Origin of the sequence: Rathayibacter sp. VKM Ac-2835 (assembly GCF_013266705.1) — a bacterium.
Taxonomy (GTDB): Bacteria; Actinomycetota; Actinomycetes; order Actinomycetales; family Microbacteriaceae; genus Rathayibacter.
The window spans coordinates 950,668-1,005,253 of sequence record NZ_JABSNQ010000001.1 but is presented as its reverse complement, the minus strand read 5'-3'; the positions used below and the strand labels follow the sequence as shown (position 1 = coordinate 1,005,253).

Below are 54,586 nucleotides of genomic sequence, written 5' to 3'. Positions count from 1 at the left end.
GCGGCCCTCGTCCTCGAGGAGGGCGAGCGGGCCGGGGTCGAGGACGCGCAGGCTCACGGCAGCGCTCGGAAGCGGACCGAGTCGCCGGGGGCGAGCAGGGCGGGCGGCAGGCGCTCGATGTCCCAGAGGACCGCGTCGGTGGAGCCGAGCAGCTGCCAGCCGCCGGGGGAGGCGCGCGGGTAGACGCCGGAGTAGCCGGCCGCGAGGGCGACCGCGCCGGCGGGGACGCGGGTGCGGGGCTCGGCACGGCGGGCGACCTCCGGCCAGGGGGCGAGTGCGACGAGGTAGGCGAAGCCGGGGGCGAAGCCGCCGAAGGCCGCGCGCCACGGGGTCGTCGTGTGGCGGTGGACCAGTTCGGCGGGGCTCCAGCCGAGGGCGCTCGCCGTCTCGGCGAGGTCGGCGCCGTCGTAGCGGACGGTGATCTCGTGCCGGCGGCCGATCGCTGACGGACCAGCGGCCTCCGCGGCCGCCGCTGTGCGGGCGATCCAGCGGGACGCCTCGGCGACCGGCAGGGCGCCGTCCAGCACGACGAGGACGGTCTGCGCGGCGGGGACCAGGTCGAGGACGCCTGCGGGGCGGGACCGGTCGAGCGCCGCTGCCAGCGCGAGCGCCTCGTCGAGGCCGTCGACCTCGGCCAGCACGGCGCGGTCGCCGGAAGGCAGCAGGCACACCGGGATCACGGTGCGGCGCTCGCCAGGGCGACGCCCGCCCTCGCGAGTGCGGCGCGCACCGCCTCCGCCATCACGACGGCGCCCGGGGTGTCGCCGTGCACGCAGAGGGAGTCCACGACGAGGGAGAGGTCCTCGCCCGTGGCCGTCGTCACCCGGCCCTCGAGAACCATGTGAACCGCACGGGACGCGACGGCCACGGGGTCGCTCAGCAGATCGCCCCGCTCGCCCCGAGGGACGAGCGTGCCGTCGGCCCGGTAGCCGCGGTCGACGAAGGCCTCGCGCAGGAAGGGCAGGCCGGCGCGCGCCGCCGCCTTCTCGACGGCGGAGGACGCGAGCCCGAGCAGGGGCAGCCCGGGAGCGGCGTCGCGGACCGCGGCGACCACGGCCTCCGCCTGCCGCTCGTCGTGCACGATGCGGTTGTAGAGGGCCCCGTGCGGCTTGACGTAGCGCACCTCCGTGCCCGCGGCCCGCGCGACGGCCTGCAGGGCGCCGAGCTGGTAGACGACGTCGGCGTGCAGCTCGTCGGGGCCGACGGGGAGCTCGCGGCGGCCGAAGCCGGCGAGGTCGCGGTAGGCGACGTGGGCGCCGATCGCCACACCGCGCTCGGCGGCGGTGCGGCAGGTGGCGAGCATGATCGAGGGGTCGCCCGCGTGGAAGCCGCAGGCGATGTTCGCGCTGGTGACGACCCGGAGCATCGCGTCGTCGTCGCCGAGCGACCACACGCCGAAGCCCTCGCCGAGGTCGGCGTTGAGGTCGATCGTCCTCCGCATCCTCCGAGCCTACGGGCGGCGTCCAGCCGGGGCTCGCTAGCGTAGGCAAACGCGCTCGCGTTCCCACCCCCTCCGGACCACCGCTCGAGCGCGCCCCCACGAAGGAGAAAACATGCTGACCGTCAACGCCTACGCCGCCCCCTCCGCCACCGAGCCGCTCGTCCCCACCACGATCGAGCGCCGCGACGTCGGAGCGCACGACGTGCTCATCGAGATCGCCTACGCGGGCATCTGCCACTCCGACATCCACACCGTGCGCGGCGAGTGGGGCCCCGTCCAGTACCCCCTCACCGTCGGCCACGAGATCGTCGGCGTCGTCGCCGAGGTCGGCTCCGAGGTGACCAAGCACAAGGTCGGCGACCGCGTCGGCGTCGGCTGCATGGTCAACTCCTGCCGCGAGTGCGAGAACTGCCTCGCCGGCGAGGAGCAGTACTGCCTGAAGGGCAACACCGGCACCTACGCCTCCGTCGACCGCGACGGCACCGTCACCCAGGGCGGCTACTCCACCCACGTCGTCGTCGTCGAGGACTTCGTGCTCCGCGTCCCGGAGTCGATCCCCTACGAGGCCGCCGCGCCGCTGCTCTGCGCCGGCATCACCACCTACTCGCCGCTGTCGCACTGGGAGGCGGGCCCCGGCAAGCGGGTCGCCGTCGTCGGTCTCGGCGGGCTCGGCCACATGGCCGTCAAGTTCGCGCACGCGATGGGCGCCGAGGTCACCGTGCTCTCGCAGTCGCTGAGCAAGAAGGAGGACGGCCTCCGTCTGGGCGCCGACCACTACTACGCGACGAAGGACGAGGAGACGTTCTCCACGCTCAAGAACACCTTCGACATCATCATCAACACGGTGAGCGCGCCGCTCGACCTGGACGCCTACCTCGGCCTCCTGCGCCGCAACGGCACGATGGTGAACGTGGGCGCTCCGGCCGAGGCGCTGCCGCTGCACGTCTTCACCCTGTTCGCCGCGCGCCGCTCCTTCGCGGGCTCCGGCATCGGCGGCATCCGCGAGACCCAGGAGATGCTCGACTTCTGCGCCGAGAAGGGCATCGCGAGCGAGGTCGAGGTCGTCTCGGCGTCGCAGATCAACGAGGCCTACGAGCGCGTGCTCGCCTCGGACGTGCGCTACCGCTTCGTCATCGACATCGCGACGCTGACGAAGTAGCGGTTCCACCGGCCGCGGGGTCGGCTACGGTCGTTCGCATGAGCGAGCGCAGCCACCCCGCGGTCGACCGCGTCCTGGCCGATCTCGAGGCGCACGGGGTGCGGCCGCCGGTCCGCTGGCTCGACGAGGCGGCGTCGACGGCGGCGCTCGCCGCGGCCGCCCTCGGCATCGAGGTCGGCCAGATCGCGAACTCCCTGGTGTTCCTCCTCGACGGGTCGCCGCTGCTGGTCCTCACCAGCGGTGGCCACCGCGTCGACACTGACTGGCTGGGCGCCGAGCTCGGCGGGACGATCACCCGCGCCTCGGCGTCAGTCGTCAAGGCCGCGACGGGCCAGACCATCGGCGGCGTCGCCCCGGTCGGTCATCCGATCCCGCTGCCCACCGTGGTCGACTCCGCCCTGGCCGAGTACGACACCGTCTGGGCGGCCGCCGGCCACGCCCACACCGTCTACCCGACGAGCGCTGCGGAACTCGTCCGCGTCACCGGCGGCGCGCTGCGCCCGGTCGTCCCACCGGCAGGCACGCCGACCGAGTAGCCCGCGCAGCGGGCCACCCATGCTGATCGAGCAGCCCGCAACGCGGGCGTCTCGAGATCCGTCGTCAGCGCACGCGACCCGCGCCGTCGGCCGCCGTCACGAGGAACAGCTCGGGCGTGCGGAAGCCCTTCTCGGCGAAGGCGGCGAGGACCGCCGCGCGGACCTCCTCCTCCTTCTCGACCGGGGTGAGCGCGATGGCCGAGCCGCCGAAGCCGCCGCCCGTCATCCGCGCGCCGATCGCGCCGGCGGCCCGGGAGGCCTCGACCGCGGTGTCGAGCTCGGGGATCGAGATCTCGAAGTCGTCGCGGAGCGAGACGTGCCCGGCGTCGAGGAGCTCGCCGATCGCGCGCGGCCCCTGCTCGCGGAGGGTGCGGACGGTGGTGAGCACGCGGGCGTCCTCCGTCACCACGTGCTTGACCCGGCGGTAGGTCACATCGTCGAGGAGCTCCTCGGCGCGCGGCAGATCGTCGACCGAGAGCTCTCGCAGCGACTCCACGCCCAGCGTCGACGCACCGAGCTCGCAGGACGCACGGCGCTCGGCGTAGCCACCGGTGGCGTGCGCGTGCTCGACCCGGGTGTCGATGACGAGGAGCACCAGCCCGGCCTCCTCGAAGCCGAGGGGCACGACCTCGGTGTCCAGGCTCCGGCAGTCCAGGAAGACCGCCGCGTCGCGCTCGCCGAACAGCGAGGCGGACTCGTCCATGATCCCGGTCGGGGCGCCGACGGCCACGTTCTCGGCGCGACGGCCCACGCGGGCGAGTGTCGCGCGGTCGAGCCCGAGCTCCCAGAGCTCGTTCAGTGCCACGGCCATCGCGCACATCAGCGCGGCCGAGCTGGAGAGACCGGCGCCGACCGGCACGTCGGAGTCGACGAACGCGTCGAAGCCCGAGCGCGCGCCGAGGTCGACGCCGTACTCGGTGAGCGCCCAGACGACGCCGAGCGGGTAGGCCGACCAGCCGTCGAGCGCGTCCGGCCCGAGGTCGTCCAGCGAGATCTCGACGTGCTCGGGCGAGAAGGCGCTCGAGATCCGGACGACCCGGTCCTCGCGCGGCGAGACCGCCATCGCCGTGGCGCGGTCGATGGCGAACGGGAAGACGAAGCCGTCGTTGTAGTCGGTGTGCTCGCCGATCAGGTTGACCCGGCCGGGCCCGGCCCAGACGCCGGCGGCCGGGTGGCCGTAGGCGCGCTCGAAGTCCTGAGCGGCGCGCTCGGCGACGGCGTCGAGGGAGGCGGAGGTGGTCATCGGTTCTCCTCGGGGGTGGTGTCGGCGGCGGGGAGCGACGCGTCGGGGTTCGCGGCCGTCTCGGCGGCCAGGGTGGCGGCGTCGGCGCGCTCGATCGCCTCGCGCAGGGCGGCGGCGCTCGTCTCGGGAGCGATGTCGCCGATCCAGGCGCCCATCGCCGCCTCGCTGCCGGCCAGGTACTTGAGCTTCGTCGCCGCACGCCGCGGGGAGGTGATCTGCAGCATGAGCCGCACCTCGTCGCGCCGCTCGTGCACGGGAGCCTGGTGCCAGGCCGAGATGTAGGGGGTGGGGGAGTCGTAGAGCGCGTCGATACCGCGGAGGAGACGCTGATAGACCACGGCGAGCTCGTCGCGCTCTTCGGGCGTCGTCTCGCTGATGTCGGCGACGTGGCGGTGCGGCAGCACGTGCACCTCGATGGGCCAGCGCGCGGCGAAGGGCACGAACGCGGTCCAGTGCTCGCCGCGGACGAGCACGCGCTCGCCGGCCTGCTCGAAGGCGAGGACGTCCGCGAACATCCCGGGGCCGTAGGCGTCGAGCGAGGCGAGGAGCCGCGTCGTGCGCGGGGTGACGTACGGGTAGGAGTAGATCTGCCCGTGCGGGTGGTGCAGCGTGACGCCGATCGCCTCCCCGCGGTTCTCGAACGGGAAGACCTGCTGCACGCCGGGCAGCGTCGACAGCGCGGCGACGCGGTCGGCCCACGCCTCCACGACCGTGCGGGCCCGCGAGGCGGAGAGCGTCGCGAACGAGCCCTCGTGCTCGGGGCTGAAGCAGACGACCTCGCAGCGGCCGACGCTCGTCAGCGTCCGGCCGAGGCCGAGCGTGCGGAGGTCCTCGAGGGACTCGGGCGCGTCCTCGTCCTCGAGCAGCGGACCGAACGACGGCGACCGGTTCTCGAAGACGGCGACGTCGTAGACGCTCGGCACCTCCGACGGGTTCGTGGGCGAGGCCGGAGCCAGCGGGTCGAGCTCGGCCGGCGGCAGGAAGACGCGGTTCTGCCGGGAGGCGGCGATCGACACCCACTCGCCGGTGAGGACGTCCTGGCGCATGCGCGCGGTCGCGGGGCGGGGGTCGAGCTCGCGGGCATCCGCCGAGCGCTCGGGAGGGAGGGACGTGTCCGCGTCATCGAAGTAGATGAGGTCGCGGCCGTCGGCGAGGACGTGCGGGCGCTTGACGACGCCGGCGGAGAGGGGGATCGCTTCATTCATGGCGTCGACCACGATAGACCGCGGCCTTCGGAAAGGAAAGCCCGGTTTCTCTTTGACAAGTCGCTCGCGCGCGGGACACGATGGGGCGATGAGGACGGACGGGGAGCAGGAGGGCCGCTCGGCGCTCGAGCGCCGCCTCGAGATGCGGCTGCTGGCTGAGAAGCTCGGCTTCGTCTCCGTCGCCGACCTCTCCGACCGCCTCGGCGTCTCCGTCGTCACCGTCCGCTCGGACCTCGACCGGCTCGCCGGCGAGGGGACCGTCCAGCGCGTCCGCGGGGGAGCCGTGCCGACCGGCGAGCGCTCGGGGGAGCGCTCGTTCGAGGAGGGCCTCGCCGCCGCCTCCGACGAGAAGGCCGCGATCGGCCGCGAGGCCGCCGCCTCGGTCGCCTCCGGCGAGAGCGTGATCCTCGACGTCGGCACCACGACGCTCGCGATCGCCCACGCGCTCGTGGCGCGGGACGACCTCCGCGACGTCACCGTCATCACCAACGGCCTCAGCATCGCCCTCGCGCTCGAGCCCGCCATCCCGCGCTTCACGGTCGTCGTCACCGGCGGCACGCTGCGCCCGCTGCAGCACTCCCTCGTCGAGCCGCTGGCCTCCGAGGTGCTCGAGCGGCTCCGCGCCGACGTCGTCTTCATCGGCTGCACGGGGGTGCATCCCGAGGCCGGTGTGACCAATGTGAACCTCCCCGAGGCCACGCTCAAGCGCCGCATGCTGCACGCCGCCGCCCGCCGCGTCGTCGTCGCGGACTCGAGCAAGCTCGGCGTCGTCGATCTGGGCCGGGTCGCCGGCACCGAGGAGTTCGACCGCCTGCTCACGGGCGCCGCCGCGGGCGACGCCGTCGTCGAGCGGCTCGAGGCGGCCGGTCTGCCCGTCACCCCCTGCGGCACGGAGCAGCCCGGTCCGCACGCCGGCGACGGTGCCGGTCCGTAGGATTCAGGAATGGCCGACTTCACTCCCGCCCCCGCAACCGGGCGCCAGTTCGCCCTCGACCTCACCGCCGAGGGCCGCACCCTGCACGCCGTCGTCACGGAGGTGGCCGCAGGGCTGCGCCACCTCTCCGTCGACGGCGTCGAGATCACCGCCGGATACCCCGAGACCGTGGTTCCGCCGTTCGGCTCGGGCATCGTCCTGATGCCGTGGCCCAACCGGGTCAAGGACGGCCGCTGGCACCACGCCGGCCGCACCCAGCAGCTCGACATCACCGAGCCCAAGTACCACAACGCGATCCACGGCCTGCTGCGCAGCGCCTCCTACCGCGTCGTCGAGCAGGGCCCGTCCTTCGTCGAGCTCGCCGCGCCCGTCGTCCCGCAGAGCGGCTACCCGTTCCACCTCGAGACCACGGTCCGCTACGAGCTGCAGGCCGACGGCCTGAAGGTCGTGCACCGCGTCGTCAACGTCGGAGCGGACGAGGCGCCCGTCGCGATCGGCACGCACCCCTTCCTCGCCATCGGCGACGTCCCGACGGACGAGCTCGAGATCACGGTCGACGCGGCCGTGCACATCGAGGTCGACGAGCGGCTCAACCCCACCGGTCAGAGCCCGGTCGACGGCACCGAGTGGGACCTCCGCCGCGGCCGCCGGATCGGCGAGCTCGAGCTCGACGACGCCTGGGCCGATGTCACGATCGTCGACGGCGAGAGCGTCCACGGACTCCGTGCCGCCGACGGCCGCCGCGTGCTGCTCTGGGCCGACGCCTCGCACAACTTCATCCAGGTCTTCATCACCCGGATCTTCCCCGACGGCGACGACGTCAAGACCGCCATCGCGGTCGAGCCGATGACCGCGCCCGCCGAGGCGCTCAACTCCGGTCAGGGCCTGCGCTGGCTCGAGCCGGGCGAGGAGTGGAGCGTCGCCTGGGGCATCCGCCACGAGGGCTTCCCCGCCTCGTCATGACGTCGAGCAGCACGACCGTCGTCAGCACCTCCGCGGGGCGCGACGACGACGCCAAGCGCGCCGCCCTCGTCGCGATGAAGCGGCTCGCCACCGGGCTGCTGGTGCTGATGGCGATCGTGTTCGCCGTGTCGTTCGCGCTCCAGGACCGCTACCCCTGGCTGCAGTGGGTCCGCGCGGCGAGCGAGGGCGGGATGGTCGGCGCGCTCGCCGACTGGTTCGCGGTGACGGCGCTGTTCCGGCGGCCGCTGGGGCTGCCGATCCCGCACACCGCGATCATCCCGACGAAGAAGGACGAGATCGGCGCGAGCCTCGCGCAGTTCGTCGAGGAGAACTTCCTCCGCGGAGCGATCGTCCGCGAGAAGCTCGACTCCTTCGGCATCGCGCGCCGGGCCGGGCTCTGGCTCGCGGAGCCCGAGAACGCCCACCGCGTCGGAGGCGAGAGCGCGGCGGCCGTGCGCGCGGCCATCGCGCTGCTCGACGACTCCGACGTGCAGCGCGTGATCGAGGCGCTCGCCCGGCGCCACCTGCTCGACCCGCAGTGGGGCCCGCCGCTGGGCTCGCTCGTCGGCAGCGTCGTCGAGGCGGGGCACCACCGCCGGCTCGTCGACACGCTGGTCGAGCAGGCCGAGGTCTGGCTGATCGCGAATCCCGAGAGCTTCACGAGGATGGTCAGCGGCCGGCTCCCCAGCTGGCTGCCCTCCGCGGTCAGCCGGGCCGTCGACGAGCGGCTCTACCGCGAGGCGCTCGTCCTCGTCGAGACGATCCTCGACGACCAGGGCCACCCGTTCCGGATCGCGGTGGACGGCTACCTCGCGACGCTCGCGAAGGACCTCGGCAGCGACCCCGATCTGATCATGCGCGTCGAGGAGATCAAGAACCGCGCCTTCGACAGCCCCCGGGTGCGCGAGCTGGCCGGGGACGCCTGGGAGTCGACGAAGTCGTCGCTGCTCGGCGCGATGGACGACTCCGAGAGCCCGCTGCGCGCGAGCATCGAGTCGATCGTCGTCGACCTCGGCCGCCGGCTCTCGACCGATCAGGCGCTCGCCTCGACCGTCGACACCTGGATCGGCACCGTCGCGGCGAACCTCGTCGACCGCTACCGGGGCGACATCGCCAGCATCATCGGCGAGACGATCGGCCGCTGGGACCCGCAGGAGACCTCTGAGAAGCTCGAGCTGCAGGTCGGCAAGGACCTGCAGTTCATCCGGATCAACGGCACCGTCGTCGGCTCGCTGGCCGGCCTGGTGATCTTCACCGTCGCCCACGCTCTCCTCGGCTCCTGACGCGGGACGCCCGCCGCATCATGCGCGCGATCGGAACGGGTCGCTCGGGCCCGCTCCGCAAGCCCTCGCCGGTGTCGGTGGTCGGGCGTACGGTCGCAGCATGAGCGACGACATCCCCAACACCACCGATCCCGACGTCAAGACCGAGGGCGACGTCCTCGGCGCCCGTGCCGATGACGGCAGCGACACCAGCGCCAGCAAGGACCCGTCCGACTGGGTCACCGGCGACGAGCCGATGACCGGCCCGCAGCGCAGCTACCTCGACACCCTCGCCCGCGAGGCGGGGGAGACCCTCCCGGCCGACATCACGAAGGCGGAGGCGTCCGAGCACATCGATCGCCTGCAGTCCGCCACCGGCCGCGGCGACGGCAGCAAGTAGCCTCCCGCACCACCTGCACCGGAGGCGCACGACGGCTGAGCATTGCTGCCGTCGTGCGCCCCCGTGCCGGGGCCGTGCCGCACCGGGCACTGTCCCTAGGGTCGCGGGCATGGCGATCTCCCGGACCACGCAGACGGCTCTCGATCTCATCGACGCGGTGCGCATCCCCGAGGGGATCGATCCGCGCCTCGCCCGCCAGGTCTCGCTCGCGCTGAGGATCCTTCTCGAATCCGACAGCTTCGGCCCGAGCGATCGCACGCTGCGCCGCCGGTCCCGCAGGCTGCGCGCCGGTCGCCTGGTCTGACGGCCGTGGCAGGAGCGCCTGCGTGACCTCGCAGGGGGCAGACAGCGCGCGCGCAGCGGTCTAGAGTTCGGGTCATCCGGTCCGCCGGACGCCCGCGGGGCCGAGCACGGGGACGACCTCGTCTCATGAGCCGGGCCCGCCGTCCGCTCGCACGACGAGCGACCGCTCCCTGCCGACGCTCAGCGCCGACGCCGTCTCGATGAGGAGACCGTCATGCCGTCCTTCCGCTCCACCCTGCTCGCCCTCGCCGCCTCCGTCGCCCTCGTGGGCGCCGCCGCCACCCCCGCTCTCGCCGATCACAACGCCGGGGCCAACCTCGACGACTACGCCTCGACCGACATCTCGTCGAACGGCTCCTGCTACTACGGCGCCCTGCTGCCGGCCGCGCCCGGCTACAGCCTCCAGACGAAGGACTACCGCTTCGTCCGGTCCGGGACGTCGCTGACGCTCGTCTGCGTCTTCACCGGCATCCCCGCCTTCGTGCCCGCCGACGACACGGTCACCGGTGACGACTACACGGCGCCGACCCGGCTCACCCGGTACGTCTCCCTCGGCTCGTGCCTCCCGCCCGGCGTCGACTCCGCCTCCGAGCTCTACCCGGACTACGAGCGCGAGGTGCCGAGGGTCGACGCGGTCACCTACTCCTACCGCTCGACCACCACGATGGTCTGCCACTGGCGCGTCGACCCCACGCGCTGACCCGCAGGGGCGGCCGGCGGTGTCCCCTTCCGCCGGTCGCCCCGCCCCGCGGCCTGAGGAGCCGCCTCCGGCGGCGCTTCACGAGCCGTCGGCCGCCCAGCCGATGCTCTCGCGACCATTTCATGCTGGTCGAGTAGCCGCCTCCGGCGGCGTATCGAGATCCACCCACCGACCGGTCAGCACCACGAGACGCACCCCACCACCCCGCCTCGACAGGACACATCCGATGACCCACCGCCTCCAGCCCCACCAGAGCACCACCGTCCGCCTGGTCCGCTGGTTCCGCACGGTGGACGGCTGGCAGTCCGAGATCGTCCGCGGCCGTCTCCTCGAGCACCACGACGGCGTCTGGCGCCTCGTCTCGTTCGAGGACGGCGAGGAGCGCGAGTACCCCGACGCCGCCTGGTCCCTCTGCCACGAGTAGCGCGGCATCCGCGAACGGGCGTCGAGTGCTGCGGCTCCGCCCCTCCGCCGACGTGTGATCGCGACGGTCGTGCAGGAGAGGCAGCGGGAGAAGTGGGCCCCGTCGGGCTCGAACCGACGACCCGCGGAGTGGTCGGAAGGTCATTCCGCTAGGTACTGGCAGCTCTCTGTGACCTGCAATGGCGGCACACGGTCGACTCGGGAGGTGTCACCATATCGCGGCGATTGCCAGGGTTTCCGCGGGGTAGATGCGGGGCTACTCGATGGTCCGGTCGAGCGCTGACGCCGCCCTCGTCCCGGTCGCCTTCCGGCCCATGTAGACGTCCTGGGTCATCGACGGCCGGCTGTGGCCAAGGTAATCGGCGATCTCGCGAGCGGACAGCCCGGCCTCGTCTAGCGCCGTCGCGACGTACTTGCGGAACGAGTGAAACGACGTGCCGGGTGCGCCGAGGCGGTCGCGGTGCTCGCGCCAGTCCTTCAGCGTGTTCGACGGGTCCCGCAGCTTGAGCAGCATCGACGGGAACACCGCGTCGAACTCGTTGCGCATCGCCATGCTCTGGCGTCGGCGCAGCATGGTGATGACGAACTGCGGCACCACTATGACGCGGCGGCCCGCCTCGGTCTTAGTGTGCGACTGCCTGACGATGCCCTGTCCCTTGATCCGCACGACATTGGAGACGATCGCGATCGTGCCCGCGTCGAGGTCCACACTGGCCCATTGCAGGCCGAGCGCCTCGCTGATGCGTACACCCGTTCCAGCGAGAAACTCGATCAGGTCACGGAGATCACGGACGCCGAGCTCTTTGTCGGCGCGGACGCGCTCGAGCAGTAGAGCCATCGCATCGAGCGGGATTTGCACGGCGCCCTCGTTGGCACGAGTGATCTTGCCGACGTCGCGCACCGGGTTCGTCCTGGCGGCGCCGTTGCGGACGGCAAGGGTCATCATGCCCGACAGCACCGATTTCGTCGTCTTCGCGGCTCCGTTCCCGCGAGAGGTCACGACGCCTCCCAGAAAGCGGTCGAGGCGCTCTGGCGTGGCCTCCCGGATGGTCAGCTCGCCGACGCCTCGATCGTTGCCGGCGGTCGGTGCGATGACGGTCGCGACGGCCCATGAGTACGTGTCTGTCGTCCGCTGCGCTACGCCCTCCAACCGCTTCACCTCGAGGAACCGTTGCGCGAGGGAGGATAGCTTCATGCCGGCGTCCATCGAGCCCGACGTTTCACTCTTTAGCTCTCCGAGAGCCTTCCGTAGTGCGGTGGCGGCCTTCGCCTCTGACGTGGCGTAACGCTCTACCTGTCTCAGCCGGCCATCCTCGTGCCGATACCGCGTCCTTGCGCGCCAGCGGCCGTCCTCGACCTTCTTGACAGAAAGCGCTCCCCAGGAGCCGGGAGGAGTCCTAGGACGCGCCACGGGCGCGGTCTTCGGCGCGGTCTTGCTGTTCGCTTGTGAAGATAAGCAACGCTCTTAGGTTGATCTCCGAAATATCGTAGACGTCATCGAACTCATCGATCCACTTGTATTCGTCTTCTAGGTCAGTTGGACTCAACTCGTACTGCCAGAGCTGCAGGCGACTCTGCTTCAGCATTCGGATTGGTGAGCGAACAGAGTCGACTAGAGCGGTCGCCTCGGGCGTGCTGGTCGGCTCTAGTTCGCGGAGACGGGCGCCGACTTGGGGAAGGAGCCCAGCAACTTCTCGCCACAGGTTGAAGTGACGTGCGAGTTCAACAACGCGCGACTGAAGCGGGAAATCGTCGTCAAACGCTCTGTGCGAGTCAAGGGGCCAGACGAGGTAGTCGAATGCTTGAGCAGAACTGACCTGTTGTTCGCTCCACATTTCGACGCTGTCGTCTTCAACCCCAATCGCGGCGATCAGGGCGACCGGAGAGATATGCAGCGCCTGCGCGAAGATCAAGACCTCCGTGATCGTGATGGTTTTTCGCTTGCCGGCGAAGAGGTTCGAGAGCGTGCTCGGTCGCAGGTAGTCAGGGTCGCGAGCGTACTGCGAGCACAGAGCCGCGAACGCAGGCGTCGTCCAGCCTTGCGCTTTCCGGTGGTGGTTCACGGTTCGGGCAATCCGCTTCGTGACCCGCTCGGACCAGCTGTCGAAGGGCAGTGGGTAGGGGCTCGTCTTCGGCTCGGACGTCATGGTGAGAGCGTAGCGGGGGAATTAGGCGGAATCCACTTGACAGCCGACGCAACTCGGCTAATGTGGTGACCAACCCCGATGCTAAGCGGAATCCGCCGAGGCGAGACGGGAGTCCTGCTGATTCAACCTAGGAGCGCTTGTGACCATCCCCGCTACTACCGACCTGCAGGCGCTTCGTCGCCTTCCGGTTGACGAACTGCCTGAGTACCTGAGGCGACCGGAGCTCGCCGCCTACACCGGAGTGGCCGTTCAGACGCTGGCGCGCTGGGCGACCGAAGGCACCGGCCCGAAGATCACGCACCTTGGGCGCCACGTCCGCTACAAGCGGGCCCACGTGAAGTCTTGGCTCCGCGACTCCGAGCTAGCGAGCACCGCGGAAGCGTCCTGACCGCACGGTCCGGCAGCCCCTCGAACTGGGCGTCCGCCTCACCGCAGGCGCGCTCAACTGCTCCTCTCGAAGCAGCCCGATGGGAACTCCGGCGACCCCCAAAGCGGTACGTCCTCAACTCAGAGGTAGCCGCTCACATTCACGAGATCGTCAGCGCGATCCGCGCTCGAGACGTCCTGCCGATCTCCGACCCCACCTACACCACCGCGAAGACCAACATCGAGACCGCCTTGTTGCCGGACTTCGACGACTGGCGACTTTGCCCCGATCGAGATCACGTCTGGCTCGATGAGCACCGGGTCTCCATTCGGCCGGAGACCCTCGCACCCACCGAAGCGGTGGCGGTCCTGCGATTCATTGCAGACCACTGCACGAAGCAACACACGAACAGCGGGCGCGGCACACGCATCGTCCTCGCTAACAAGCAGAAGGCCCCCACCCAAGCGGCAGCCACCGCGGGTGAGGGCGACCAGTCCAGCCCAACTCTCAAGAAGGACAACTAGCCATGTCATTTCCGAAGGTACACCACCCGAACTTCCACTTCCACATGCCCGTGCACCTCGCGACGTTGTTGGCCTTCTGGAGGAGGGCTATCCGGCGTCACGAGATCCGTTCGTCGCGCCCCGTTCGAAGCCGCGCCGTCGTCACTGCCCACTGGCGGACGACGATGGGCACGAGTCCCGGCGCCCTGGTCGCGCGGCCCGAGGAGACGGCCCGAGCATTGTTGTTGCTGCGGAGGCGCGCTGGACTGACCATTCGCCAGGCCGCACGCATCGCGAACGTGGCGCCGCTGTCGATCGCATTCGCCGAGTACGGCGTGCTGAACCGGGTCACCATCGTGATGCTGTTCCGCCTCAGCCGTGCGTACACCGAGGCCATCGTGGAGGCGACCCGATGACCACGACCGTGACGTCCTCGAGCGGCGAGACGATCCGAGCCTCGACCCGCGCCGGCACGACCGGCGCGCAGGAGGTCACGCTCTGGACCGCGCGCTTCGCCCTCGCCCTCACGCCCGACGAGGCACGCGCTGTGAGCGTGGCCCTGTTGGACCAAGCGTTGCGGGCCGAGCGGGCCACTGATGACGACTGGCTCGCGGACCCGATGGAGGTCCCATGCTGAGCGACATCGAGGTGGCCGAGGCCACCGTCGACATGACCGAGGCGGAGGCGGCGCAGATCACGCGCAAGATCGACCTGCGCCTCGTCACCGTCGCCGAAAACTGGGAGGCAGCGCTCGCCTACATCCTCGAAGCGATCGAGCGAAAGGCGCACCTTGCGCTTGGCTATCCCAGCCCGGGCGCGTACATCGCCGACAAGTTCGGGAGCACGCTCTCGAGGCTGAGCGCCGAGACCCGACGCGAGGTCAGCCAGGCGCTGGCCGAGGGCGGGCTCTCCTCTCGCGCCATCGCCTCCGTCGTAAACGTGTCCGACCGGCAGGTTCGGAAGGACATCTCTGCAGGTGGGAACCGGGTTCCCACCTCGACGATCGGCCCGGACGGGAAGACCTACACGCGGACTCGACGCGAGCCGGAGCGGATGACGAGCAAGGAGGAGGCGGAGAAGATCACCGCCGACATCAAGAAGGCGTTCTTCGCGGTCTTCGATGGCGTCGCGGGGTTGGTCATCTCTGCCATGTCCAACCGCGTGCCAGCGTCGGAAATCATCACGGCGTTGGTGCGAGCCGACAGGGAGTCGGCTCGCGCTCACGCAGAGAGCCCCGACGAGGCGTCGGCGACGCTCCTCGAAGGGATGCGCAAGAACGTGTTCACACCACTCATGGACTGGGTGCTCGATCCCGAGTTCCAAGAAGCACTGCGGCCGCACTATGAGCACAAGACGTTCTTGCCGCTGACGGACGAGGAGCAGGCGTACCTCCTGAAGGCCATCACCGACGTCCCGCGGCGCCTCTGGGAAGAGGCGACAGGCGAAGGCGAGGACCCGTGATCGACGACTTCTCGCCGCTGCGGACCCCGTGCCCGTCCTGGTGCACGGAGAAGCATGACAAGGACACCTACTCGGAGTGCAGCCACACCTCAGGGCCGCTGCACTCCGAGGGGCTCCCGGTGCAGGTGCTGTTCTTCCAGCTCGACGAGCGCGACGAGGACGGCCGAATCGAGATCGGGCAAGTAGCGCCGGCCCTGTGGAATGTCGCCGCTCACTGCGAAGTGATCGATATCGACGGACCCGAACAGCTACTACTAATCGCCGCGGCGCTAACTCAAGCAGCGGCAGTGCTCACACGGCACTAACAGACTAGGCGGGCCGATCACGACTGTGGAACGTGATCGGCCCGTCTCTTATCCCCTAGGGAAAGGGGGCCTAATGACTTGGACGAAACTAAGCGACAACTGGACCGACCGCAGCGATCTTGCCGAATTGTCTTTCGAGGATCGGTGGCACTATCTCGCGATGATTCAGTTGTGCTCCCGGGCCGGGAACGTTACGGGCGTGCTCAAGCCGGTCGACGCTCGACGCTGCTCCGACAACTCCGATCCCGTTCGGGCCCTCCTGCAACTGCAGAAGGCGGGGCTGATCGAGTCGAGCTCGACCGCCGTGCGCATCCTCGAGATCGACGAGCACATCCCGCCTCCGTCAGTGCGCAACAAGGCGGAGGCGGACAAGGTGAGAAAGCGAAGGTCCCGCGCACACAAGGAGGGCGACCACTCGCTCTGCCTCACCGATCACTGCCCACTGGGCAAGATCACCCCTGTCACGCGTGACATCGTGCGTGACCCCGGGACGGGACGGGACGGGCCAGGACCTAAGCAAGTCACCTTCGCGGAAGAAACGCGAGATGACGTCGAGGACAGGACCGACTCTCGTACTGGCGAGATCTTCGAAGAGCCCAAGACCGTTCGCCGCGAAGGCAACCGCGTTCACCTCGTGCCGAGGACCGCGTGATGGGCGACGTACTCGGCTGGCCTACGAGGGAGCCGGGTCGGTCGTATCGGTGGCTGTTGAACCTCGAGTCTCAGCGGGCAGCTCCTACGTGTCCGGCTCACAAGCAGCGAACGGATGGCCTCGGCGTCTGCGCTTACTGCGTGTCGGAGTGGCGTGCGCTGCTCGGTGCTGACTCGACGACTTGGACCGAGTGTCGTATCTGCCAGTTCCCAATCCACCCTGCGACTGAGGGTGAGGGCATAGACACGTGCCCGACTTGTGACGACGAATTCTTGGGCGCAATTCCACTGCAACGAAAGGAAAACTAGATGACCACTCCAGATTTGACCGCGACTCGACTTGCGATTCTCGAGAAGGAGAATCGCGATCTTCGTGCGGAGGTCGAAGTGTGGCGCAGCAAAGCGAAGAAGCGAGAGGACATCCTCTCGAGATACCAAAAGGCAAACCCGGGTCGCGCTCACTCCGCGATCTAGGTCGATGACGAAAGAAGGACACACCATGACCGACGACAACGACAAGACGATCTTCTGGGAGGGCTCGGACGGCACGATCGCGACGATGCCCGCGGAGCAGTTTCAGAAGGACGCAACCCACCTGTTCGACTTGCTGATCACGCCCGGCGGGAACTCGAACGCGAAGGTCGGGCGTGAGGTCCGGCGCATCTTCAGCGACACGAGCGGGGACTACCTCACCGCCGTCGCCACGACCGTGGCTGGCACGTTCGCTGGCTACTCGCTCACCCACCCGAACGCCTTCCAGGTCGCGACCGCACTCATCAACTACGGCAGCTTCCTCACCGCGTTCCGGGCCCTCGTGCCGCCGGCCCCCTATCCGACAACCACCATCAACTCCAAGGAGGAGACAGAGTGAGCACTTCCAACCGCTACCTGCCGAAGAACCACCCGGTCAGGTTCCTCCTCGAGTCGGCAGCGAACGGTAGCCCCGTCACCGCGGCCGACCTGCAGATCCTCTCCCACGCCGACCTGCCGCCGTCCGACTCGCTGACCGTTTTCGCCGACGAGATCGAGCAGGCGGGGCTGTTCATCGCGAAGGTCGGCGCGACCGGAGCGCGACAGCCGGCCCTGGAGCTCGCGCAGGAGCAGTGGGAAACCATCGCCGCATCGATGACCGAGAACCAGCGGGCCGTCGACACCACCGAGAAGGCCACCCCGGCCGAGACCGACATCGACGCGATGGTCGCCCGAATCTTCAACCACTAGCCCAGGAGGCACACATGCTTACGATCACCACCCCCGCCCAGACCGTGCACGACGACCTGGCCCACCAGCTCCAGCAGCTCGACCGGCAGCGCATCAACCTCGAGAAGTCCGCGCTCGCCGGCAACGTCAGCGGCGCCTCACTCGCCGAGTTCGACGCGGACCGCGCACTTGTCGCAGCCCGCCTCAACGCAGCGCGCCGAACCCTCGAGCAGGAGGACAACGCACGAGGCCCCGAAGCGGACATCCGCACCGCCCTCGACGAGATGCTCGCCGACCCGACGCTCAGCACCGAGCAGGCAGCTGCCTCGATCACCGGGCTGAACACCGCGATCGACAAAGTTCTCATCGCCTTCGACGCCCGCAACACGGCCGTGCGTGGATGGGCCAACCGCCTGCGCAAGCTCGGCGTTCCGCGCGAAGGCCTCGAGATCGACGGTGCACCCATCACGCTACGAGGCGGCGACGGTCAGGGTGACGCCGAGATCAGCTACGGCGGCAACACCATCAGCTCGATTCGAGGAGCTGCGAGCTACATCAAGGCGCTCGTCGACCCGCTCATCAAAGGTGAGGACTTCGCGACCGACGTCGACAGCCTGGCCCGTCACGACCGGCGAGACCAGCCGCTCGAACCTGAGGTGAGAGTGCGACTGACCAAGGACAGCGGCGGACACACGGCCGGCGCCGTACTCACGAGTCACAAGCTCGCTGCCACTGCTCTCCGACACCTCGTCGCGGCAGGCCACGCCGTCGAGATCGACCACGCCGGCAACGACATCCCGGCCGAGTAACGCCTCGAAAGGGGGTGGCGATCCGCCACCCCCTCTCCCGAGGCGCCGAGAACGGGGTGGGGGGACCCCCTTCTCGGTTCTCAGGAAAACCGCCGGATAGCAATCCACATTCTGCGTTCGCACCAACCCCGTTTTCTCGGGTCCGCGATCGAGCCGACAGGAGGAAATGACGATGATCGAGACGCTGCTGTGCTCGCGCTGCGGAGGTCCGTTCGCTCGGCCTCAGCCGGTCGGACGCCGGCCGTCCTGGTGCGGGCCGAGTTGCAGACGCCCGCGGGTTGAGCTCGATCGTGCCGCACGTCACGCCATCGCCTCATCAGGTGGTCGGGCCCGATGGGAAGGGGTGCCGCCAGCGGAACGCTCTCGGCTGGCGCGCACGGCCTCTCTAAGCCGCTTTCCTCCTGGGCATGAGCCACGAGCGCGGCCGACGCGGCTAGCTCGTCAGTGCCGCTTCTGTGGAAAGACCGCCCTGATGAAGGCGAGTCAGCAGTCGTGCGGTGCTAACGAGTGCCGACTGGCACGAGCTGCTGAACGCATCCGCGGGCTTCGGCTAGAGCCGCACTCACGGACCAACTGAACAGCACGAAGCAAGCAGAGCCCTGCCGGGTCTTCCGGTGGGGCTCTTTCGTTAGATGAAAGGAAACGAAATGGCTGACAGGCAGGTAAAGGTCACTGCGATTCTGCAGGCGTCCCAGTACATCCAGGGCCTCGAAAAGATGCAGCGCAAAATGCGGGAGACCGCGAAGGACGGCGTCGACAAGCTCGCTGAGCAGAAAGAGGCGATGAACCAGCTCGGGACCGCCGCTGTCGGTGTCGGCGTCGTCACAATCGCGGCTGTAGGGCTGGCGGTGTCCAAGTTCGCGGAGTTCGACAAGGCGATGTCGGGCGTGGCCGCGTCCACGCACGAGTCAAGCGCGAACATGGATCTGCTGCGAGAGGCAGCGCTGTCGGCCGGCGCCGACACTGTGTACTCAGCTACGGAAGCCGCGGGCGCGATCAACGAGCTAGCGAAAGCGGGCGTCTCTACCAAAGACATCCTCGGCGGCGGGCTGAACGGTGCGCTTGCCCTCGCATCGGCCGGCTCTCTCGACGTCGCGGATGCTGCAGAGATCGCCGCGACCGCGATGACACAGTTCGGCCTCAAGGGTTCCGAGGTCCCGCACATCGCCGACCTCCTCGCGGCCGGCGCTGGCAAGGCGCAGGGCTCCGTTGAGGACCTGTCGAACGCTCTCAATCAGGGCGGCCTCGTAGCATCTCAGGCGGGCTTCTCGATCGAGGAGACGACGGGAACACTCGCGGCTTTCGCTGCGGCGGGCCTCGTCGGCTCCGACGCGGGCACGTCGCTGAAGACCGCGATCCTCGCGCTGCAGAACCCGTCCGACAAGGCCCGCGGGATCATGGAGGACTACGGGCTCTCCATCTACGACAGCTCCGGCAACATGCTCTCTTTCTCGGAGATCGCCGGCCAGCTCGAGTCCAAGCTCGGCGGGCTGACCGACGAGCAGCGCAATGCCGCCCTGGCGACAATCTTCGGCAACGATGCCGTGCGCGCGGCCAATGTCCTCTACGAGAACGGCGCGGACGGCATCACCGAGTGGTCGACAAAGGTCAACGACGCGGGCTACGCCGCGATCACGGCCGCTACCAACTTGGACAACTTGAGCGGTGACCTCGAGTACCTCGGCGGCGCGATCGATACCGGGCTGATCAAGGCCGGTTCCGGGGCGAACGAGGTGCTGCGCGAGATGGTCCAGCGCGCCACGGACGTCGCGGACGGCATCGGGGAGATTCCCGCCCCGCTGCTCTCGGCCGGCGTCGCTCTGACAGGAACCATCGGCGGGTTCTCGCTCCTCGGTGGCACGCTCCTCGTCGGTGCGACCCGTGTGGGCGAGATGCGCCGCAGCTTCGCCACTTTGAACGAAGAGATGCCGAAGACTGCGAAGTTTGCCACCAGCGCGGCTAAGGGGCTTGGACTTGTCGCCGGCCTGACCACCGTCGCGGTCGTGCTCGACGCAATCGCCAACAGCGGCAACCGTGCAGGCCCCTCGCTCGAGCAGACCGCGCGTGCCATGAAGGAGCTCGACGGGATCGACAAGATCTTCAGCGACCTCGACGGCGTCGGCCCGGTGGACGACCTCGACAGCGCCATCAAGCGGCTCCTCGGGAACGAGTGGGACGAGAACCTCGACCCGATCAACCGATGGGCTTCGGGGATCAATCAGGCGCTCGGCGGGCCCATCATCGGTGACTCGATCGAGACGACCCGCAAGCAGTTCGAGAAGATCGACGACGTCCTCAAGGCCCTCGTCGAAGGTGGCGCAGCAGACGAGGCTGCGACCCAGTTCCGGGCCATCGCTGACGCTGCGGAGGCGCAGGGCATTCCGACGCAGAAGCTGATGGACGAGCTGCTTCCCGGCTACGCCGAGGCGCTGCAGGGCGCCACCGTGGCGTCGGAGGATAGCGCGGCCGTCACCGAGGAGAACGCAGCGAAGCTCGAGGAGCTGTCGGGGAAGGCGCAGTCGGCCGAGACCGACATTGATGCTCTCGCTGAGACCATCCGTGGCTTCGGGTCCGCTCAGCTCGACGTGAACGCCGCGACCCGTGAGTTCGAGGCGTCGATCGATGAACTGTCGGCATCGGTGGAGAAGAACGGCACGACGCTCGACGTCACCACGGAGCAGGGCCGTTCCAATCAGGCCAGCCTCGACGCGCTGGCCCAGTCGTCGAAGGAAGTCGCGGCGGCAACTGGTCTGCGCACCGGCAGCGAGGAGGAGGCTCGCGCAGCCCTTCAGCGGGGCCGCGAGGAGCTGATCCGTCAGCTCGGGCAGTTCGGGATCACCGGGCAAGCTGCGGAGGACTACGCGGACGATCTGGGATTGATCCCGGACAACATCACCACCGCAGTCGGCCTCACCGGCGACGCGGCAGTCGCAGCACGACTCGACTACCTCACCCGCAACCGGACGATCTCGATCACCACCGTCGTCGACTCGCCCAACGGTGCCGCGTTCTCGGACTCGCGCTCGTCGGTCGGCTCAGCCAACGGCAACATCTTCGACTACGCGATCGGAGGGGTAGCCGCGGCATCCAACGCGCTCGCCTTCGCCAACGGAGGATTCGCACCGGGCATCTACGCCGGCCGGACCGGATCGATCCACAAGTTCGCTGAGCCGGAGACCCGCTGGGAAGCGTACATCTCCGGCCGCCCCGGCCAGGAGGCACGAAACCTCGCGATTTGGGAAGAGGCAGGCGAGCGTCTAGGAGCCTTTGACCGACGCTACGGAGCCGAGGCATTCAACCCGCGCAGCCTCGCGCCGATGCCGTCAAACTACTCGACGGTCTCCACGGTCGACAACAGCAAGACCGTCGCACCCGTCGTCTCGCTCGGAAACGGCAACACCTTCAACAGCTTCGACCCGAAGGAGTTCGCGAAGGACATCGCACGGAAGCAGTCGCAGGCGCTCGCCCTGTACGACAGTTAGGACGGGTGGGGCGGGCACTCCTTTGAGCACCCGCCCCAGAAGGTTGCGCCAATCGTGTGGCTCAACGGACCGACGCACTCCTACGACCCGTCAGATGTTCGCCTCGGATCAGGACTAGTGAGGCCTTCATCACTCGATATTAAAGCCGATCGGTCCGAGGTCTCTCGACGGGTTGCGTAATAGCGCTAGCAAGTCTGCGGTCCCCGCAACGCCGATGTCAGAAAATAGGCACCGCTCGAAAAAACTGCTCTCGATAATCACTACTCCGACGATCGACGTGCCGGGAGGCCTTTCGTAAAGCATCGATTCCAGTTGGGAGCCATATTCCCACATCGGGCTGATGATTTCATTATCACCGATGAAAGTTATAAGCTGCGGGCCCAGGAATCGAACATCCGTGGCATGGACATTACGCAATCTATCGGCGCCCGCAGTAAATTCGGCGAGATGGATAGTGCCGCCGACCATGGTGGTGAGGTCGGGATCTATGTAGAGCTTGCTGTCCGGAGCGACGGCATGAACCTCGAGCCACTCCGCAATCTGGTCGACGGTAAGGACGCCTACCGCCGCGCCGAGGACCACGACCTCCTTAACGATCGTCTCCATCAGCTTCAACGGCGCACCGTTAATCTCGAGGAGTAAGGTCGCAGCGATAACGGCCGTGCGCTTATTTCCGTCGGCAAAGTACTGCGTGCTTGCGAGGCCGTGGAGCAGCGTCGCGGCCTTGAGCCAGATCGTGGGCAGCAGCTCGGCGCCGGCGAACGTCGCAGATGCACGGCCGACCGCGGCGTCAACGCCGGCCCAGTCGTCGCAGCGGGCTTGGTCGCCCTTGACCTTCTCGTTGATCGCCACAACCTGCTGCGTGGTCAAGTAGATGGTCACTCGGCGGCGAGGCGCTCGAGCAGTTCACTCTCCCGGACCATGAGCCGCGCGACCAGGGTCGCGGCCGCGCTGTCCGTGAGAACCGTCTTGCCATCAGCCTCGATCGTCGGAAGGTCCCGCATCGTCACTGGCTGCCTCACATCTTCCGCCGCACGCATGCGAGTCAGTCTAGGTCTCGAAGGCTCGTCTGCCGAGGGCTTAGCTACGACCGGTTCGTGGTACCGGTGGTCGATGCGCGCGCAACCGTATGCCGGTAAAGGTGGCACTCGACGCCACGTAACGACAGTACCGTTGCAGCATGCCCCGCGCCAAGCAGACGCTCACCGAAGACCAAGCAACACGTCTGGGAGCTGCCCAACGCGCAGTCGACAGCGCACAAATGGAGCTGCGCGACGTCGTCCGCGACCTCCTCAACGAAGGCGCATCCATCCGCGAACTCGCAGCCGCCGCCGAGATCTCCACCAACACCGTGCAGAAGTGGAAGCGGGGAGAGTAGGCAACGAGTGGCAGGGGTGCAGTACGACCCGCGGGCGCGGCGACGACTTCACCTACTTTTTGGAAGCGAACCCGAGCTTCTCAGGCGGGTCAATCGTCCTAGCGTTCGCCAGGAATAATCCGAGAACGAAGATGAAGCCGGCAATGTAGCCGTCCGACGGGTGAAGCTTCAGGATGGCCCTCGCGAGCATCATCCACGACAGGAAGATCATGAAGGTGCCGTACCAGGGCAGGGCAGCGTAGACCAACCGCTCGAGCTTCACCCAACGAGGCTAGCTGCATGCGATCCCTGACCCGTGTCCGTCCTAGTCGGACGGCGGGTGCGGGCTGAGTCCTCGCATGAACGGTCGCAGATCTTCCGGCGTCGGCTCTTTGAACGTAGGCACTATGCGGCTGAGGCTGCGGAGCGGATCGATGGCGTCCGCCTGGCGCGCGGCCGACTTGAACCACTCCCGCAGAGCGTCCCGGGCGTCGTCAGGCAGGGCGAGCTCGCCGGCTGCCGCATATGCGCGGAGTTGCTGCGCGCGCGTCCATTTCTCGGACTGCTCGACGAGCGCTTCGCGATGTTTGGCCTCGCGGAAGCGTTCAACCGCTTCCGCACGCACCGATTCCCAGCGGGCTCTCCTGCGGGCGCGCTCCCTTTCCTCTCGCCTCCGGCGCTCGACAAGCTGCATGTCGGTCATGACGATCGTGCGCATCAACTCGTCCAGCGCGAGACCGATCGGCTTGAGCGGGCGCTTCGACTCACGGAAGGGTGTCCCGTCGCGGTCTAGTAGCCAGCCGAAAAGGCGCACTTCCAGGCGTCCCGTCGAGATGAACTCCGTCGAGCGTCCGATGCGCCAAGCCGGTCCTCGATGCCGCTGGGCGAACGGTACTTGCTCACCCCCGGCGGCGGACATCTCGCGTACGAGCACCGCGTAGCGCGCCTCAGCCGTCTTGATATCGAAGGACGCGTAGGTGACTCGGGTACTAGAGGTCCTCCACTCTTCCGCCTCGCCGTGTTCGAGCACCTCCCATCCGCGGCGCAGCGCTTCCCTGATCAGCGCTTGCAGAATTCGGGCCGCCCGGTGAGCGTGAGCGGGAGTAACCAAGTTGTCGTAGTTGGACCGAAGGAACGCTCTTGCGAGCGGGTGGGTAACTCGTAGATCATCCGAGACGGCGACGTAGGCGTGCGGCACTACCTCGTCGAAGACGCCGACGATCTCGATGCTCGCGATCGCGCTGAACCAGGACGTCTCATGGAAGACGAGCTTGCTGCCCGGCAGTCGTGTCGGGCTGTCGTTGTACTCGCTCACGACACGGGCGCGCGACGCCTCGTCGGCACCAGGCTCGAGCTCGAGCAAGCCGTCAGCCGCCAGCACACGGGCGTATAGCGCATCGCCCTCCGGACTGGCCGGCGGTGACGTCGGAGTCGGGATGTCTTCGAGTCGCTTAATGCCATCTGCGGTGATCGTGGCGCGCCAACCATCGCCGCGACCTTCAATCGACACGTAACCGCGGGATGCCAGAGCACGCGCAGTGATCCGATGAGCGAAGCCGCTCGGGTATCGGTCCGCGGGCGCGCCGTCCGCGATCCACTGAAGGATCGCCACCTGATTCTCGGTCAGGGTCGAGGGCAAACGCGGCATATCCGTAGTCTGACCGAGCCGACACTCACAGCACGCGAAACGGACAACATGACTCTGCGGAACAAGTGGCTCACTGCGACCCTCAGCGCCCTGACCCTCACCACACTGGGCCTAGCCGGGTGCGCAGTGCAGGCAGAACCGCAAGGACTCGAAGCGACGAGCGAGCCACCGACCTCCTCGAGCACGCCGACGCAAACCGAAGCCCCTACAAAGACGTCGACGCCAGTACCGACAGCAGCACCCGCAGCTCCCGCTGTCGGGCCCCCGCAGGGATGCCTCGACTACAAGCCCACGCCAATCACCCACGCCGAGGGTGGCGACTCCATCGTGTCCGCAGCGAGCTCGGCCTCGCTCCCGGCGACCGTCGTCCTGAATCCGGGGATGCAGGTCATTGCGTCGGTGGACGAACCGGGTCAGCTCGAAGCTGTCGCACGCGTCTGCAGCGAACCACTCGTAGGCGATGCCCTAGTGACCGTCGCGAACACGATCGCCGAAGCCATCTACGCGGACCCCTCCCACGAAAGACTCGCCGTCCTCGTCGTCTCGTCCTGGACTCCGGACACGTCGACCGGATACCTCGAGCAGGTCGACACGGTCACCGCTGACGACTACCAGTCCTACCTCTGGGACTCTCCCGTCGCCGAAGCGACGGCGTGGGAGTGACGTACCCGGCACCGGCCTCGCCCGTTCGTGTAGGACGAGGCGCGACCTCTAGCATCCAACTGTGATCGATCCGCAGAAGATGCTCCGATGACGGACGCCCCCAGGCCATACACCGCCACCCCTCGTCGGGGAGCACCATCCTTTGTGTGCCCTCGCTGCAATGCCTTCGCCGGTCAAACGTGGGCCAATCTCTACGTGAACTCCACTCCGGCCCATGATGAGCCATCACGAAACACCGGCAACGGTCGAATCGCGGCCCCGGATTGGATGATGAGCGAGTGCTACGCCTGTAAGAAGTCGAGTGTGTGGCGGGGAAATGCTTTGATCTGGCCAGCGCCGTCCACGCTGCCGCCGGCTCATGCTGAAATGGCGTCCGAAGCTGCGGAACTGTACGACGAAGCCCGGGCCGTGGCTGGCATCTCACGCCGCGCAGCAGCCGCCCTCGCCCGCGCGGCCCTCGAGAGGCTCCTCCAATCGATCCGCCCGGAATTCGTCGGGCGACTGGACGACCTGATCGCTCACGTCACGCCAGACCTGAGCACGTCCACAGCGCGACTGCTCGGTGCTTTGCGTCACGTCGGGAACAAGTCTCTTCACGTGGATGACGAGCTTGATGACTTCGTGGCTCTTTACCTTGGTCAGATCGACAGCGGGGTGGTTGAACTCCTCTTCGCCGCCCTCAATGACGTGACGGAGGAGTTGGTCGCGAAGCCTGCTCAAGCCGACCGCTTCTACGCCATGTTGCCGGACGGTGTCCGTGGAACGATCGAGCGAAAGTCGCAGCGAAGCTGACCTCAGCGTGTCGGTGGTCGCGACGACGATCGCGCCATGTCACACCACTGGACTCCGCTATCGATGGTCTCGAGATCCGTCGTCCCGCACGAGTGGCGGATGGCAGACAAGCGCGAGGATCTCGGCTGGATCAGGCTCGTGCAGTACCAGGGCCGCGACACGTACGTCTGCGTCACCCGCGGCGAGTGGGTCGTCGGTGGAGGAGACACGTTGCGCGACGCTGCGGAGGCGTTCCTCGCGTGGAGGCGCGCGTCGCGCGTCTAGTCCTGAACCTCGCCACCCAATTCTCCGCTGAACTCACCGAGGTCGACTTCATCGTCGATGGCGATGGCCATCCAGCGCTCGCCACTCAGTTGAGCGGAATCGCTCTCCCCGATGCGAGCGACGTAGCGGTTCTGCGCCGTCTCATCGTCAAATACGAGCAGCGCGGTCGCGTCTTCGCAGAGGACACCGTGCGTGCCCTCCGACGTCAGGTTCTCCGGTATGTCGGTCGCGTCCTCACAAGTGCCCCCTGCGTCCGCGTACGCCTCTTGGAGCGCCTGCGGGCTCGCGTACGTACTCGCGGCAGATGAGCATCCTCCGAGCAGCAGAGCGACCAGCACGACCGGCGCGAACCTCTTCATCACAAACCCCCTGTTGTTCCTCGGAGCATAGCGACGACGATGCAGACAGGTGATGCACGATGCATCACGTGTCAGCGGCGGCCCGCCGGACGCTTCGCTACCATCGCGCTTGTGTTCCCGGGAACCGGAGCGTGGGCGAACCGCCGCAGAACCAATCCGGTGGGTTTGTGCGGGGTAGGTGTAAATGGGCAGTGTGAAGTTCGCGCCATTTGGGCGATGCGGTGGGCCCCGTCAGGCTCGAACTGACGACCCGCGGATTAAAAGTCCGCTGCTCTGCCAACTGAGCTAGAGGCCCGCGGCATCCAGGGTAGCGCCCCCGCGCGCCCGGACCGGCGTCGGGCATACCCGCACAGGCGCAGGCGTTACCCTCCTCGAACCCCCACGAAGCAGGACGCGTCCGCGCGCCCCGCCCGACCGCGGAAGGCGGCCCCATGACAGACGGCTTCCACAAGCCGACCAAGTTCCCCTCCCGCGTCTTCGAGGCGTTCCAGGGAGGCGAGGACCCCGCCCAGATCAGCCGGGTCGCGCACGAGACGGCGATCGCGCTGCTCAGCCGCGTGCGCGAGGACCCCGACCCGGTGGTCATCGACCGCCTGGTCGAGTACACGGACCACAACGGCATCGACGCCCTCGCCGAGCTCTGGGCGCGATCGAGCCCGTCCAGCCTCCCCGGCGCCCTCTGGCGCATCTACCTGCTGCGGCTCGTGATCCGGCAGGACCCGGAGAGCACGAGCTTCCTCTACCAGCGCGGCGTCGAGCTCTCGGCGACCATCGACCCGGTCGTCGCCGGCGCTGTCACGCCGACCGGACCGGCCGAGATCACCGAGCTGGCCGACCGCATCCTCCGCGGGGTGTTCGACGGCGACTTCGCCGTCGCCCTCGACCGGGCCGCGGCCTTCTGCCGCGTGAGCGCCTCCGGGGCCGCCTCGGTGGCCGACGACGTCGAGCTCATCGACGGACCGCGCGCGAGCCAGCTGACCACCCGGGCGCTGCGGCTCTCGACCACCGCGGCCGAGCTGGTGAGCTGCGCGCGCCTCTGGCGCAGCGATTCGCTGGAGTAGGACCGAGCCCGCTGTCCGATCTCCCTCCCGCTACCCGATCCTCCCGCGAGCGGCACCCCGCGTTCTCGCTCCGCGAACGCCCCTCGCGGGCCTACGGGGGACAGCCGGTACACTGGTCGTGGCCGGATCGCAGTAACCCCGGGCTCCACTTATAGCCGCTTCGAGCGGCCTCGCGCCGAGAGGCGTTTCTGCGGTCCGGCCCCTTCTCCACTCGACAGCATCCGGCAGCGGATCCCGAAGGGTCGGGCGAGGGCCCAGTGGCGGGCGGTCGGAGGCTCGAGTCCTCCCCTCCCGGCAGAGTCCCCGACAGTCAGGCGACATCCGGAATGAAGAACCGCAGGGCCCTCCGGATCGGCGCGCGGTGGTGGGCCGGACTCGCTCTCCTCGTCATCGCCGCTCTCCTCTTCTTCTCCGCTCCGAGCGTCGACGACGAGGTCGGCGCCCTCCTCGGCAACGGGGTCGTCTTCTCGCAGGGGGCGCTGATGCGCACGCTCGCCGTCCTCGATGTCGCCGCCGGCCTCTGGGTCCTGATCCGCCCGCGCAGCTACGCGGGCCTGACCGCCGCACTGATGGCGGTCATCGCCCTCTGGCTGGCCCCGCGGATGGCTGCGCCGGCGCTGCTCGAGGTCGGCTCCCTCGCCCTCGACGTCCGATTCGTCACCCTCCCGCTCGAGGTGTCGGTCCTGATCGCGGGACTCGCCGTGACAGCCTTCTGGATGACCCGGAATCTGAAGTCCCGGGCGCGAGCAGGGCAGGGCGCATGAGCGACGACACCACCGCCGAGGGCACCGCACCGGACCTCGGCGCCCTCCTCGAGCGGATCGCCGCGGGCGAGCAGGCCGCGTTCTCCCAGCTCTACGACCTGGTCGCGTCCCGCGTCCTCGGCCTGATCACCCGGGTCCTGGTCGATCGCGCGCAGTCCGAGGAGGTGGCTCAGGAGGTCTTCCTCGAGATCTGGCAAACCGCTGGACGCTTCGCTCCGAATAAGGGAAGTGCGACGACCTGGATCCTCACGATGGCACACCGCAGGGCCATCGATCGGGTTCGCGCGGCCCAAGCGGGCCGCGATCGGGACGTCCGCATAGGAATCCGCGACCTCGGTCGCGACTACGACCAGGTCGCCGAACAGGCGGAGGTGTCCCTCGAGCACGAGAAGGTCACCGCCGCCCTGGAGCGGCTGACCGAGCTCCAGCGTCAAGCGCTGCAGCTCGCGTACTACGGCGGCTACTCGCACAGCGAGATCGCCGGGATCCTGAACTGCCCCGTCGGTACCATAAAAACGCGCCTGCGCGACGGGATGATACGACTGAGAGAAGAGATGGGGGTGGCCCTGTGAACGACGTGCAACTCCCCGAAGATCCGCGCGAACTCGCAGCAGGACACGCACTCGGCATCCTCACCCCGGACGAGACCGCCCGGTACGAGAGATTCCTGGACGAGAATCCGGAGGCGCGCGGCGAGGCCGACGCCTTCTCCGCCGTGGCCGAGGCGCTGGCCGCCGACGCACCGCCGATCGCACCGTCGCCGGCCCTCAAGGCAGACCTGATGGCGCTGATCGCGACCATTCCGCAGCTCCCGCGGGACGACGCATCCGATTCCCCGGCCGAGGAGGCCGCCGAGCAGCAGCAGCCCGCACGCACCCTGCGCGCCGTCGAGCCCTCGCCCGCGACCGCCGCCACCCCGACCTCCGGTCGTCACGGCGCCGAGGCCCGCGCCCGTGGCCGCTGGTTCACCCGTCCCGCCGTCTACCTCTCCGCTGCCGCCGCCGCAGCCGTGATCGTCGTCGGGGGAGTGGCGCTCCCGCCCCTGCTGACGCCCGACGCCGGCCAGAGCCAGCAGTTGAGCGCCCTGGAGCAGATCCGCAGCGCACCCGACGTGCAGGAGACCGCCGGCGCCGTCGCCACCGGCGAGACCGCGACCCTCGTCTGGTCGGCCTCGCTCGGCCGCTCGGCGCTCGTCGTCGACGACCTCGCGCCCCTGCCCGAGGACAAGACCTACGAGCTCTGGTACATCGGCTCGTCCGGCCCGGTCTCCGCGGGCACGTTCGACGGCGGTGACGGCCGCACGGTCGCTCCGCTCGAGGGCACGCTCGCCGAGGGCGCCGTCGTCGCCGTGACCGTCGAGGACGCGGGCGGCTCGGAGGCGCCGACCACCGACCCGATCCTGGCGATCGCGACCGCCTGACACCGCCACAGCACTGAGCGCAGAAGAGCCGCACTCCCCGAGGGGGTGCGGCTCTTCTGCGCTCCCCGCCGGGGGCCGCCGGCTGCAGACGGCTCTCACGGGCTCCCGGACAGCAGAAGAGCCGCACCCCCGGGGGAGTGCGGCTCTCGTGCGAGCGGTCGGCGACTCAGCCGAAGCGGCCGGAGACGTAGTCCTCGGTCGCCTGGACGGACGGCCGCGAGAAGATCGTGGCGGTGTCGTCGTACTCGATGAGCTTGCCGGGCTTGCCGGTGCCCGCGATGTTGAAGAACGCGGTGCGGTCCGAGACGCGCGAGGCCTGCTGCATGTTGTGGGTCACGATCACGATCGTGTACTCGTTCTTGAGCTCCTCGATCAGGTCCTCGATCGCGAGCGTCGAGATCGGGTCGAGGGCGGAGCACGGCTCGTCCATCAGCAGCACGTCGGGGGAGACGGCGATGGCGCGGGCGATGCACAGCCGCTGCTGCTGGCCGCCGGAGAGGCCGGAGCCGGGCTTCTCGAGCCGGTCCTTGACCTCGTTCCAGAGGTTCGCGCCCTGGAGCGACTTCTCGACGAGGTCGTCCGCGTCGGACTTCGAGATGCGGCGGTTGTTCAGCTTCACCCCGGCCAGGACGTTGTCGCGGATCGACATCGTCGGGAACGGGTTGGGGCGCTGGAAGACCATGCCCACCTGGCGGCGCACGAGCACCGGGTCGACGCCCGGGCCGTACAGGTTGTTGCCGTCGATCAGCACCTCGCCGTCGACGTAGGCGCCGGGGATGACCTCGTGCATGCGGTTGAGCGTGCGGAGGAAGGTCGACTTGCCGCAGCCGGAGGGCCCGATGAACGCCGTGACGGTGCGGGGCTCGATGGTCAGACCGACTCCCTCGACCGCGAGGAACTTGCTGTAGTAGACGTTGAGGTCGTTGACTTCGATGCGCTTGGACAACGGAGATCCTTAGGGTTAGCGGCCGAGCTTGGGGGCGAAGATGCGCGCGACCAGGCGAGCGAGCAGGTTGAGGAGCATGACGATCAGGATGAGGACCAGCGCGCCGGTCCAGGCCCGATCGATGTAGGCGGCGGCGTCCGCTCCCTGATCGGCGTACTGGCGGAACACGAAGACCGGGAGGGTCATCATCCGGTCGTCGAACGGGTTGTAGTTCATCGACTGGGTGAAGCCGGCGACGATGAGCAGCGGAGCGGTCTCGCCGATGACGCGGGCGATCGAGAGCATGACGCCCGTCACGATGCCGGCGATCGAGGTCGGCAGGACGATCTTCACGACGGTGAGCCACTTGGGCACGCCGAGCGCGAAGGACGCCTCGCGGAGCTCGTTCGGCACCAGGCGCAGCATCTCCTCGGTGGAGCGCACGACGACCGGGATCATCAGCACCGAGAGCGCGATCGCGCCGCCGAAGCCCATCCGGATGCCGTCGCCGAACAGGAGCACGAGCAGCGCGTAGGCGAAGAGGCCGGCGACGATCGAGGGGATGCCGGTCATCACGTCGACGAAGAAGGTGATGCCGCGGGCGAGCGCGCCCCGGCCGTACTCGACCAGGTAGATGGCCGTCATCAGGCCGATCGGGATCGAGATGACCGCGGCCAGGGCCGTGATGATCAGCGTGCCCATGATCGCGTGCAGCGCGCCGCCGCCCTCGCCGACGACGTTGCGCATCGAGGAGGTGAAGAAGAGGACGTCGAAGCGCGCGGCGCCGGCGGTGACCGCCGTGTACATCAGCGAGATCAGCGGGATCAGCGCGACGACGAACGCCGCGGTGACCAGGGTGGTGACGACCCGGTCCGTGGCGCGGCGGGGGCCCTCGACGAGGCGGGCGAGGACGAAGACGGCGATCGTGTAGAGCACGGCGCCGAAGAAGACGGTGCCGACGACGTCGAAGCCCTGCGTGGTGCCCGTGACGGCGAGGAGGGCGTAGACGAGCGCCATCAGGGCGATGCTGCCGAGCAGGAGGGCGACGGGCGCCCACTTGGGCAGCTGGCCGCTGGTGAGCGTGTTGACCGGCGCAGGGACCGCGTCCTCGACGCGGCGCTGGCGGGGCGGAGTCATCGTGACCATCAGTTCGCTCCCGAGAAGGCCTTGCGGCGGTTGATGATGTAGCGGGCGAGCATGTTGACGAGCAGCGTGATGACGAAGAGCATCAGGCCGGAGGCGACCAGCTCGTTGACCTTCAGGCCGTAGGCCTCGGGGAAGCTCAGCGCGATGTTCGAGGCGACCGTGTTCGAGTTCGTCGACTGCAGCAGGGCGAAGTTCACGACGAACGAGGGCGAGAGCACGATCGCGACAGCCATCGTCTCGCCGAGGGCGCGGCCGAGGCCGAGCATGGACGCGGAGATGATGCCGGGGCGGCCGAAGGGCAGGACCGCGGTGCGGACCATCTCCCAGCGGGTCGCGCCGAGGGCGAGCGCGGCCTCCTCGTGCAGCGTCGGCGTCTGCAGGAAGACCTCGCGCGAGATGGCGGTGACGATCGGCAGGATCATCACCGCGAGCACGAGGGCCACGGTGAGGATCGTGCGGCCCGTGCCGGAGACGGGGCCGTTGAAGAGCGGGAACCAGCCGAACGCGTCCGTGAGGAACGCGTAGAACGGCTGGACGAAGGGGGCCAGGACGGTGATGCCCCAGAGGCCGAAGACGACCGACGGCACGGCGGCCAGCAGGTCGATCACGTAGCCCAGGCCCTGCGCGAGCTTGCGCGGGGCGTAGTGCGAGATGAAGAGCGCGATGCCGATCGCGATCGGCACGGCGATCACCATGGCGAGTGCAGCGGCGTAGACGGTGCCGAAGACCAGGGGACCGACCCAGGCCCAGAAGCCCGCGCCACCGGAGATCGTGTCCGGGGCGGCGGTGAGGGCCGGGACCGACTGGACGACCAGGAAGAGGGCGACGGCGGCGAGGATGACGAGGATCAGCGCGCCGGAGGCGACTGCCGTTCCGGAGAAGATCCGGTCTGCGGGCCGCTGCTTCGCCTTGATGGCGCCGACGGGCCGCTCTGCGGTGGTCATGTGGGTGTCCCTGCGTTCGGTGTGGGGGAGGGGGCCGAGCCGCGATGCGGCCCCGGACCGGTGGAGGTCCGGGGCCGCGTCACGAGGGGGAGATTACTTGATCGAATCGACGGCCGTCGCGACCTGAGCCGACAGCTCGGACGAGAGCGGCGCGGCGCCGGCGGAGGTGGCGGCCTCCTCCTGGCCCTCTTCGCTCGTCACGTAGCCGAGGTACGCCTTGACGAGCTCGCCCGTCGCGGCGTCCTGGTACTCCTGGCAGGCGATGAGGTAGCTCACCAGGACGACCGGGTAGACGCCGGACTCCTCGGAGGCGTAGTCGATCTCGTAGACGATGTCGTTCTCGGGACGGTCGGTCGCCTCGGGCGAGGCGTCGACGATCGCGGCAGCGGCCTCGGGGGAGTACTCGACGAAGTCGTCGCCGACCTTGACCTTGGCGGTGCCGAGGTCACCGGCGCGCGAGGCGTCGGCGTAGCCGATGGTGTTCTGGCCGTTGGTGACGGTGTCGATGACGCCCGAGGTGCCCTGGGCGGCCTCGCCGCCCTGGTAGGGCCAGACTCCGTCGGGCTCGGCGTCCCAGACGTCGGGCGCGGTCGCGTTGAGGTACGCGGCGAAGTTCTCGGTGGTTCCCGAGTCGTCCGAGCGGTGCACGGCGGTGATGTTCGAGGACGGGAGCGTCGCGTCGGGGTTCAGCGCGGCGATCTCGGGGGCGTTCCAGGTGGTGATGGTGCCCTTGAAGATGCCCGCGATGGTGGCGGCGTCGAGGTTCAGCTCGTCGACGCCCTCCACGTTGAAGACGATCGCGATCGGCGAGATGTAGGCCGGGACGTCGATGGCGGAGGTGCCTTCGACGCACTTGCCGAAGGAGCCGTCGAGCTCCTCGAGCTTGAGCGCGCGGTCGGAGCCGGCGAAGTCGGCGCCGCCCGCGATGAACGCCTCACGGCCCGCGCCGGAGCCGTCGGGGGAGTAGTTGACGGTGACGCCGGTGTTCGCCTGCTGGAAGGCGGAGACCCAGGCCTCCTGGGCGGAGCCCTGCGAGGAGGCGCCGATGCCGTTGAGGGTGCCCTCGAGGGTGCTGGCCGAGCCGGAGGAGGACTCGCCTGCGGAGGCGCCTCCTTCGTTGGCAGCACAGGAGGTCAGCGTGATGGCTGCGACGGCGGCGATGACGGCCGCCTGGCCGAGACGCGAGAAACGCACAAGTATCCCTTTCGGGTAGGAAAGCAGGGGGGATGGACGGGCTTGGTGCGGCCCGCCAGCGAGAGTACGGAGGGGTCGTGTCCTGCCCCCGTCCGCTCGGTGAACGCGCGGTGAACGACGGGTCGCCCCCAGGCGGAGCGGAGCGCGGAGGAGCAGTATTCGCGCGGCACGTCTGCGCCGCGCACGGGCTCACTCCAGCGGCGCGTGGGTCTCGATGGCGACGATGCCGGAGCCCGGGTGCTCGACGGAGAGGTGCACGACGGCGAAGCCGCCGGTCGGCAGATCGGAGGCCTCGTCGAGGTACGGGCCGATCGGGGTCGCGGTGGCCAGCGCGAGCTCGCGCAGGATCTCGGGGATCACCGGCCGGTGGCTGCAGAGCACGGCGCTCTTGCGCGCCCGCACCCGCTTGCCGACCAGGGAGCGGATGTCGGCCGACCCGTGCTCGCCCGCCTCCTGGCTGAGGTCCTCCGAGAGGCGGACGGGCCGCTTGAGCAGCGTGGCGAGCGGAGCGATCGTGGCCCGGCAGCGCTTCGCCGTGCTCGTGACGAGCCGGCGGGGCCGCCAGGCGGCGACGGCGCGGCCCGCCGCGGCCGCCTCCTCGACGCCCCGGCGGTTGAGCCGCCGCGTCGAGTCACGGCCGTCCCAGGAGGAGGCAGGGACCGCCTTCGCGTGCCGCAGCACCACGACGGCGAAGGTGTCGTGCGTGCCGCGCGCGACGATCCGCGCGAACTCGTCCACGATCTCGATGTCGTGCGGGTACGTGAGGTAGCTGCGGGCGCGCTTGATCGTGACCCACTCGAGCGCCTCGACCTCGCGGTTCGGCACGAAGTCGGAGGAGAGCACCGCCTTCTCGGTCACCCGGGCCGCCCAGTAGTGCACGGTCTTCGGGCGCCCGTTCGGCAGCGTGTACTCCACGGTGCCGAGCGGCACTCCGAGCGCGACCGCGAAACCGGTCTCCTCCCGGATCTCGCGGACCGCGGTCTCGGGCAGCGACTCGCCGGGGTCGACCTTGCCCTTGGGCAGGCTGACGTCCTTGCGGTGCGGCCGGTGGATCACGAGGACGTGCGGACGCCCCTCGATGATCCGCCAGCACACGGCGCCGGCCGCGAAGACGGTTCCCGTCACGGCGTCAGCGGGTGGAGGCTCGGGAGCCGGTCCGCGTCGCCGTGCGCTTGCGATGCGTGATGTGCGCCATCAGCCGGTTCTGCAGATCGGAGAGGGGAGCGCCGTCCTCGTCGAGGTGGTGGCGGGTCCAGATCCCGTCCGGGCCGAGCCACCAGGAGGCCGTCTTCTCGTCCATCGCCCGGTCGAACATGTCCGCGATCTCGCTGAGGTGCGTTGGCTCGACGATCCGGACGAGGGCCTCGACGCGGCGGTCGAGGTTGCGGTGCATCATGTCGGCGCTGCCGATGAACACCTCGGGCTCGCCGCCGTTGACGAAGCTGAAGATGCGGGAGTGCTCGAGGTAGCGCCCCAGGATCGAGCGGACGCGGATGGTCTCGGAGAGCCCCTCCTGCCCGGGCTTCAGCCCGCAGATGCCGCGGACCCACACGTCGACGGGCACGCCGGCCTGGCTCGCCCGGTACAGCGCGTCGATCACGGACTCGTCCACGATCGAGTTCATCTTGATCCGGATGCCGGAGGGGCGGCCGGCGCGGGCGTTCTCGGTCTCGGCGGCGATGCGCTTGAGCAGTCCCTTGCGCAGGTGGCGCGGTGCGACCAGCAGGCGCTTGAACTTCTTCTCGATCGCGTAGCCCGAGAGCTCGTTGAAGAGGCGGGTCAGGTCCTTGCCGACCTCGGGGTCGGCGGTCAGCAGGCCGAGGTCCTCGTAGATGCGCGAGGTCTTCGGGTTGTAGTTGCCGGTGCCGATGTGGGAGTAGTGCCGGAGCACCCCGCCCTTCTCCTGCCGGATGACCAGCGCGAGCTTGCAGTGCGTCTTCAGCCCGACGAGGCCGTAGACCACGTGCACGCCGGCCTTCTCGAGCTTGCGAGCCCAGGAGATGTTGGCCTTCTCGTCGAAGCGCGCCTTGATCTCGACGAGCGCGAGCACCTGCTTGCCCGACTCCGCCGCGTCGATCAGCGCCTCGACGATGGGGGAGTCGCCCGAGGTGCGGTAGAGCGTCTGCTTGATCGCGAGCACGTCCGGGTCGGCCGCCGCCTGCTCGAGGAACGCCTGGACGCTCGTCGCGAAGGACTCGTAGGGGTGGTGCAGCAGCACGTCGCCGCGCGAGACGGCCTTGAAGATGTCCTGGCGCTGGTTCGGCTCGCTCGGCGAGAGCTGGACGGCCGTCGTCGGGACGTGGTTCGGGTACTTGAGGTCCGGCCGGTCGATCTTCTGCAGGCTGAACAGACCGCCGAGGTCGAGCGGCGCGGGGAGCTTGTAGACCTCCTGCGTGGTGATGTCGAGCTCGCGGACGAGGAGCCCGAGGGTCTCGTCGTCCATGTCGTCGGTCACCTCGAGGCGGATGGGCGGGCCGAAGCGACGACGCAGCAGCTCCTTCTCGAGCGCCTTGATCAGGTTCTCGGTCTCGTCCTCGTCGACCTCGACGTCCTCGTTGCGGGTGACCCGGAAGACGTGGTGGTCGAGGATCTCCATGCCCGGGAAGAGGTCGTCGAGCTGGTTCGCGATGAGGTCCTCGAGCGAGATGAAGCGCATCGGCTCGCCCGGAGCGGCGACACCCGCGATCCGCACGAAGCGCGGCAGCATCTGCGGCACCTTGAGGCGGGCGAACTCGGTCTTCTGGGTCTTCGGATTGCGCACCCGGACCGAGAGGTTGAGCGAGAGCCCGGAGATGTAGGGGAACGGGTGCGCCGGGTCGACGGCCAGCGGCATCAGCACGGGGAACACCTGCGCGGAGAAGTAGTCGTCGAGCACCGCGCGCTCGGCGTCGCTGAGCTCGCTCCAGCGCACGATGTCGATGCCGGCGTCCCGCAGGGCCGGCTCGACGAGCTCCTTGAAGGCGCGCGAGTGCCGCTGCTGCAGCAGGTGCGCCTTCTCGGAGATGTCGGTCAGCACGTCGACCGGCACCCGCCCGATGTTGGTCGGCAGCGCCAGGCCGGTGAGGATGCGGCGCTTCAGCCCGGCCACGCGGACCATGAAGAACTCGTCGAGGTTGGACGAGAAGATCGCGAGGAAGTTGGCGCGCTCGAGCGCGGGCACCAGCGGGTCCTCGGCCAGCTCGAGCACGCGCTGGTTGAACGCCAGCCAGCTCAGCTCGCGGTCGAGGTAGCGGTCGTCCGGCAGCAGGGGGTCGGAGTGACCCTCCTCCTCGTCGTCGAAGTCGTCGTCGAGGTCATCGCTCAGGCCGTCTTCGAGAATCAGGTTGTCGCCGTCCATGCGACCATCCTGGCACCGCGCCGGACGCGCTCGCGCCGCCCGTGGTGAATGCCGGGTGAACCCGGCCCGGGGAGGAGCCGCGGAGTCGGTGGACCGGTCAGCGCACCGCGGGGCGGCGGTGCAGGTACTGCACGTCGACGGCGGCATCGGTGAAGCCGAGGGAGCGGTAGAGCGCCACCGCGGAGCGGTTCTCCGCCTCCACGTAGAGGTCCGCGACGGTGCAGCCGCGCGCGACCATCCGGGCGAGTCCCGCCCCGAGGAGCGTCCGGCCGAGTCCGCGACCCGCCGTCTCGGGGGCCACGCCGAGCACGTAGATCTCGCCCGTGGTCGACTCCGGCTCGATCTTCAGCCAGTCGTAGCCGACCAGCGCGCCCTGGGCGTCACGGAGGAGAAGGAAGTCCTCGTTGTGGTACCAGGGCTCGGCCCGGCGCGCGGCCAGGTCGTCCTCGGTGATCCGCCCCTGCTCGGGATGCGCGGCGAAGACGCGGGCGTTGAGGGCGACCCACTCGGCCGGATCGAGGTCGCGCGCGTCCGAGAGCGTGAAGTCCTCGGGGACGCGCACCGGCGGGGCGACGAGCGGGTCCAGCGCGAGGTGCAGGAGCGTCCGCACCGGCGCGAAGTCGTGCGAGGCGGCGAGGGCTCTGGCCGCCGGGTGGTCGCCGTGCGCCCAGGCCAGCAGCCCGGTGCGCCCGCTCGCCAGCACCTGGTCGAGGACGGCGCGGCCGAAGCCGACCCCGCGCCACTCCGGATCGACGACGAACTCGAGCTCGCCCTGGCCGAGCACGGCGGCTGCGACCACCACGTCGGCGCGGAGGCCGACGAGCAGCGTCCGCGAGCCCGCGCGCGCGTCGATCAGCGTCTGATCGCTGAACGGCGGCCGGCCGTCGAACCAGGAGGCCCGGCCGATCAGGTGCTCGAGCCCCGCGGCGACGGCGGGATCGGCCAGGTTCTCAACCGAGAGATTGAGCGACTCGTTCATTGTCCTCTTCGTACACGTTGAAGCGGTAGCCGACGTTGCGCACCGTGCCGATGAGCGATTCGAGATCGCCGAGCTTGGCGCGCAGGCGGCGCACGTGCACGTCGACCGTGCGGGTGCCGCCGAAGTAGTCGTAGCCCCAGACCTCGCTGAGCAGCTGCTCGCGGGTGAAGACGCGCGACGGGTGGGTCGCGAAGAAGCGCAGCAGCTCGAACTCCTTGAAGGTGAGGTCGAGCGGTCGCCCGTGCACCTTCGCCGAGTAGCTCGCCTCGTCGATGACGACGCCGGAGGCCTGGATCCGCGAGGTCGACTGCTCCTGCGCAAGGCGGCCGATGACGAGGCGGATGCGCGCGTCGACCTCGGCGGGGCCGGCGGAGTCGAGGATGACGTCGTTCACGCCCCAGTCGGCCGAGACCGCGGTGAGCCCGCCCTCGGTGAGGATCAGGATCAGCGGGACGTTGATGCCGGTGGTGGTCAGGATCTTGCAGAGCGACTTCGCACTCGCGAGGTCCTGCCGGGCGTCGACGAAGATCAGATCGCAGCTCGGAGCGTTCACGAGGTGCGCCGGCTCCGCGGGGATCTGCCGGGTCTTGTGGCTGAGCAGGCCCAGCGCGGGGAGGACCTCGGAGCCACCGGCTGAGGTCAGTATCAACAACTGCGCCACGGATCCTCCAGTAATGGTCTCCGGCAATACTAGCGGCGGGTCGGGAAGCCCGATTCCCTGGGGCACAATTGGGGGATGGGCAGGGATCGCGCGGGAGTGGGAGCGGTCTGGGCGCTCGCGCTGGCCGGCTCCGTCGTCACCCTCGTGCTCGCCCCGTCCGGGTCGCAGCAGCTCTGGCTGGCGCTGACCTTCGGCGGCTGCGTCCTCGCGACCTTCGCCGCGCAGCTCGCCGTCGCGAAGGCGGACGGCTACCTGGTGCGCACGATGACGAGCGTGGTCGGCGCGATGATCGTCGTCGCCGTCGCCAGCGGGATCGCCGCCCTCACCTCGCTCTGACAGCCCTCCTCCGCGTCGGTGCCGCCGGATAGGATGGAGCCATGCTTCTCGCCCTCGAACTCTTCTATCTCGGACTGCTCGGGCTCGCCTCCCTCGCGATCGCGTGGGTCTCCGGCGTGGTCGTCTACAAGCTCTACCGCGGCCAGCGCTAGCCGCCGCCGGAGCAGGTTTGATCTCCCTCCCCTCGGGCCTCCCGCCCGAACTCGTCCCGCTCTCCTGGCTGCTCGGCGTCTGGGAGGGATCTGGCGTCATCGACTACGCCGTCGGCGACGACTCCGTGCAGGCCGAGTTCGGCCACCGCGTGAGCTTCAGCTACGACGGCCTGCCGTACCTCAACTACAGCTCGTACACCTGGCTGCTCGAGGACGACAGCGAGGTCGGCCACCGGCCGCTCGTGAGCGAGATGGGCTACTGGCGGCTCAGCAGGCCGCTCACCGACGCCGACGCGGGCCCCGCGATGCTGCCGGGTCGCGGCGCTCCCGCCTTCCCCGACGCCGAGTCGGTCGAGACGCTGCGCAACGGCGCGGGCGGCTTCGACATCGAGGTCGCGCTCGTGCACCCCGACGGCGTCAGCGAGCTCTACCTCGGCCAGGTCAAGGGCCCGCGGATCGACCTCGCGACCGACGCGGTCATGCGCACCGCCGCCGCGAAGGACTACGCGGCCGCCACCCGCCTCTACGGCCTCGTCGACGACCACCTGCTCTGGGCATGGGACATCGCCGCGCTCGGCCAGGGGCTCCGCACCCACTCCTCCGGAAGGCTCGCCCGTGTCGAATGAGGCCGTGTCCTCCGAGCCGGTGCCGATCTCGCCGCTCCTCTCCGCCCCCGGCGCCGTCGTCGGCACCAGCGCGGCCGAGCCCGGCGTCGCCGCGCACTACGGCGAGCCGTTCCGCGAGCAGCGGGCGCTCGCCGCGGGCACCGCGGTCGTCGACCTCTCGGGCCGCGGCGTCGTCACCGTCACCGGCCCCGACCGCCTCACCTGGCTCGACTCGCTGACCAGCCAGGCGCTCACCCGCCTCGCACCCGGCGACTCGGCCGAGACCCTGCTGCTGGACCCGTCCGGTCGGATCGAGCACCTGATCCGCGTCGTCGACGACGGCGAGACCGCGTGGCTGCTCCTCGACCGCGACGAGACACCGGGGCTCGCGGCCTGGCTCGACCGCATGCGCTTCATGCTCCGCGTCGAGATCGCCGACCGCACGGCCGAGTTCGCGACGCTCGCGACGCTCGGCGACGGCCCCGCCACCGCGCTGGCCCTCGAGCTCGCGGGGGAGTCCGGCATCAGCTGGCTCGACCCGTGGGCGCAGGTGCAGCCCGGCGGCTGGCAGTACGCCCTCGCCCCGGTCCACCCCGCGACCGGTTGGACCGCCCGCGAGACCCTCGTCCCGCGCGAGGCGCTCGAGCGGCTCGCGGACCGGGCCCGCGTCGCCGGCGTCACCCTGGCCGGCTCCGACGCCCTCGAGGCGCTCCGCATCGCCGCCTGGCGCCCGCGGCACGCGACCGAGGTCGACGACCGGTCGATCCCGCACGAGCTCGACCTGCTCCGCTCCTCCGTGCACCTGGCCAAGGGCTGCTACCGCGGGCAGGAGACGGTCGCCAAGGTGCACAATCTCGGCCACCCGCCCCGCCGCCTCGTGCTGCTGCAGCTCGACGGCTCCGACTCCGCCCTGCCCGGGCACGGCGACGTCGTCACGGCACTCAAGGGCGGCGAGCCCGTCGAAGTGGGCACCGTCACCGCGAGCGCCTGGCACTACGAGGAGGGCCCCATCGCCCTCGCCGTGGTGAAGCGCTCGGTTCCGGTCGACCTCGAGCTCACCGTGCTCGCCGGCGAGATCCGCGTCTCGGCCGCGCAGGAGGTCGTCGTCCCGCCCGGTGCCGGTGCGGAGGCGGGAGTGCCCCGCCTGCCCCGGCTCGGGGCAGCGACCAGGTAGGCCACGCCGTGGTGGCCGCAGGACCCGCTCGGCGGGATCGGGCGGCCGCGCGGATCCGCGCCCTCGTCCGTGTCGACGACCTCCGGCCCGGCCGGGGCGTCGCGCGCGCCGCGGCGTCGCTGCCCGCGGTGCTGCAGATCGTCCTCGCGGCGATCCTCGCCTACTCCGTCTCGCGCTTCGTCTTCGGCCACCCGGCTCCGGTGCTGTCGCTGACGGCGACCATCTCGAGCCTGGGCATCGCGCGCGACACCCGGCCGAAGCAGGTCGCGGAGACCGCGATCGGGATGCTGATCGGCATCACCGCGAGCGAGGTGCTGCTCCTGCTCTGGGGCACCGGCGTCTGGCAGCTCGCCGTGGTGCTCGCTATCGTCTTCACCGTAGGGCGGGCGCTCTCGCCCTCGCCCGGCTTCGCGGTGGCGGCCGGCACGCAGGCGATGCTGGTGATGATCCTGCCCGCGCCCGACGGGGGAGTGTTCACGCGGAGCCTCGACGGTCTCGTCGGCGGTCTCGCGGCGCTGCTCTGCACCGCGATCGTGCCGCGCAACCCGCTGCGGGCAGCGCGCGCCGAGGCGCGACGGCTGGTCGCGGCGCTCGCCGAGACGGTCGACGCGCTCGCCGACGCGCTCCGCCAGGGCGACCAGTCCGCGTCCGCGACGGCACTCGAGCGCGTCCGCGGCACGCAGCCCGTGATCGACGGCTGGACGGCCGCCCTCGACTCGGCGATCGGTGTCGCGCGGATCTCGCCGTTCGTCCGGCGGCACCGCGCCGAGCTGGAGCGGCAGCGCACGATGCTGGCCGCGCTCGACCTCGCGACCCGCAACCTCCGCATCGTCGCTCGGCGGACGGACTTCCTGGTGGGCGACGCCGTCCCGCGCGCGGCACTCGCGGACGTCGTGCTGCGCTTCGGGACGGGCGTCGCCCTGCTCGGCCGGGCCGTCACCGAGCCCGCGGTGCTCGCCCTCGCGCGTCAGGACCTCGTGCTGCTCGCGACGACCCTCGATCCGCAGGTGCTCCTCCCGGACGCGCGGCTGGCGGAGAAGACGCTGCTGGTCATCCTCCGGCCGCTGGTCGTCGACCTGCTGACGGCCACCGGGGCGAGCTCGGCCGAGGCGAGAGCCGCGCTGCCCGAGCTCGCCTGACCGGCCGGGCCCCGCCTGCGATCAGGCGTTGGTGGCGTCCTGCACCTCGCCGACGAGCTCCTCGATGATGTCCTCGAGGAAGAGCACGCCGGTGGTGCGACCCTCGGCGTCGACCACCCGCGCGAGGCGCGCGCCGGTGCGGCGGAGCGCGGCGAGCGCGTCCTCCAGCTCGTCGCCCGCCGAGACCGCGGCGAGGCGGCGGATCCGCTTGGCGGGCACCGGAGCGTCCGAGGCGTCGAGGTCGGAGACGTCCTTGAGGTGCAGGTAGCCGCCGGGCAGGCCGTCGGCGTCCGCGAGCAGGTAGCGGGAGTAGCCGTGCTCGGCGACCGCGCGGCGCACGTCCGCGGGAGTCGCCGCGGCGGGCAGCAGCACCAGCCGCTCGATCGGCACCGCGACGTCGACGACCCGCTTGGTCGTGAACTCGAAGGCCGCGGTGACGGTGCCGGAGGCGTCCACCAGCACGCCCTCGCGGGTCGACTGGCGCACGATCGCCGCGACCTCGTCGAGCGTGAAGGCGCTCGTCGCCTCGTCCTTCGGCTCGACCCGCACCAGGCGGAGGATGCCGTTCGCGACCGCGTTCAGCGACCAGATCAGCGGCTTCACCAGGCGCGAGACGAGCACGAGCGGCGGGGCGAGCAGCAGCGCGGCGCGGGTCGGCACCGAGAACGCGAGGTTCTTCGGCACCATCTCGCCGAACACGACGTGCAGGAAGGTGACGAGCAGCAACGCCGCGACGAACGCGATCACGCCGATCGCCTCGGCGGAGAGCGCTGTGAAGCCCAGCGGGATCTCGAGCAGGTGGTGGATCGCCGGCTCGGAGACGTTGAGGATCACCAGCGAGCAGACGGTGATGCCGAGCTGGCTCGTCGCGAGCATCAGCGTGGCGTGCTCCATCGCCCACAGCGTGGTCTTCGCCGCGCGGCTGCCCGCGTCGGCCCTCGGCTCGATCTGGGAGCGGCGGGCCGAGATGACGGCGAACTCGGCGCCGACGAAGAAGGCGTTGACGATCAGCAGGACCACCAGCCAGGCGATCCCGGGCAGGTACTCACTCATGGACGGCCCCCTCGGCTCGGAGCGCGGCGACACCGGTGGCATCGCCTCCGTCGGCAGCGTCTCCGCCGGCGGCCGGGGTGAAGCGGACGCGGTCGACGCGGTGCGCGGCGACCCGGTCGACCCGCAGCACGCCGCCCGTCACGGCGACCTCGTCGCCGAGCTCGGGCACGCGGCCGAGGGTCGAGGCGAGGAAGCCCGCGACCGTGTCGTAGTCCTCGCCCTCGGGCACGAGGACGCCGAGGCGCTCCGCGACCTCGTCCGGGCGCAGCTCGCCGCCGAAGGTCGCCGAGCGGCCCGAGCGGATGACGCCGGCCCGGCTGCGGTCGTGCTCGTCCTCCAGCTCGCCGACGATCTCCTCGACCAGGTCCTCGAGGGTCACGACTCCCGCGGTCCCGCCGTACTCGTCGACGACGACCGCGATGGCGAGGCCGCTGCCGCGCAGGGGAGCGAGCAGGGCGTCGGCGCGAGCGGTCTCCGGCACGCGCATCGGTGCGGTCATCAGCGACTCGGCGGTGACCGTCGAGCGGAGCGACGGCTCGAGAGCGAACGCGTGCTTGACGTGCAGGACGCCGCGGATGTCGTCGGAGTCGCGGCCGAGGACGGGGAAGCGGGAGAATCCGGTGCGGTTCGCGAGGCCCACGACGTCCTCCGCGGTGCTCTCGAGCGCGACGGAGGCCATCCGGACCCGCGGCGTCATCACGTCGGCGACGCTGCGGCTGGAGAAGCGGAGCGTGCGGTGCAGCAGGTCGGCGTGATCGCGGTCGAGGGTGCCCTCGAGCACCGAGCGGCGCACGAGCGAGCCGAGCTCGTCGGCGCTCCGGGCTCCCGAGAGCTCCTCCTTCGGCTCGATGCCCATCGCGCGGATCAGGGCGTTCGCCGTGTTGTTGAAGAGCAGGATCACGGGCTTGAAGACCGTGGTGAAGAGGATCTGGAACGGCACGACGACCTGCGCGGTCTTCAGCGGCAGCGCCAGCGCGAAGTTCTTGGGGACCAGCTCGCCGATCACCATCGAGAAGACGGTGGCCAGCACGACGCCGACGACCGTGCCGATGCCGGGCACGATCTCGGCCGGGACGCCGAGGGAGCGCAGCGGGCCGTCCAGCAGCGAGCTGATCGCCGGCTCGAAGGTGTAGCCGGTCAGCAGCGTGGTGAGCGTGATGCCCAGCTGTGCGCCGGAGAGGTGGGTCGAGGTGATCCGCAGGGCGGAGATCGTCGGATCGAGGCGCTTCTCGCCACGGGCGCGGCGCTCCTCGAGCTCGTTGCGGTCGAGGTTGACCAGCGCGAACTCGGACGCGACGAAGAGTCCGGTGCCGACGGTGAGGAGGAGGCCGATGACGATGCCGAGCCATTCAGGCACCCGCGGCACCGCCGATCAGGGTCGAGGTCGGTGCGGCGGGCGAGGGTTCGGTGCCCGAGGGTTCAGGGGGAGGGTCGTCCATGGGGCACGAGGGTAGCGGGCGCGAATATGAGAATGCTCACAGTGACGGGGTCGCGTCATGCGGAGCCACCGCGTCCCAGGCGATGGTCACCTCGCCCAGCCGCCAGCGTCGCGGTCCGCCGAGGATCGGCCACTCGCCCCGCAGCGACGCGACGGAGGCGATCCAGCGCTGCGTCGGCCCGTACACGGCGAGCGGGGCGGCGTGCAGCCAGGCCCGCTCGAGCGCGAGCAGGAAAGCGTGCACCGGCTCGCCCGCGACGTTGCGGTGGATCAGCGCCTTCGGCAGCCGCTCGGCCGCGATCATCGGCGAGGGCACGGCGCCGAGCCGGAGCGACAGGGTGAGGGAGCGGGGACCCTCGCGCCCGATCTCGATCCAGGTGCAGATCCGGCCGATCTCGTCGCAGGTCCCCTCCACCAGGACGCCGTCCGGGGTCAGCCGGTCGGTCATCGTGTGCCACGCCTCGGCGACCGCCGACTCGTCGTACTGCCGGAGGACGTTGAAGGCGCGGATCACGCTCGCCCGCTGCCGCCCGGCCAGGGGGACCTCGAAGCCGCCGCGCTCGAAGCGCACCCGGGCGTCGGCGGGGAAGGCGGTCCCGCCCTCGCGGACGCGATCGAGCTGCCGTCGCGCCGTCTCGACGCGGGCCGGCTCGATCTCGAAGCCGACCACGTCGACGCCGGGCGCCGTGCGGACCAGGCGGCGGTGCAGCTCGAGGGTCGTGACGGCGCTCGCACCGAAGCCGAGATCGACCACGATCGGCTCCGCGGTCGAGCGCAGCACCGGCAGCTCGGCCAGGCGGCGGTCGACCCGGCGGAGGCGGTTGGTGCCCGTCGTGCCGCGGGTGACGGCTCCGATCGGCATGGTCTCCAGCGTATCCGGGGGCGGAGGGGCCGCCTCTAAACTGGACGCATGTCCGAGACCTACACCCTCATCCTCGTGCGCCACGGCAACAGCGAGTGGAACCAGAAGAATCTGTTCACCGGCTGGGTCGACGTGCGGCTCACCGAGCAGGGCGTCGCGGAGGCGACCCGCGCCGGCGAGCTGCTGACCGAGGCGGGGCTGCACCCCGACGTCGTCTACACCTCGCGCCAGACCCGCGCGATCCAGACCGCGAACATCGCGCTCGAGAAGGCCGATCGCCTGTGGATCGACGTGAAGCGCTCCTGGCGCCTCAACGAGCGCCACTACGGCGCGCTGCAGGGCAAGGACAAGGCGCAGACCCTGGCCGAGTACGGTCCCGAGCAGTTCATGACCTGGCGCCGCTCGTTCGACGTGCCGCCGCCCCCCATCGACGACGAGGACCAGTACTCGCAGGCGCACGACGAGCGCTACGCCGACCTCGGCGACGACCTGCCCCGCACCGAGTCGCTCAAGCTCGTGATCGAGCGGATGCTGCCGTACTGGGAGTCGGACATCAAGCCGGACCTCGCCTCGGGCAAGACCGTCATGATCACCGCGCACGGCAACTCGCTGCGTGCGCTGGTGAAGACGCTCGACGGCATCTCGGACTCGGACATCGCCGAGCTCAACATCCCGACCGGCATCCCCCTCGTCTACACCCTCGACGAGAACTTCGAGCCGATCGGCGAGGCCCGCTACCTCGACCCGGAGGCCGCCGCCGCCGGCGCCGCCGCCGTCGCCGCCCAGGGCGCGAAGAAGTAGCCCGCCCCCTCGCACCGCCGCACGGCCCGCCGGAGTCCCCACTCCCGCGGGCCGTCCGCGTCTGCACCCGCCCCCCCCGTGGAGCCGGGCGCTCTGACACCCCGAGCCGTCGCGACGGTGGATCTCGATACGCGCGCTGCGCGCGCTACTCGATCACCATGAATGACCGAGCCAGGTCGCGGAACGCGCCCCTTCCCTGCTGGCGCTGCTCGATCACCACGGACGCGAGAACGAGGTCGCGGTACGCGCCCCTTCCCTGCTGGTCGAGTAGCCGCGGTACGCGGCGTATCGAGACCCCGCGCCCATTCGACGGTGGATCTCGATACGCGCGCTGCACGCGCTACTCGATCAGCAGGGAAGTGCGGGCACCGACCAGCGAGGCCCGGCCGCCGTCACTCGACGACCGAGCGCTGAGAGTCGAGACCAGCCGCCCCCCACAAGGCGAACGAGTGAATCGCGTGCCAGCGATTCGCTCTAGCCGTTCGCGCCCCGCTCCGCGGAACGCAAGCACGCGGTCTGCCGACCGCGGTCGATATCGCGCTCGCGCGACATCGATAAATAAGCTCAGCCCCAGTCGCCCGAGATGAGGTACTGGACCTTCTTCGCGATGGACACCGCGTGGTCGGCGAAGCGCTCGTGGTAGCGGCTGGCGAGGGTGGCGTCGACGGTGTCGGCGGCCTGACCCTTCCACGCCTCGCTGAGCACCTTGTCGAAGACGCTGACGTGCAGCTCGTCGATCTTGTCGTCCTCGTCGCGGATCTCCTCGGCGAGGCGGGGGTCCTGCGTGCGCAGCAGCTCGGTGAGCTTGTGCGCGACGACCACGTCGAGGCGGCCCATCTCGACGAAGGTCGGGCGGAGCGTCTTCGGCACGACCTTGTCGGGGAAGCGGTAGCGGGAGAGCTGAGCGATGTGCTCGGCGATGTCGCCCATCCGCTCGAGCGAGGCGCTGATCCGCAGCGCGGACACGACGGTCCTCAGGTCGCGGGCGACCGGTCCCTGGCGGGCGAGGATGTCGATCGCCAGCTCGTCGAGGCTGATGGCCAGCTCGTCGATGCGGGCGTCGCTGGCGATGACCTCCTCGGCGAGGGAGACGTCGGAGTGGTTGAACGCCTGGGTCGCCTTCTCGATCGCGATCTCGACGAGTCCGGAGATCTCGACGAGCCGATCCTGGACTTCGGCCAGCTCCTGCTGGAAAACTTCGCGCATCTTCTTCTCGACCCTCTCTGCGGCACGCACGGAGGACGGTGCCGTTCCACGCCGCGCACGACGCTGCAACTGCACCAGGTCGGCGCAGGCGCAGTCATGATGACCACGGCAGGTTAACGAACGGTGCCGAGCGTTTGAACAGTACTCGACCCGCGACCCGTCGCCGGGCATCCGGTAGGGAGACGGGCGGTGGATGGATAGCCTGGGAGCGTGGATCCGGGCCTGATCGTCGTGCTGTCGCTCGTTCTCGGCATCGTCATCGGCGTCGTCCTGACGAGTGTCGTGTCGCTCGCCGCACGTCAGGGGCGGATCGCCGCCGAGGTCGTCACCGTCGGCCTGCCCGAGGGGATCGGCGCGATCATCGACGCCGTCGGAGCGCCCGCCTTCGTGACGGATCCGTCCCACAACGTGCTCAAGGCGTCCGCTCGCGCGATCTCGCTCGGCCTCGTCTCGCAGGACACGCTGCTGCATCCCGACCTTGTCGCGATCGTCGACCGGGTGCGCCGCTTCGGCGACGACATCGAGCAGGACCTGGAGCTGGCGACGAGTCCGCTCTCGGACGCCGCGGTCACCCTGGTCGTGCACGCCACGCGGCTCGGCTCCCGCTTCGTGCTCGTCCTGGCCGAGGACCACACGGAGGCCCGCCGCCTGGAGGCGGTGCGCCGCGACTTCGTGGCGAACATCTCGCACGAGCTGAAGACACCGATCGGCGCGGTCGGCCTCCTCGCCGAGGCCCTCGACTCCGCCGCCGACGACCCGAAGCAGGTGCGCCGCTTCGCGCACCGCCTCACGCAGGAGTCGCACCGCCTCGCGAAGATCACCCGCGAGATCATCGAGCTCTCCCGCCTGCAGTCCGCCGACGTCGCCGGCTCCGCCGAGGTCGTCCGCGTCGACGACATCGTGGTCGCCGCGCTCGAGACGACCCATGTGATGGCGGAGTCGCACGACGTCACCCTCGTCAAGGGCGGGATGAAGAAGGCGTACGTCGCCGGCCAGGAGAAGATGCTCGTCTCTGCGCTGCACAACCTGCTCGCCAACGCCATCCAGTACTCGCCGCCCGGCTCCCGCGTCGGCATCGGCGTCCGCTCCACCGGCGGCGTCGTCGAGATCGCCGTCACCGACCAGGGCATCGGCATTCCGGAGGAGGACCTCGACCGCGTGTTCGAGCGCTTCTACCGCGTCGACCAGGCCCGCTCGCGTCACACCGGCGGCACCGGCCTCGGCCTCAGCATCGTCAAGCACGCCGTGCAGAACCACGGCGGCGACGTCCGCGTCTGGTCCAAGCCCGGTCGCGGCAGCACCTTCACCATCCGACTCCCCGAAGTAGACCCGGCCAGGACGCCCTTCGCGTCCGCCGCCCCGATAGGAGACACCGCGTGACCAGCATCCTGCTCGTCGAGGACGAGAGCGCCCTCAGCGAGCCGCTCAGCTACCTGCTCGAACGCGAGGGCTACGACGTCACCGTCGCCGAGGACGGCCTGCGCGCCGTCGCCGCCTTCGACGACGGCGAGTACGACCTGATCCTGCTCGACCTCATGCTCCCCGGCATGCCCGGCACCGAGGTGTGCCGCGAGATCCGCACCCGCTCCGCGATCCCGATCATCATGGTCACCGCGAAGGACTCGGAGGTGGACATCGTCGTCGGGCTCGAGCTCGGCGCCGACGACTACGTCACCAAGCCGTACTCGACCCGGGAGCTGCTCGCTCGCATCCGGGCCGTCCTCCGCCGCCGCACCGAGGACCCGGGGGAGGAGCGCATCGTCGTGGCCGGACCCGTCCGGATGGACATCGAACGGCACACCGTCGAGGTCGACGGCGTCGAGACCCCCATGCCGCTCAAGGAGTTCGAGCTGCTCGAGATGCTCCTCCGCAACGCCGGCCGCGTCCTCACCCGCGGCCAGCTGATCGACCGCGTCTGGGGCAGCGACTACTTCGGCGACACCAAGACCCTCGACGTCCACGTCAAGCGCATCCGCTCCAAGATCGAGAAGACGCCCAAGGAGCCGGTGCTCCTGGTGACCGTCCGCGGCCTCGGCTACCGCTTCGACGCCTGATCGCGGGGCCTGGCGGGGGCGTCTGCGGCGTCGTCGTCGGTTGCGATACCGCCGGTATCGCGCCCTCCTCCGCCTTGCATCCACCCCACCAGGCCCCGCGATCCACTTCTGACGGCGGGGGCAGCGAGCCGCCGTCTCTAGAGGTGCGGGCGCTGGTCGGGCCGTCGCTGTGCGACGAGCGGGTTCGGCGGAACATGCTGGTCGAGTAGCCTCGCAGGGGCGTATCGAGACCCGCGCGCCGGAACGACGAAGGGCCGCCCACCGCAGTGGACGGCCCTTCGCGAGGAGCGGGTGCTATTCCGCCGGGGCGTCGACGCCGGGCTGCACGGTCGGGGTGGGCAGCGCCGTCTGCGCCGGGTTCGCCGTGGGCGTGACCGTCGGGGTGGCCGACGGGGCCGGAGTCAGCGTCGCGTACGCCTCGAGGGCGTTCGTCAGGATCGGGACGAGGAGCTCCTTGCCCTCCTCCGAGCCGTACTGGAAGTAGACGGGGAACAGGCTGCCCGGGAGGGTGTCGAGGCCCTCCATCGTGACCGCCTCGGTGCTGTCCGGCCGGACCTCCGTGCGACCGGGGACCGCGTCCACGGTGTCGCTCGTCCGGCCCGTGCTCGCCTCGTACTGCACCTCGACGCTCACCGTCTCGTCGGTGTCGTTGATCAGCGAGACGACGAGCGTGCCGACCTCGCCGTCCTCGGAGATGATCATCGCGTTGCGGATGGACACGTCGCCGACGGTCGCACCCACCCCGTCGCTGGGGTCGTAGATGGCCCGGGTCGCCTGCGGGGCCACCAGGTTGCAGCCGGCGGTGGCGAACGCGACGCCGACCGCGAGAACGACGGATGCAGCGATACGCGCCTTCACGGGTTCCTCCAGATCATCGGCCCCGCCCACCCCGGGCAGGGCGGATTCGAGGTGCAGGAGCCGGAAAAAGAATAGCGCAGCCGCGCTCTCGTCCCGGCCGGGCTGCCCCCTCCGCCCGCCCGCTGCTACTGTGACCGGCGGCGAAAGGACGTCCCGTTGCACACCGTCACCGGATCGACGCCGAGCGCGGCCGTCGTCATCGTCGCCGCCGGCAGCGGCACCCGCCTCGGGCGCGAGCTGCCCAAGGCGTACGTCCAGTGCGCGGGTGTCACGATCCTCGAGCGCAGCCTCCGGAGCGTCCTCAGCCTCGCCGAGCCGGTGCAGGTCGTCGTCGTCGCCCCGGAGTCCCTCGTCGACACGACCGTCGAGCTGTGCCGCAGCGCCTCCGGCCCCGAGGTCGAGGTCCTCGTCGCCGCCGGCGGAGCCACCCGGCAGGACTCCGTGGCCCGCGGGCTGGCGCTCCTGCTCCCCGGCGTCGAGACCGTCCTCGTGCACGACGCCGCCCGGGCCCTCACTCCCGTCGCCCAGTTCGAGCGCGTGCTCGCCGCCGTCCGCTCCACCGGCGGTGGAGTCATCCCGGGACTCCCCGTCACCGACACCATCAAGCGCGTCGACGCCGACGCCGCGATCCTCGACACCGTCGACCGCTCGCAGCTCGCCGCCGTGCAGACGCCGCAGGGCTTCCCGCGGCAGCTGCTCGACGAGGCCTACGCCGCCGCCGACCGCGAGTTCACCGACGACGCGGCCCTGCTCGCCTCCCATGGCCGCGGCTCCGTCGTCGTCCCCGGCGACCCGCTCGCCTTCAAGATCACCACCCCCTGGGACCTCGCCCGGGCGGAGCAGCTGCTCGCGCCGCCGCCGTCGGCCGCGGTGCCGCGGGTCGGCATCGGCACCGACGTGCACGCCTTCGACGACGCGTCGCCGCTGTGGGTCGCGGGCCTGCACTGGCAGGGGGAGCGCGGGCTGTCCGGGCACAGCGACGGCGACCCGGTCGCGCACGCGATCTGCGACGCCCTGCTCGCCGCGGCGAACCTCGGCGACATCGGCTCCCGCTTCGGCACCGACGACCCTCGCTTCCAGGACGCGCACGGCGAGGTCTTCCTCCGCGCGACCCGCGAGCTCGTCGAGGCCGCCGGCTTCACGATCGGCAACGTGTCGGTCCAGCTCATCGGCAACCGGCCGAAGTTCTCTCCGCGGCGGGAGGAGGCGCAGCAGCTGCTGTCCGCGCTCCTCGGCGCACCGGTCAGCGTCGCGGCCACCACCTCCGACGCGCTCGGCTTCACCGGACGCGGGGAGGGGGTCGCGGCGACCGCCACGGCCCTCGTCCTCCCCACCCCTGGATCCGGGCGCTGATCCACCGCGCGGAAGAGCCGCCCGGGCGCGACCGCCCCGCCCGGTAAACTCGCGGCGTGACTCTGCGACTGCATGACTCGAAGGCCCAGGCCCTCGTCGATTTCGTCCCCCTCCGCGAGAACGAGGTCGGGATGTACGTCTGCGGACCCACGGTGCAGTCGTCCCCGCACATCGGGCACCTGCGCTCCGCCCTGGTCTACGACCAGCTGCGCCGCTGGCTCGCCTACCGCGGCTACCGGGTCACCCTGGTCCGCAACGTGACCGACATCGACGACAAGATCCTCGCGATCGCCGAGCAGGCGCGTCGAGCCGCCGGCGAGGGCGAGCCCTCCGAGCAGTGGTGGGCCCTCGCCTACCGCGTCGAGCTCGAGTTCACGGCCGCCTACTCCGCCCTCGGCATCCTGGCGCCGACCTACGAGCCGCGGGCGACCGCGAGCATCGCCGAGATGGTCGCGCTCGTGCAGCGCCTGATCGAGCTGGGCCACGCCTATCCCGCTCCCGACGACTCCGGCGACGTCTACTTCGACACCCGCTCCTGGCCCGACTACGGCGCGCTCACCCACCAGCGCCTCGAGAGCATGGAGGCGGCGACCGACGCCGACCCGCGCGGCAAGCGCGACCCGCACGACTTCGCCCTGTGGAAGGGCATGAAGCCGGAGGAGCCGGAGTCCGCCTCCTGGGCCTCGCCCTGGGGCAGGGGCCGCCCCGGCTGGCACATCGAGTGCTCCGCCATGTCGACGAAGTACCTCGGCACGCAGTTCGACATCCACGGCGGCGGGCTCGACCTGCGCTTCCCGCACCACGAGAACGAGCTCGCGCAGTCCAGCGCGGCGGGCCACGCCTTCGCCAGCTACTGGCTGCACAACGGCCTCGTCTCGGTCACCGGCCAGAAGATGAGCAAGTCGCTCGGCAACTCCGTCTTCGCCTCCGAGCTCCTCGACTCCGCCCGCCCGCTGGTCGTGCGCTACTACCTCGGCTCGGCGCACTACCGCTCGACGCTCGAGTTCCACGACGGCGCGCTCGAGGAGGCCGAGGCCGCACTCGAGCGGATCGAGGGCTTCCTCGACCGCTCGCGACGGCGCCTCGAGGGCACCCGCTTCGCCGCGGTCGGCGAGCCGGTCGTGCCCGAGGAGTTCGCCGAGGCGATGGACGACGACCTCTCGGTCCCGCAGGCCATCGGCGTCCTGCACGAGACCGTGCGGGCCGGCAACGCCGCCCTCGACGCGGAGGACCTCGGCACGGTGTCCGCGCTGCGCACCCAGGTCCTCGCGATGGCCTCGGTCCTCGGCATCGACCCCGAGGCACCCGAGTGGGCGCGCTCCGACGACGAGCCCACCTACCGGGCCCTCACCGTGCTCGTCGACCGCCTGGTCGCCGAGCGGCAGACCGCGCGCGAGCAGCGCGACTGGGCGGCCGCCGACCGCATCCGAACCGATCTCGCTGCTGCGGGAATCACGATCGAAGACACCCAGACGGGTGCGCATTGGAGTCTCGATGGCGAATAAGCCCGGCCGCCCAGGAGCGGTCCGCAAGAAGAGCAAGGGCAAGGCCGTCGGTTCCGGCGGTCAGGGCCGTCAGGCCCTCGAGGGCAAGAAGCCCACGCCCAAGGCCGAGGACCGGCCGTACCACCCCGCGGGCAAGGCGAAGCTGGCGCGCGAGCGCTTCGTCGCCGCCGGCGGCAAGGGCCGGCCCGGAGCGGCGCTGAGCGGCGCGGCTCGCGGTCAGGGCCGCCCTGCCCCGTCCCGGAAGCCCAAGAGCGGTGACGAGTCCGAGATGGTCACCGGCCGCAACTCGGTCCTCGAGGTGCTCCGCGCCAAGATCCCCGCCACCACTCTCTACCTCGCCACGCGCATCGAGATGGACGACCGGGTCAAGGAGGCGCTCAAGCTCGCCACCGCGCGCGGCCTCCCCGTCCTCGAGGTCATGCGCCCCGAGCTCGACCGCCTCGCCGGCCCCGACTCCGTGCACCAGGGCCTCGTGCTCAAGGTGCCGCCGTACGAGTACGCGCACCCGAGCGACCTGCTCGAGCGCAGCGTCTCCCGCGGGGTCGTCCCGCTGTTCGTCGCGCTCGACGGCATCACCGACCCGCGCAACCTCGGCGCGATCATCCGCTCCGTCGCCGCCTTCGGCGGGCAGGGCGTCATCGTGCCCCAGCGCCGCTCCGTCGGTCTCAACTCGGCGGCGTGGAAGACCTCGGCCGGCGCCGCCGCGCGCGTGCCTGTCGCGATGGCCTCCAACCTCACCGCGATGATCAAGGACTACAAGCGCGAGGGCGTCTTCGTCATCGGCCTCGACGGCGACGGCGACACGATGCTCCCGGGCCTCGAGCTCGCCGACCGTCCGCTGCTCGTCGTCGTCGGCAGCGAGGGCAAGGGCCTCTCGCGCCTCGTCACCGAGCAGTGCGACGCCGTGGTCTCCATCCCGATCAGCGCCGCGACCGAGTCGCTCAACGCGGGCATCGCCGCGTCGGTCGCGCTCTACGAGATCTCCAAGCTCCGCGCCGCCTCCGAGTAGCGCGGGCAGCGCGGGCGCCGGCACGGCGATCTG

General features: G+C 70.0%; 62 protein-coding genes and 1 tRNA gene (1 of these 63 cut by a window edge). 37 read left to right on the top strand and 26 right to left on the bottom strand.

All coding sequences use genetic code 11. The annotated features are described in order from the left end of the window. The 3 genes in view from HRK28_RS04715 to HRK28_RS04705 are tightly spaced (at most 5 nt apart) and all read right to left on the bottom strand, a layout consistent with a single transcriptional unit that may run on beyond the window. Window positions 1-57, bottom strand: the 5' end (the start) of a protein-coding gene (locus HRK28_RS04715) for a biotin-dependent carboxyltransferase family protein (RefSeq protein WP_173250569.1). It extends 789 nt beyond the left edge of the window; only the first 57 of its 846 coding nucleotides appear in the window; its start codon is at window positions 55-57; its stop codon lies beyond the left edge, outside the window. Then, a complete protein-coding gene (locus tag HRK28_RS04710) occupies window positions 54-671 on the bottom strand; it encodes an allophanate hydrolase subunit 1 (RefSeq protein ID WP_367948341.1) in 618 nt (205 codons plus the stop codon). The genes HRK28_RS04715 and HRK28_RS04710 overlap by 4 nt, the downstream gene beginning before the upstream one ends. 5 nt (window positions 672-676) lie before the next feature. Then, a complete protein-coding gene (locus tag HRK28_RS04705; protein WP_173250568.1) occupies window positions 677-1,441 on the bottom strand; it encodes a LamB/YcsF family protein in 765 nt (254 codons plus the stop codon). Between the two features lie 112 nt (window positions 1,442-1,553). On the opposite strand from HRK28_RS04705, the gene HRK28_RS04700 reads away from it, so the two are divergent. Both HRK28_RS04700 and HRK28_RS04695 read left to right on the top strand, forming a co-directional pair. After that, window positions 1,554-2,600 (top strand): NAD(P)-dependent alcohol dehydrogenase, encoded by a 1,047-nt coding sequence (locus HRK28_RS04700; RefSeq protein WP_123735082.1) that lies wholly within the window; start codon window positions 1,554-1,556, stop codon window positions 2,598-2,600. Window positions 2,601-2,638: 38 nt separating this feature from the next. Beyond that, a complete protein-coding gene (locus HRK28_RS04695) occupies window positions 2,639-3,136 on the top strand; it encodes a YbaK/EbsC family protein (protein WP_173250567.1) in 498 nt (165 codons plus the stop codon). A gap of 64 nt (window positions 3,137-3,200) precedes the next feature. Here HRK28_RS04695 and galK read toward each other — a convergent pair whose 3' ends face one another. Both galK and galT read right to left on the bottom strand, forming a co-directional pair. After that, the gene (gene galK / locus HRK28_RS04690) at window positions 3,201-4,379 is read right to left on the bottom strand and encodes a galactokinase (protein ID WP_160087744.1); all 1,179 of its coding nucleotides are present in this window, start codon (window positions 4,377-4,379) and stop codon (window positions 3,201-3,203) included. Further along, the gene (gene galT, locus HRK28_RS04685) at window positions 4,376-5,584 is read right to left on the bottom strand and encodes a galactose-1-phosphate uridylyltransferase (protein WP_173250566.1); all 1,209 of its coding nucleotides are present in this window, start codon (window positions 5,582-5,584) and stop codon (window positions 4,376-4,378) included. Before galT ends, galK begins: the two co-directional genes overlap by 4 nt. An 88-nt stretch (window positions 5,585-5,672) precedes the next feature. Here galT and HRK28_RS04680 point away from each other — a divergent pair, with 88 nt between their 5' ends. The 7 genes from HRK28_RS04680 (at window position 5,673) to HRK28_RS04650 (ending at window position 10,570) form a co-directional block, all read left to right on the top strand. Beyond that, window positions 5,673-6,518, top strand: coding sequence for a DeoR/GlpR family DNA-binding transcription regulator (locus HRK28_RS04680; protein ID WP_173250565.1), 846 nt, complete (start codon window positions 5,673-5,675; stop codon window positions 6,516-6,518). A gap of 9 nt (window positions 6,519-6,527) precedes the next feature. After that, a complete protein-coding gene (locus HRK28_RS04675) occupies window positions 6,528-7,481 on the top strand; it encodes an aldose 1-epimerase family protein (protein WP_173250564.1) in 954 nt (317 codons plus the stop codon). Next, the gene (locus HRK28_RS04670; protein WP_173250563.1) at window positions 7,478-8,764 is read left to right on the top strand and encodes a DUF445 domain-containing protein; all 1,287 of its coding nucleotides are present in this window, start codon (window positions 7,478-7,480) and stop codon (window positions 8,762-8,764) included. The genes HRK28_RS04675 and HRK28_RS04670 overlap by 4 nt, the downstream gene beginning before the upstream one ends. Window positions 8,765-8,864: 100 nt before the next feature. After that, window positions 8,865-9,143, top strand: coding sequence for a DUF3072 domain-containing protein (locus HRK28_RS04665; protein ID WP_123445134.1), 279 nt, complete (start codon window positions 8,865-8,867; stop codon window positions 9,141-9,143). Between the two features lie 109 nt (window positions 9,144-9,252). After that, complete coding sequence (locus HRK28_RS04660) at window positions 9,253-9,447, top strand: hypothetical protein (protein ID WP_173250562.1); 195 nt, start codon at window positions 9,253-9,255, stop codon at window positions 9,445-9,447. Between the two features lie 213 nt (window positions 9,448-9,660). Next, a complete protein-coding gene (locus tag HRK28_RS04655) occupies window positions 9,661-10,146 on the top strand; it encodes a hypothetical protein (protein WP_173250561.1) in 486 nt (161 codons plus the stop codon). A gap of 226 nt (window positions 10,147-10,372) precedes the next feature. After that, window positions 10,373-10,570, top strand: coding sequence for a hypothetical protein (locus HRK28_RS04650; protein WP_123735091.1), 198 nt, complete (start codon window positions 10,373-10,375; stop codon window positions 10,568-10,570). Window positions 10,571-10,825: 255 nt separating this feature from the next. Here the strand turns inward: HRK28_RS04650 and xerC are convergent, their stop codons facing one another. Both xerC and HRK28_RS04640 read right to left on the bottom strand, forming a co-directional pair. Further along, window positions 10,826-11,764: a tyrosine recombinase XerC gene (gene xerC / locus HRK28_RS04645; RefSeq protein WP_173250560.1), complete on the bottom strand. Its 939-nt coding sequence runs from the start codon at window positions 11,762-11,764 to the stop codon at window positions 10,826-10,828. 202 nt (window positions 11,765-11,966) lie between these two features. Next, window positions 11,967-12,716, bottom strand: a complete 750-nt coding sequence (locus HRK28_RS04640; protein ID WP_173250559.1) for a hypothetical protein — start codon at window positions 12,714-12,716, stop codon at window positions 11,967-11,969. Window positions 12,717-12,855: 139 nt separating this feature from the next. Between HRK28_RS04640 and HRK28_RS04635 the strand changes: the two genes are divergently transcribed. From HRK28_RS04635 to HRK28_RS04590, 10 genes are all read left to right on the top strand, one after another. Continuing rightward, a complete protein-coding gene (locus tag HRK28_RS04635) occupies window positions 12,856-13,104 on the top strand; it encodes a helix-turn-helix transcriptional regulator (protein WP_367948340.1) in 249 nt (82 codons plus the stop codon). A 505-nt stretch (window positions 13,105-13,609) separates the two neighbouring features. Then, window positions 13,610-14,002 (top strand): hypothetical protein, encoded by a 393-nt coding sequence (locus HRK28_RS04630; RefSeq protein ID WP_173250558.1) that lies wholly within the window; start codon window positions 13,610-13,612, stop codon window positions 14,000-14,002. Further along, window positions 13,999-14,223 carry a hypothetical protein gene (locus tag HRK28_RS04625; RefSeq protein ID WP_173250557.1) on the top strand — a complete coding sequence of 75 codons (225 nt, stop codon included), beginning with the start codon at window positions 13,999-14,001 and terminating at the stop codon, window positions 14,221-14,223. The genes HRK28_RS04630 and HRK28_RS04625 overlap by 4 nt, the downstream gene beginning before the upstream one ends. Beyond that, entirely contained in the window at window positions 14,217-15,047 is an 831-nt protein-coding gene (locus HRK28_RS04620; protein WP_173250556.1) for a hypothetical protein, read from the top strand. Before HRK28_RS04625 ends, HRK28_RS04620 begins: the two co-directional genes overlap by 7 nt. Continuing rightward, window positions 15,044-15,352 (top strand): hypothetical protein, encoded by a 309-nt coding sequence (locus tag HRK28_RS04615; RefSeq protein ID WP_173250555.1) that lies wholly within the window; start codon window positions 15,044-15,046, stop codon window positions 15,350-15,352. Before HRK28_RS04620 ends, HRK28_RS04615 begins: the two co-directional genes overlap by 4 nt. Window positions 15,353-15,425: 73 nt before the next feature. Next, entirely contained in the window at window positions 15,426-16,004 is a 579-nt protein-coding gene (locus tag HRK28_RS04610) for a hypothetical protein (RefSeq protein WP_173250554.1), read from the top strand. Window positions 16,005-16,502: 498 nt separating this feature from the next. Continuing rightward, on the top strand, window positions 16,503-16,874 hold the full coding sequence (locus HRK28_RS04605; protein ID WP_173250553.1) for a hypothetical protein: 372 nt from the start codon (window positions 16,503-16,505) through the stop codon (window positions 16,872-16,874). Next, entirely contained in the window at window positions 16,871-17,224 is a 354-nt protein-coding gene (locus HRK28_RS04600; RefSeq protein ID WP_173250552.1) for a hypothetical protein, read from the top strand. The genes HRK28_RS04605 and HRK28_RS04600 overlap by 4 nt, the downstream gene beginning before the upstream one ends. 14 nt (window positions 17,225-17,238) lie before the next feature. After that, a complete protein-coding gene (locus HRK28_RS04595; RefSeq protein WP_173250551.1) occupies window positions 17,239-18,012 on the top strand; it encodes a hypothetical protein in 774 nt (257 codons plus the stop codon). Window positions 18,013-18,659: 647 nt separating this feature from the next. Beyond that, entirely contained in the window at window positions 18,660-21,494 is a 2,835-nt protein-coding gene (locus HRK28_RS04590) for a phage tail tape measure protein (RefSeq protein WP_173250550.1), read from the top strand. 129 nt (window positions 21,495-21,623) lie between these two features. Here HRK28_RS04590 and HRK28_RS04585 read toward each other — a convergent pair whose 3' ends face one another. Together HRK28_RS04585 and HRK28_RS04580 are read right to left on the bottom strand one after the other, a co-directional pair. Next, window positions 21,624-22,364 (bottom strand): type II toxin-antitoxin system death-on-curing family toxin, encoded by a 741-nt coding sequence (locus HRK28_RS04585; protein ID WP_173250549.1) that lies wholly within the window; start codon window positions 22,362-22,364, stop codon window positions 21,624-21,626. An 8-nt stretch (window positions 22,365-22,372) separates the two neighbouring features. After that, on the bottom strand, window positions 22,373-22,534 hold the full coding sequence (locus HRK28_RS04580; protein WP_173250548.1) for a hypothetical protein: 162 nt from the start codon (window positions 22,532-22,534) through the stop codon (window positions 22,373-22,375). Between the two features lie 140 nt (window positions 22,535-22,674). On the opposite strand from HRK28_RS04580, the gene HRK28_RS04575 reads away from it, so the two are divergent. Further along, the gene (locus HRK28_RS04575; protein WP_173250547.1) at window positions 22,675-22,872 is read left to right on the top strand and encodes a hypothetical protein; all 198 of its coding nucleotides are present in this window, start codon (window positions 22,675-22,677) and stop codon (window positions 22,870-22,872) included. A 52-nt stretch (window positions 22,873-22,924) separates the two neighbouring features. Here the strand turns inward: HRK28_RS04575 and HRK28_RS04570 are convergent, their stop codons facing one another. Both HRK28_RS04570 and HRK28_RS04565 read right to left on the bottom strand, forming a co-directional pair. After that, entirely contained in the window at window positions 22,925-23,134 is a 210-nt protein-coding gene (locus HRK28_RS04570) for a hypothetical protein (protein WP_173250546.1), read from the bottom strand. Window positions 23,135-23,176: 42 nt separating this feature from the next. Further along, window positions 23,177-24,499: a hypothetical protein gene (locus HRK28_RS04565; RefSeq protein WP_173250545.1), complete on the bottom strand. Its 1,323-nt coding sequence runs from the start codon at window positions 24,497-24,499 to the stop codon at window positions 23,177-23,179. A gap of 468 nt (window positions 24,500-24,967) precedes the next feature. Here HRK28_RS04565 and HRK28_RS04560 point away from each other — a divergent pair, with 468 nt between their 5' ends. The 3 genes from HRK28_RS04560 (at window position 24,968) to HRK28_RS04550 (ending at window position 26,218) form a co-directional block, all read left to right on the top strand. Continuing rightward, a complete protein-coding gene (locus tag HRK28_RS04560; RefSeq protein WP_173250544.1) occupies window positions 24,968-25,162 on the top strand; it encodes a hypothetical protein in 195 nt (64 codons plus the stop codon). 195 nt (window positions 25,163-25,357) lie between these two features. Then, window positions 25,358-25,954 carry a DUF4145 domain-containing protein gene (locus HRK28_RS04555; RefSeq protein WP_173250543.1) on the top strand — a complete coding sequence of 199 codons (597 nt, stop codon included), beginning with the start codon at window positions 25,358-25,360 and terminating at the stop codon, window positions 25,952-25,954. Between the two features lie 99 nt (window positions 25,955-26,053). Then, window positions 26,054-26,218 (top strand): hypothetical protein, encoded by a 165-nt coding sequence (locus tag HRK28_RS04550; protein ID WP_173250542.1) that lies wholly within the window; start codon window positions 26,054-26,056, stop codon window positions 26,216-26,218. Here HRK28_RS04550 and HRK28_RS04545 read toward each other — a convergent pair. Together HRK28_RS04545 and HRK28_RS04540 are read right to left on the bottom strand one after the other, a co-directional pair. After that, window positions 26,215-26,577 carry a hypothetical protein gene (locus HRK28_RS04545; protein ID WP_173250541.1) on the bottom strand — a complete coding sequence of 121 codons (363 nt, stop codon included), beginning with the start codon at window positions 26,575-26,577 and terminating at the stop codon, window positions 26,215-26,217. The genes HRK28_RS04550 and HRK28_RS04545 overlap by 4 nt on opposite strands. A 222-nt stretch (window positions 26,578-26,799) precedes the next feature. Continuing rightward, a tRNA-Lys gene (locus tag HRK28_RS04540) sits at window positions 26,800-26,872 on the bottom strand. 136 nt (window positions 26,873-27,008) lie between these two features. Here HRK28_RS04540 and HRK28_RS04535 point away from each other — a divergent pair. The 4 genes from HRK28_RS04535 (at window position 27,009) to HRK28_RS04520 (ending at window position 29,822) form a co-directional block, all read left to right on the top strand. Beyond that, a complete protein-coding gene (locus HRK28_RS04535; RefSeq protein WP_123445137.1) occupies window positions 27,009-27,638 on the top strand; it encodes a DNA-directed RNA polymerase subunit beta in 630 nt (209 codons plus the stop codon). A 326-nt stretch (window positions 27,639-27,964) separates the two neighbouring features. Continuing rightward, window positions 27,965-28,402: a hypothetical protein gene (locus HRK28_RS04530; protein WP_160087760.1), complete on the top strand. Its 438-nt coding sequence runs from the start codon at window positions 27,965-27,967 to the stop codon at window positions 28,400-28,402. Further along, window positions 28,399-28,974 carry an ECF RNA polymerase sigma factor SigK gene (sigK, locus tag HRK28_RS04525; RefSeq protein ID WP_123445139.1) on the top strand — a complete coding sequence of 192 codons (576 nt, stop codon included), beginning with the start codon at window positions 28,399-28,401 and terminating at the stop codon, window positions 28,972-28,974. The genes HRK28_RS04530 and sigK overlap by 4 nt, the downstream gene beginning before the upstream one ends. Before the next feature lie 5 nt (window positions 28,975-28,979). Continuing rightward, a complete protein-coding gene (locus HRK28_RS04520; protein WP_173250540.1) occupies window positions 28,980-29,822 on the top strand; it encodes an anti-sigma factor in 843 nt (280 codons plus the stop codon). A 166-nt stretch (window positions 29,823-29,988) separates the two neighbouring features. On the opposite strand, the gene pstB is transcribed toward HRK28_RS04520, so the two are convergent. The 8 genes from pstB to HRK28_RS04480 all read right to left on the bottom strand — a co-directional run bounded on the left by pstB (window position 29,989) and on the right by HRK28_RS04480 (window position 39,008). Continuing rightward, window positions 29,989-30,768 carry a phosphate ABC transporter ATP-binding protein PstB gene (gene pstB / locus HRK28_RS04515; RefSeq protein WP_132435969.1) on the bottom strand — a complete coding sequence of 260 codons (780 nt, stop codon included), beginning with the start codon at window positions 30,766-30,768 and terminating at the stop codon, window positions 29,989-29,991. Between the two features lie 15 nt (window positions 30,769-30,783). After that, window positions 30,784-31,884 (bottom strand): phosphate ABC transporter permease PstA, encoded by a 1,101-nt coding sequence (gene pstA, locus HRK28_RS04510; RefSeq protein WP_160087764.1) that lies wholly within the window; start codon window positions 31,882-31,884, stop codon window positions 30,784-30,786. Window positions 31,885-31,892: 8 nt separating this feature from the next. After that, window positions 31,893-32,837, bottom strand: a complete 945-nt coding sequence (gene pstC, locus HRK28_RS04505) for a phosphate ABC transporter permease subunit PstC (protein ID WP_160087766.1) — start codon at window positions 32,835-32,837, stop codon at window positions 31,893-31,895. 93 nt (window positions 32,838-32,930) lie between these two features. Continuing rightward, window positions 32,931-34,031: a phosphate ABC transporter substrate-binding protein PstS gene (locus HRK28_RS04500; RefSeq protein WP_173250539.1), complete on the bottom strand. Its 1,101-nt coding sequence runs from the start codon at window positions 34,029-34,031 to the stop codon at window positions 32,931-32,933. A gap of 189 nt (window positions 34,032-34,220) precedes the next feature. After that, window positions 34,221-35,156 (bottom strand): NUDIX hydrolase, encoded by a 936-nt coding sequence (locus HRK28_RS20430; RefSeq protein ID WP_173250538.1) that lies wholly within the window; start codon window positions 35,154-35,156, stop codon window positions 34,221-34,223. A gap of 4 nt (window positions 35,157-35,160) precedes the next feature. Next, window positions 35,161-37,368, bottom strand: a complete 2,208-nt coding sequence (locus HRK28_RS04490) for an RNA degradosome polyphosphate kinase (protein ID WP_173250537.1) — start codon at window positions 37,366-37,368, stop codon at window positions 35,161-35,163. A gap of 97 nt (window positions 37,369-37,465) precedes the next feature. Beyond that, window positions 37,466-38,347: a mycothiol synthase gene (gene mshD / locus HRK28_RS04485; protein ID WP_173250536.1), complete on the bottom strand. Its 882-nt coding sequence runs from the start codon at window positions 38,345-38,347 to the stop codon at window positions 37,466-37,468. Then, entirely contained in the window at window positions 38,319-39,008 is a 690-nt protein-coding gene (locus HRK28_RS04480; protein WP_123445147.1) for a winged helix-turn-helix domain-containing protein, read from the bottom strand. The genes mshD and HRK28_RS04480 overlap by 29 nt, the downstream gene beginning before the upstream one ends. Before the next feature lie 75 nt (window positions 39,009-39,083). On the opposite strand from HRK28_RS04480, the gene HRK28_RS04475 reads away from it, so the two are divergent. From HRK28_RS04475 to HRK28_RS04460, 4 genes are all read left to right on the top strand, one after another. Continuing rightward, entirely contained in the window at window positions 39,084-39,344 is a 261-nt protein-coding gene (locus HRK28_RS04475) for a hypothetical protein (protein ID WP_173250535.1), read from the top strand. 169 nt (window positions 39,345-39,513) lie between these two features. Further along, window positions 39,514-40,122: an FABP family protein gene (locus tag HRK28_RS04470; protein WP_160087778.1), complete on the top strand. Its 609-nt coding sequence runs from the start codon at window positions 39,514-39,516 to the stop codon at window positions 40,120-40,122. A gap of 4 nt (window positions 40,123-40,126) precedes the next feature. After that, complete coding sequence (locus HRK28_RS04465; RefSeq protein ID WP_367948339.1) at window positions 40,127-41,275, top strand: folate-binding protein YgfZ; 1,149 nt, start codon at window positions 40,127-40,129, stop codon at window positions 41,273-41,275. 8 nt (window positions 41,276-41,283) lie between these two features. After that, window positions 41,284-42,414, top strand: coding sequence for an aromatic acid exporter family protein (locus HRK28_RS04460; RefSeq protein WP_173250534.1), 1,131 nt, complete (start codon window positions 41,284-41,286; stop codon window positions 42,412-42,414). Window positions 42,415-42,435: 21 nt separating this feature from the next. On the opposite strand, the gene HRK28_RS04455 is transcribed toward HRK28_RS04460, so the two are convergent. The 3 genes from HRK28_RS04455 to HRK28_RS04445 form a co-directional block, all read right to left on the bottom strand. Beyond that, entirely contained in the window at window positions 42,436-43,467 is a 1,032-nt protein-coding gene (locus HRK28_RS04455; protein ID WP_173250533.1) for a hemolysin family protein, read from the bottom strand. Continuing rightward, window positions 43,460-44,824: a hemolysin family protein gene (locus HRK28_RS04450; protein ID WP_173250532.1), complete on the bottom strand. Its 1,365-nt coding sequence runs from the start codon at window positions 44,822-44,824 to the stop codon at window positions 43,460-43,462. Before HRK28_RS04450 ends, HRK28_RS04455 begins: the two co-directional genes overlap by 8 nt. 118 nt (window positions 44,825-44,942) lie before the next feature. Then, window positions 44,943-45,767 (bottom strand): class I SAM-dependent methyltransferase, encoded by an 825-nt coding sequence (locus HRK28_RS04445; RefSeq protein WP_160087786.1) that lies wholly within the window; start codon window positions 45,765-45,767, stop codon window positions 44,943-44,945. Between the two features lie 48 nt (window positions 45,768-45,815). Between HRK28_RS04445 and HRK28_RS04440 the strand changes: the two genes are divergently transcribed. After that, window positions 45,816-46,568, top strand: a complete 753-nt coding sequence (locus tag HRK28_RS04440; protein WP_159985709.1) for a phosphoglyceromutase — start codon at window positions 45,816-45,818, stop codon at window positions 46,566-46,568. A gap of 564 nt (window positions 46,569-47,132) precedes the next feature. Here the strand turns inward: HRK28_RS04440 and phoU are convergent. After that, entirely contained in the window at window positions 47,133-47,774 is a 642-nt protein-coding gene (gene phoU, locus HRK28_RS04435) for a phosphate signaling complex protein PhoU (RefSeq protein WP_160087790.1), read from the bottom strand. Window positions 47,775-47,984: 210 nt separating this feature from the next. Here phoU and HRK28_RS04430 point away from each other — a divergent pair, with 210 nt between their 5' ends. Both HRK28_RS04430 and HRK28_RS04425 read left to right on the top strand, forming a co-directional pair. Continuing rightward, window positions 47,985-49,154 (top strand): cell wall metabolism sensor histidine kinase WalK, encoded by a 1,170-nt coding sequence (locus HRK28_RS04430; RefSeq protein ID WP_160087792.1) that lies wholly within the window; start codon window positions 47,985-47,987, stop codon window positions 49,152-49,154. Continuing rightward, window positions 49,151-49,828 (top strand): response regulator transcription factor, encoded by a 678-nt coding sequence (locus HRK28_RS04425; protein WP_160087794.1) that lies wholly within the window; start codon window positions 49,151-49,153, stop codon window positions 49,826-49,828. The genes HRK28_RS04430 and HRK28_RS04425 overlap by 4 nt, the downstream gene beginning before the upstream one ends. A gap of 294 nt (window positions 49,829-50,122) precedes the next feature. Here the strand turns inward: HRK28_RS04425 and HRK28_RS04420 are convergent, their stop codons facing one another. Continuing rightward, window positions 50,123-50,686, bottom strand: a complete 564-nt coding sequence (locus HRK28_RS04420; RefSeq protein WP_173250531.1) for a hypothetical protein — start codon at window positions 50,684-50,686, stop codon at window positions 50,123-50,125. A gap of 156 nt (window positions 50,687-50,842) precedes the next feature. On the opposite strand from HRK28_RS04420, the gene ispD reads away from it, so the two are divergent. The 3 genes from ispD to rlmB are packed head-to-tail and all read left to right on the top strand — an operon-like array spanning window position 50,843 to window position 54,553. Beyond that, window positions 50,843-52,039, top strand: coding sequence for a 2-C-methyl-D-erythritol 4-phosphate cytidylyltransferase (ispD, locus tag HRK28_RS04415; RefSeq protein ID WP_173250530.1), 1,197 nt, complete (start codon window positions 50,843-50,845; stop codon window positions 52,037-52,039). A gap of 56 nt (window positions 52,040-52,095) precedes the next feature. Then, on the top strand, window positions 52,096-53,544 hold the full coding sequence (cysS, locus tag HRK28_RS04410) for a cysteine--tRNA ligase (protein ID WP_173250529.1): 1,449 nt from the start codon (window positions 52,096-52,098) through the stop codon (window positions 53,542-53,544). Then, complete coding sequence (gene rlmB / locus HRK28_RS04405) at window positions 53,534-54,553, top strand: 23S rRNA (guanosine(2251)-2'-O)-methyltransferase RlmB (protein ID WP_160087802.1); 1,020 nt, start codon at window positions 53,534-53,536, stop codon at window positions 54,551-54,553. The genes cysS and rlmB overlap by 11 nt, the downstream gene beginning before the upstream one ends. The last annotated feature ends 33 nt before the right edge of the window (window positions 54,554-54,586 follow it).

What these genes read in the sequence shown, in the direction of transcription:
- HRK28_RS04705 (WP_173250568.1), bottom strand. Translation starts at nt 1,441, where the DNA reads ATGCGGAGGACGATCGACCTCAACGCCGACCTCGGCGAGGGCTTCGGC.
- HRK28_RS04700 (WP_123735082.1), top strand. Translation starts at nt 1,554, where the DNA reads ATGCTGACCGTCAACGCCTACGCCGCCCCCTCCGCCACCGAGCCGCTC.
- HRK28_RS04695 (WP_173250567.1), top strand. Translation starts at nt 2,639, where the DNA reads ATGAGCGAGCGCAGCCACCCCGCGGTCGACCGCGTCCTGGCCGATCTC.
- galK (WP_160087744.1), bottom strand. Translation starts at nt 4,379, where the DNA reads ATGACCACCTCCGCCTCCCTCGACGCCGTCGCCGAGCGCGCCGCTCAG.
- galT (WP_173250566.1), bottom strand. Translation starts at nt 5,584, where the DNA reads ATGAATGAAGCGATCCCCCTCTCCGCCGGCGTCGTCAAGCGCCCGCAC.
- HRK28_RS04680 (WP_173250565.1), top strand. Translation starts at nt 5,673, where the DNA reads ATGAGGACGGACGGGGAGCAGGAGGGCCGCTCGGCGCTCGAGCGCCGC.
- HRK28_RS04675 (WP_173250564.1), top strand. Translation starts at nt 6,528, where the DNA reads ATGGCCGACTTCACTCCCGCCCCCGCAACCGGGCGCCAGTTCGCCCTC.
- HRK28_RS04670 (WP_173250563.1), top strand. Translation starts at nt 7,478, where the DNA reads ATGACGTCGAGCAGCACGACCGTCGTCAGCACCTCCGCGGGGCGCGAC.
- HRK28_RS04665 (WP_123445134.1), top strand. Translation starts at nt 8,865, where the DNA reads ATGAGCGACGACATCCCCAACACCACCGATCCCGACGTCAAGACCGAG.
- HRK28_RS04660 (WP_173250562.1), top strand. Translation starts at nt 9,253, where the DNA reads ATGGCGATCTCCCGGACCACGCAGACGGCTCTCGATCTCATCGACGCG.
- HRK28_RS04655 (WP_173250561.1), top strand. Translation starts at nt 9,661, where the DNA reads ATGCCGTCCTTCCGCTCCACCCTGCTCGCCCTCGCCGCCTCCGTCGCC.
- HRK28_RS04650 (WP_123735091.1), top strand. Translation starts at nt 10,373, where the DNA reads ATGACCCACCGCCTCCAGCCCCACCAGAGCACCACCGTCCGCCTGGTC.
- xerC (WP_173250560.1), bottom strand. Translation starts at nt 11,764, where the DNA reads ATGAAGCTATCCTCCCTCGCGCAACGGTTCCTCGAGGTGAAGCGGTTG.
- HRK28_RS04640 (WP_173250559.1), bottom strand. Translation starts at nt 12,716, where the DNA reads ATGACGTCCGAGCCGAAGACGAGCCCCTACCCACTGCCCTTCGACAGC.
- HRK28_RS04630 (WP_173250558.1), top strand. Translation starts at nt 13,610, where the DNA reads ATGTCATTTCCGAAGGTACACCACCCGAACTTCCACTTCCACATGCCC.
- HRK28_RS04625 (WP_173250557.1), top strand. Translation starts at nt 13,999, where the DNA reads ATGACCACGACCGTGACGTCCTCGAGCGGCGAGACGATCCGAGCCTCG.
- HRK28_RS04620 (WP_173250556.1), top strand. Translation starts at nt 14,217, where the DNA reads ATGCTGAGCGACATCGAGGTGGCCGAGGCCACCGTCGACATGACCGAG.
- HRK28_RS04610 (WP_173250554.1), top strand. Translation starts at nt 15,426, where the DNA reads ATGACTTGGACGAAACTAAGCGACAACTGGACCGACCGCAGCGATCTT.
- HRK28_RS04605 (WP_173250553.1), top strand. Translation starts at nt 16,503, where the DNA reads ATGACCGACGACAACGACAAGACGATCTTCTGGGAGGGCTCGGACGGC.
- HRK28_RS04595 (WP_173250551.1), top strand. Translation starts at nt 17,239, where the DNA reads ATGCTTACGATCACCACCCCCGCCCAGACCGTGCACGACGACCTGGCC.
- HRK28_RS04590 (WP_173250550.1), top strand. Translation starts at nt 18,660, where the DNA reads ATGGCTGACAGGCAGGTAAAGGTCACTGCGATTCTGCAGGCGTCCCAG.
- HRK28_RS04580 (WP_173250548.1), bottom strand. Translation starts at nt 22,534, where the DNA reads ATGCGTGCGGCGGAAGATGTGAGGCAGCCAGTGACGATGCGGGACCTT.
- HRK28_RS04575 (WP_173250547.1), top strand. Translation starts at nt 22,675, where the DNA reads ATGCCCCGCGCCAAGCAGACGCTCACCGAAGACCAAGCAACACGTCTG.
- HRK28_RS04565 (WP_173250545.1), bottom strand. Translation starts at nt 24,499, where the DNA reads ATGCCGCGTTTGCCCTCGACCCTGACCGAGAATCAGGTGGCGATCCTT.
- HRK28_RS04550 (WP_173250542.1), top strand. Translation starts at nt 26,054, where the DNA reads ATGGCAGACAAGCGCGAGGATCTCGGCTGGATCAGGCTCGTGCAGTAC.
- HRK28_RS04545 (WP_173250541.1), bottom strand. Translation starts at nt 26,577, where the DNA reads ATGAAGAGGTTCGCGCCGGTCGTGCTGGTCGCTCTGCTGCTCGGAGGA.
- HRK28_RS04535 (WP_123445137.1), top strand. Translation starts at nt 27,009, where the DNA reads ATGACAGACGGCTTCCACAAGCCGACCAAGTTCCCCTCCCGCGTCTTC.
- HRK28_RS04530 (WP_160087760.1), top strand. Translation starts at nt 27,965, where the DNA reads ATGAAGAACCGCAGGGCCCTCCGGATCGGCGCGCGGTGGTGGGCCGGA.
- sigK (WP_123445139.1), top strand. Translation starts at nt 28,399, where the DNA reads ATGAGCGACGACACCACCGCCGAGGGCACCGCACCGGACCTCGGCGCC.
- pstA (WP_160087764.1), bottom strand. Translation starts at nt 31,884, where the DNA reads ATGACTCCGCCCCGCCAGCGCCGCGTCGAGGACGCGGTCCCTGCGCCG.
- pstC (WP_160087766.1), bottom strand. Translation starts at nt 32,837, where the DNA reads ATGACCACCGCAGAGCGGCCCGTCGGCGCCATCAAGGCGAAGCAGCGG.
- HRK28_RS04490 (WP_173250537.1), bottom strand. Translation starts at nt 37,368, where the DNA reads ATGGACGGCGACAACCTGATTCTCGAAGACGGCCTGAGCGATGACCTC.
- mshD (WP_173250536.1), bottom strand. Translation starts at nt 38,347, where the DNA reads ATGAACGAGTCGCTCAATCTCTCGGTTGAGAACCTGGCCGATCCCGCC.
- HRK28_RS04475 (WP_173250535.1), top strand. Translation starts at nt 39,084, where the DNA reads ATGGGCAGGGATCGCGCGGGAGTGGGAGCGGTCTGGGCGCTCGCGCTG.
- HRK28_RS04455 (WP_173250533.1), bottom strand. Translation starts at nt 43,467, where the DNA reads ATGAGTGAGTACCTGCCCGGGATCGCCTGGCTGGTGGTCCTGCTGATC.
- HRK28_RS04445 (WP_160087786.1), bottom strand. Translation starts at nt 45,767, where the DNA reads ATGCCGATCGGAGCCGTCACCCGCGGCACGACGGGCACCAACCGCCTC.
- HRK28_RS04440 (WP_159985709.1), top strand. Translation starts at nt 45,816, where the DNA reads ATGTCCGAGACCTACACCCTCATCCTCGTGCGCCACGGCAACAGCGAG.
- phoU (WP_160087790.1), bottom strand. Translation starts at nt 47,774, where the DNA reads ATGCGCGAAGTTTTCCAGCAGGAGCTGGCCGAAGTCCAGGATCGGCTC.
- rlmB (WP_160087802.1), top strand. Translation starts at nt 53,534, where the DNA reads ATGGCGAATAAGCCCGGCCGCCCAGGAGCGGTCCGCAAGAAGAGCAAG.